Below are 57117 nucleotides of genomic sequence, written 5' to 3' on the forward strand. Positions count from 1 at the left end.
GGGTGAATCCTGGCACTGGCGTGGTGGCCCCGCTCAACAAGGATCGAACATGGACTTCAAGCAGCTGCGCTACTTTCTGACGGTGGTCGAGGAGGGCGCGATTTCCAGCGCGGCAAGAAAGATCCCGTTGGCCCAGCCGGCCTTGACCCGTCAGCTCAGGCTGCTGGAGGAGTCGGTGGGAGCTACCCTGCTGGAGCGATCACGTCAGGGCGTAAGCTTGACCGCTGCGGGGGTTGCCTTTCACGGCGAAGCGCGACGACTGTTGCGAGAGTTCGAGACAGCCAAGCTCGATGCTCGTCGGATTGCCGATGGCCAGCTCGGACAGCTGCGTCTGGGCGTCACCGTCATGCACCTGTGGGTGCCCCAGATCGTCAAGCTGCTCAACGGGTATCGCCAGCGTTACCCGGACGTCAGCCTCAAGGTACAGTCGCTGCTGTCCGCGCCCCAGGTGGAGGCGCTGCGCCATCATCAGCTGGATGCGGGGATGCTGTTCTTTCCCCCTGACGATGATGATCAGCTCGACAGCCACTGCCTCTATGAAGACCGTCTTGTGCTGGTAGCCAGCGAAGGGTCGCGCCTGGCGCAGCATCCCCCCTCTCGACTGGCGGACCTGGCCGGTGAAGACTTCATCTGGTTCGAGCGCAGCGCGACACCGGTCTATCACGACAAGCTGATCCATGCCTTTCAGCGACGTGGCTTCACCCCCCACGTGGTGCAGGAAGGCACCGACAACGCCACCATGCTGTGCCTGGTGGCGGCGGGCATGGGCTGCACGATATTGCCGGAAATGACCATGGCCGGGGCCCCGGAAGGCGTGGTCAGCTTTCCTCTGGAGGATCTGGATATAGTGCTGCCACTGATGCTGGTCTGGCGCAGGGATGCCAGCCTGCCGGCGGTCCGACGCTTGATCGAGGTGGCAGAGTCGCAATCGCTGGCCTGAACGGCCGCGCCCTGTTATCTGCGCTTGGCCTGGTGCCGTGCAAAAGGCCACCCGAGGGGTGGCCTTTGCCATTGCTGCGAGGCTTGGTGTCAGGTGCTGCGCATTACAGCACCATGGCGGCGATCCAGGCGAACACCAGCATGCCGATGTTGCAGTGCAGGAAGGTGGGGATGACGCTGTCGCGAATATGGTCGTGCTGGCCATCGGCGTTAAGCCCGGCGGTGGCGCCCAGGGTGATGGTCGAGGCCGGCGAGCCAGCGTCGCCCAAGGCCGCCGAGGCGCCCAGCAAGGCCATCGCCGCCAGCGGGTCGAAGCCCAGGGTCAGCGCCAGTGGCAGGTAGATGGGTGCCAGGATCGGCACACTGGCGAAGGAGTCGCCGAAGCCGATGGTGATGAACAGTCCCACCACCAGCATCACCGCTGCGCCCAGCGCCATGTTGCCGCCGATCAGTTCGGCCGACGCCGCCACCAGAGGCTCGATTTCGCCGGTGGCGGTCAGCACGCCGGCAAAGCCGGAGGCGACGGTGATGATGACCGCGATCTGCGCCATCATCCGCAGCCCGTCGGTGAAGACGTCATCCTGCTCCTGCCAGCGGAAGATACCGGAGACCCCCAGGATCAGAAAACCGACCATGGCTCCGAGCAACAGCGAGTCGAACTTGAGCTGAAAGACCAGGGCCACCGCCAGGGCTCCCAAGGTGATGACCAGCTGTAGCGGCTTCAGGCGAGCCGGCGAGGCGGGCCTGGCGGCGGCGGTGGTGCTTGGTGTGACGTAGTCGCGCGGGCGGCGATAGCTGATAAAAACGGCCACCAGCAGCCCCGCGACCAGGCCCAGCACCGGTAGTGCCATGGCCTTGGGGGCCATGTCGGCGGTGGCGGTCAGCCCGTAGTCCGCGCCGACGCTGTTGACGTTGGCCAGCAGGATCTCGTTGAGAAAGATGGCACCGAAGCCGGTGGGCAGCAGCAGGTAGCTGGCGCTGATCGAGCAGGCCAGGATGCAGGCCACGGCGCGGCGGTCGACTCGCAGGCGATCGAGCACCACAAGCAGCGGAGGCAGCAGGATCGGAATGAAGGCGATGTGCACCGGCACCAGATTCTGCGACATCAGTGAGGCGACGATGAACAGGCCGAACAGCGTCCACTTGACGCCCTTGCGGGTACTTTGCTCGTCGCTGCCAAGGCGCGCCGAGATAGCATCGGCCAGCAGTTCGAGCAGGCCCGAGCGTGACAGCGCCACGGCGAAGGCGCCGATCATCACGTAGGTCAGGCCGACCTGGGCGCCGACCAGCAGGTTGTCATTGAAGGCGCCGATGGCGTCGTTCATCGACAGCCCGGCGTGCAGCGCGCCTAGCATGGCGGCGCTGATCAGAGCGATGGCCACGGGGATCCGCAGCAGGCACAGCACGATCATGCTGAGGATCGTCAACACCGCCGCGTTGATGTGGTAGCCGACGGCCAGGGTCGAGGCGTAGATCAGGGCGCACAGAGCAATGGTCGGCAGTGCGCGGGTGCGGGCAAAACGGTTTGCCTTGGGAGAAGGGTCGGTAAGGGCGGTCTCTTGCATGGGGTCTCCGGCTCGTCATGAGCCACGTGTCCAGGGGGCGTGAGAGTGCCGGCGAGCGTGGCGTAACCGCGGAGGGCTGGTCCTCTTCTAGGGGAGGTTGAAGCCTGACGGCCGTTCGCTAGCGGGCGAATGATACCCCAAACCTGGGCCGTGGCCCGCACTGGCCTCGATAGCGGTCTCGATGGTCGCCGCCATGGTGGCAAGGGGGGAAAGGAGGAAAGGAAGAAAGGAAGAAAGCAAAGAAGCGGCTGCGCTGCCTTCCATCAAAAACGCCGCCCCGAAAGGGGCGGCGTGAATCGCCAGGACGCGTCGGCGAAAAGCGGGGCGCAGAAACGCTGTCTCTCAAGCCATCGCTCAGGCGGGTACCGCCTGGGCGGCGCCAGAGGAAGCCGGTACTGCAGGCATGGACGGTGGCAGGGTCGCCATCAGCGCGCGCTCCAGGTCCATGGCCTTGCACTTGTAGGCGGTGCAGTTGGCGCAGTGAACGCTGTCGCCGTCGTCTTGACCAACAGGCAGCGTGAAGCGGGAGTGGCCACAGATGGTGCAGCTCAGGTCCAGGGCGACGGTGATCATGCGACTCGCTCTCCCTTGGTGTGCTGCTGCTCGATCAAGGCATCGTGCTCACGTCGCATGGCCATCATCAGGCTGCGAGACTTGTTGAGAAAGCGCAGGCGGTCGGGCGTCTGCTGTTCTTCCCAGGCGCCCAGGGTGGCATGAAACTCACCGCACTCGGTGCAGTTCAGCTCTTCCCAGTCATTGGGCTGAGCCGTTACAGGTCCCGGTGTGCTGGCCAGGTCGTGGCCACAGCGGGTACAGGAAATCGGGTAGTACACGGGTCGCCCTCCTTGGCGCATGACGTGCCGTCGTTCGTTCCGTTGTGGAAGCGAGGCTGCGCATGGCCCTCCTGGCCGAGCCTCAACGGTACGAAAGGTTCTCATCGCCAGGCTTGGTATGCAAGTATTGTATAGGTTTTCTGTCGCCGGAAGCGTATCGGCATCTCGCCGTCATTACCGTCTTTCCGAGCAGCGCCCATATCATGACGTCAAAAGATGACGCTTTGATGATCAGAGTGGCGAAAGCTGTCGTAAAACTTTTTCTTGTACATTACTTGTTCTTGATCTAATTTTTGTACATGAACTGCGTCGTCCTGGTTGAACAGCCCCGACAGAGAGGTTCCCGGGAGGCGCGCAGTGGCGACGCGACATCTCGGAGCAATCACCGCAAGGAGGCGAGAGCATGAAAAAAGCAATGTCTGCCGCAACGTCGTTCCTGCCGAGCTGCGTGCTCGGCGTAGCGCTGCTCGCTGGCGGGGTGGCCGAAGCGGATCAGCAGCAACAGCAGGATCCCTCACGCAATCTGCTCGAAGTCGCCCAGGCCGACGGACGTTTCTCGACATTGCTTGATGCTGTCGAGAAGGCTGGCCTCGACGAGCCGCTACAGGGAGATCAATCCTATACGCTCTTTGCTCCAACGAACGAAGCCTTCGGTACCCTGCAGCCAGGACAGCTCGATGAGTGGATGAGCGACGACAAGGCCTCCCACCGACGTCTGGTCGAGGTCGTTTCCTACCACATGGTGGAAGGAGAAGTGTCACTGGAGGAGTCATCCGAGGTGACCACCCTGCAGGGAACCGACATGGCCATCGACGCCCAGGAAGGCTCGGCAAGCGTAGGCAATGCCGCCGTGGTGGAGTCCGACATCAAGGCCAGCAATGGGGTGATCCACGTGGTGGACAGCGTGCTGATTCCTGAATAACCGAGGCTGAGTGAGTGACGCCAGTGCAACATCTGCTGCACTGGTCGCCAGAGGCCGGGCACGAGGTCCCCCGGTCACTGTTTCGATAGATCCCTGTCCCGTTTGGCCGCCCGTCGAGGGCGGTTTTTTTGTGTCAGGGCTGTGGATATAGGAAGCAGCACCCGGCATTGGCAGGCCGCTATTGGCTTATGAGGACTGCTCGGGGTCTCGTTGCCAGTAGCGGCGGGTCAGGCGCACCAGCAGTATCAGGGTGAGGGCGGCGTACAGAGCAGCCATCGCGTCGTCGGCGACGATGCCGAGTCCCCCGCCAATACCTTCGATCTCGCGTACCGGGGACAGCTTGGAGATATCGAACAGGCGAAACAGTAGATAGCCCAGCGGCAGGATGATGCGCCGTCGGTAGCGCGAGAAGGCCAGCACCGCGATGGGCAGGGCCACCCATTCGTCGAGCACAATCTGGGGCAGGTCGCCGCCGCCCAGCCACAGCGAAGCGAAGTGGCAGACGGGAACGGCCAGCACGAGGAGAGTCAGGGTAACGGCCAGGCGCGTGCCGAGCGGCAGCCGGAACAGCCACCAGGCGACCGGCAGTCCGATCAGGGAGCCGACCGTCCCCGGCGCCCAGGGGGAATAGCCCAGGCCGAAGCCGGTGGCAATCCAGATCAACAGGTCCTGCATGGAATCTCTCCTGGAAGACGGTGGGCAGGGCAAGGCCGGGCAGAGCCTGCGCAATATAAAGGACAGCGAATCAGCCGGCTATCGGCGCTGCCGGGTGATCGCCAGGGCTGGCGGAGGTCGGGCAGGTGGCCGCGACTTCCCCGGCGGGAACAACGTCCACTTCCACCTCGAGGCGCTGGCGCCCACCACCGGTCACCACGCCCTTGAGCGGCGCCACGTCCTCGTAGTCGCGGCCCCAGCCAAGCAACAGGTGTCGTTCGCCGGCGCGCACACCGTTGGTGGGGTCGAAGTCGAGCCAGCCCCAGCCGGGTATCAGTACGGAGAACCAGGCGTGGGAGGCGTCGGCGCCCATCAGTCGAGGCTGTCCTGGAGGCGGTCGAGTCTCGAGATAGCCGCTGACGTAGCGCGCGGCCAGACCCACCGAGCGCAGGGTGGCGATGGCCAGGTGAGCGAAGTCCTGACACACCCCACGGCGATGCTGGAGCACCTGGGACGGTGTCGTCTCCATGTCGCTGAACTCGCTGTCGTAGCGGAATTCCTCATGGATGCGACGGTTCAATCGCTCCACGCAGTCCACCAGATCGCCACCAGCGGGAAAACAGTCTTCGGCCCAGGCGGCGAGCAGCGGGCGGCGCTCGATATAGGCGGAGTTTTCAAGAAACGGCTGTGCTTCGCGGAAACCTGGCTGGTGGCGGTCTGCCAACAGCTCTCGACACCGCTCCCAGCTAATGATGGCCTGCGGCGGTGTGGCGCGAGGCGAGGTCATGACCTGCGCCTCCAGCGTGACCTCGAGCTGGGTATGGGGGGTGTCGACCGCGAACAGCGCGATATGGTTGCCGAAGGCGTCCTGTCGGCTCTGGCGTAGCGACTCGCCCGGCGAGATCGACAATTGCGCCCAGGCAACCTGCTGGTAGGCCATCTCACGGGGCATCAGGCAGGCCTCGTTCTCGCTGAGTGTCACGATCTCGCTGTAGTGGTAGCGCGTGGTGTGGCGAAGTCGATAGATCATCTGCCGGATCCCGCCGTGCCACCCCTGACAAGGCTGGCCAGACGGCACCGCCTGGCGCCGCTGTCTTGAGCAGGGCAGGACAGCGGTGCGCACGAGCCAGGGAGTGCGGAACGAGAAGAGGCAGGCATGGGAAGCGAGGAGGCTCCTGGGTGTCGGCGAATGTTGCAGAAGGTGACGATATCCCCCCCGAACCGTGGCGACAAGATGTACCCGACTCCTGCCTTTCTCTCAAGCCCGAAAGGTGGGCGTCGTCAGCAGCAGGTGCCATCGACCGGCTTCTGCAAGGGCTGCCGAGGGCTACCGCCCGCGCTTGCCGGGGGGCGCCATGATTGCACCAGATCGGTGCTCGCTGCCTCTTCTTGCTGGTTCGTGGGGCACTTTCGGCAGGAGCAAGTGGTCGCTTTTTGTCCAAATTGCTCAATTGCGCCAGCCCATTCGGCGAGAAGGCTCGGCGCTGCGGCCTATTCTCGGCGGTCTGGTACAGGGCTTGCTATACAGCAAGGAGGGACCCGGTACGGTCGAAGGCGGGGGTGCCATCGTCGTGGTCGGGTCGCCGGATGCCGAAAACAATCGAGGGTGTGCCGATGAGCCATGTGGATTGGCAGCAGTACGACTGCGCAGGGTTCTATGACGAACTGGTGGCGACGCCCGGGATGCCGCGGGAGGCGGCCAAGATGCTGTGTGACGTGCTCGCGGGCTTTGCCCCTGACGAGTTGGAAGAGCGCAAGAACGCAGCAGAGATCGCCATTCGCACCATGGGGATCACCTTCACGGTGTATTCCGAGGGCAGCATGATCGACCGCGCCTGGCCTTTCGACATCGTGCCTCGCATCATCCCCGCCGACGAGTGGCGACGCACCGAGGCAGGCCTCAAGCAGCGGGTCGAGGCGCTCAACCTGTTCATCGACGACCTGTACCACGACCAGAAGGTCGTCAAGGATGGCGTGCTGCCGGCGGCGGTGCTCGAGCAATCCGTCAACTTTCGCCCCCAGTGTGTAGGGATCGATCCGCCCCACGGGGTCTGGGCGCATATCTGCGGCTCCGATCTGGTGCGTGGTGGCGACGGCACCGTCTACGTACTGGAGGACAACCTGCGGATACCGTCCGGGGTGTCCTACATGCTCGAGAATCGCAACGTGACCAAGCGCGTGCTGCCGGAGCTGTTTGCCTCGGGCAAGATTCATCCGGTGGACGACTATGTGCCCCAGCTTTACGACATGCTGGCGGGCATGTCGCCACGCCATTGGGACGATCCCCAGGTGGTGGTGCTGACCCCGGGTATCTACAACTCGGCCTACTACGAGCACGCCTACCTGGCCCAGCAAATGGGTGTGCAACTGGTCCAGGGCCCGGATCTGCTGGTCGATGACGACGACGTGGTCTACATGCGCACCGTCCAGGGGCTGACCCGTGTGGACGTGATCTACCGCCGCGTCGACGACGCCTTCCTCGACCCGGAGGCGTTTCGCAAGGACTCGGTGCTGGGCGTGCCCGGATTGATGCGGGCCTGGCGCAGCGGCAAGGTGGCGCTGGCCAACGCCCCGGGGGCCGGTGTCGCCGATGACAAGGTGGTCTACGCCTTCGTGCCGAAACTGATCAAGTACTACCTGGATCAGGAGGCACTGCTGCCCAATGTGCCGAGCTACCTGTGCATGCTCGAGGAAGACCGCCGCTATGTGCTGGAGCACCTGCATGAACTGGTGGTAAAGCCCGCCAACGAGTCCGGCGGCTACGGCATGCTGATGGGCCCCCAGGCCTCCCAGGCCGAGCGTGATGCCTTCGCCAGGCTGATCCAGGAGAACCCACGCAACTACATGGCTCAGCCCATGCTGAACCTGTCCACCACCCCCACGCTGTTCGATGGCCGGCCCGAGCCGCGCCACGTCGATTTGCGCCCCTTCATCCTGTCGGGCCAGGACGGCGCCTACGTCACCACCGGTGGATTGACCCGTGTGGCCCTGGTCAAGGGCTCGCTGGTGGTCAACTCGTCCCAAGGGGGCGGCAGCAAGGACACCTGGATCGTCGAGACGGGGGAGGACTGAGACCATGCTGATGCTTTCCAGAGTCGCCGAAAACCTGTACTGGATGGCCCGCTACATCGAGCGTGCCGAAGATACCGCCCGCCTGATCAACGTCTCCAGTCACCTGATGCTCGACATGCCCTACCGCCAACCGCTGGGATGGGCGGCGATGGTCGATATCACCGGGGGCGCCGAGGTGTTCGAGACCCTCTACGACGAGCCCAACGATCGCAACGTGGTGCAGTTCCTGTGTGCCGACCGACGCTACTCCGGCTCGATCCTGTCCGCCCTGGCCCAGGCCCGCGAGAATCTGCGCACCACGCGGGACGTGGTACCGCGGGAGGTATGGGAAGAAATCAACCAGCTCTACATGACCGCCAGTGCCCACGCCGATGCGGGCCTCGGCCCGGGACGCCGAGAGCGCTTTCTGAAGCTGGTGATTCGCGGCTGTCAGACGTTGATCGGGTTGATCGAGGGCACCCTCAGCTACGGTGGGTCACGGACCTTCATGATGCTCGGGCGCCAGCTCGAACGGGCCGACATGATCACCCGCATCATCGATGTGCGCTCGGCCAACCTGCTGCAGCGTGACAGCGACGAGATTCGTCCGTTCGAGCACCTGCAGTGGATGAGCGTGCTCAAGTCGTTGACGGCCTACCAGATGTATCGACAGCACGTGCGCTGTCGGGTCAGGGCCACCGACGTGCTGCGTTTCCTGGTGCAGGACTCCCTGTTCCCGCGTTCGGTGTCGCGCAGTCTCAAGGACAGCATTCGCGCGCTGCGCTCGCTGCCGCGACATGAGCGCGCCCTGGCCACGGCGACGCTGGTGCTGGCCGATGTGGCCGAGGCCGACGTCCGTGCCCTGGTGCGCTCCCCCGAGGCCCTGCACGACTTTATCGACGTGCTGCAACAGGGCTTTGCCGAGCTGCATACGGCGATCGCCCGCACCTACTTCCCGACCCTCGACGACCTGGGCGATGGCGAACTACTGGCGGCCAGCGACCAGGCGTGAAGCCAGGCGGGCCAGGTATCCCATGGCCCGCCTGCCCTGAGCCACTGCTGAATCTAGCCAAGCCGAATCTAGCCACGCCGGACCTTGCCAAGCATTGCGGCCCCTCCTGGAAAGGGGGGCGCATGGTGGTGCTAGGCGGGCACCGGGCGGTTCACTGCTGTCGTCGCGCTGCCAGCACCATGTCGTGGATATAGCAAAGCTTGCAGGCGATGGTCGGGGTGATCACCTCCGGCACCAGGTCGAGCAGCCCCATCTCGCGATTCATCTCGTTGAAGCCGAGACTCAGGCGGCGAAAGGTGGTCAACATCGCTTCGGGGTCCTCGTCGAAGCCGGTGGGGGTGATGCCGAAGTGTCCGGCGGTATCGAGGATGGCGACCATGTCCAGGTAGAAGCCGAAGGTTTCGGCGAAGTCCTCCCAGGGGTGCATGGTGGCGTAGGCCGACACGAAGCGGCCGCGCCAGTCATTCGGTGGTCCCTGCTGATAGTGGCGATCGAGGGCTTCGCTGTAGCTGGGGTTGTTGTGGTCACCGAATACCTCGATGCAGGCTGGCTCGTCACGGTTCTTGATCAACAACTCCCAGTAATAGTGTCCGATCTCGTGGCGGAAGTGGCCGATCAGGGTGCGGTGGGCCTCGTTGAAGTCGTTACGCAGGCGCTCGCGCTCGACGTCGTCGGCTTCCTTGACGTTGATGGTGATCAGTCCGCCGGCGTGACCGGTGAACACCGGCATGCCCTCGTCGCTGGAGTGCCAGTCGCCTTCTGCCGCCACTTCGTCGGCGAGGAAGGCGAAGGCCAGCGGCGGGTTGGCGCGGCGGCCATCTACCTCGTGGGGTAGCCCCAGCAGGTCGAGGGTGTAGAAAAGCCGGCGCTTGGCACTCTCGAGCTTGGCCCAGCGTTCACGATGGCCGGGCACCGACAGGTCGGGGATGGCCTGGTTGTGGCGACAGCAGTCACACAGCGTCATGCCACGGTTGGCCTCCTCGCTGGTGATCATGCGGTTGCAGACCCCTTCCACGGAATAGTTGTGGCACTTGACCAGCAGCGTAGCGCAGGTGTCGTCGACGCAGCGGTAGCGACCATCGGGCTGGAGATCGACCGTCACCAGGGCATGGCAACCCGGGCACCAGCCAAGTTCGGAGTGGCATACCAGGCAGAGGGTATTGTCGAAGAACAGGCGGTTGTCACAGCGTTGGCAGGGGTAGTGGCGCATTCGCATGCCCTCGGGCGTGGCCAGTCAGGTGTCGTCGCCAGTATAGCCAGGCTACCGGGCGGGCGGCGGGTCGGTCTCGTCTGGAGTGTGCTGAGGCGACTCGGTGGCGTGGGCCGTGGGCGCTGGCGCCGGCGACTGCGCCAACGCCTGGGCGAGAAATTCCCGCTGGTCGTCGGCGAAGGCCGCCCGCCAGTCACCCTCGTAGATCTCGAAGTGGCCGGTGTCGTAGGTCTTGAGTGTGGCCCGTGATCCCAGTGCTTCCGCCAGCCGGTAGCCGGGGGCGATCGGCGCGACGCTGTCACGCAGGCAAAGTTGCAGCAGCACCGGACAGTGAACCTGGCGGGCCCGGGTGACCGGACGGTAGAGCCCGAGCGCCAGCAGGGCGCGTGGCGCAATACGATTGTCGAAGTCGTCATCGACAAACGACAGGATCCCCGTCAGGGCGTCCGGGGCGGAGAGCGCGGCCAGGGTCCCCGGCTCGCCGGCCAGTGGCAGGTACCGAGGAGCCCGGCCGAGGCAGCCCCTGGCAAGGTCGGCGAGTCCCACTCCGGTCATGCGCAGGAAGGTGCCAGGTCCTGCGTCCTTGAGCTTGAGCAGCGACGAGGCCCGACCGTCGAGCATCGGATTCATGGCGATGACCGCAGCGACATCGTCGCGACGAGCCGCCAGAGTGATGACATGGGCCGACGAGAACGACGTACCCCACAGCACCAGCGGGAGGGCCGGTGCCCGGCCCCGGGCGTAGTCGATGGCGGCCGTGTAGTCCTGTTGCTGGCGCTTGATACCGAGCAGCTGGCGAGGCTCGCCGTCGGAGCGGCCGAAGTGACGATAGTCGAAGACCAGCACGCTGTGGCCGGTGTGATGCAGGGCCTGGGCGTAGCCGACAAGGCCGCCTGCCACCGTGCCACCAAGACCGTGGGCCATGACCACCACCGCACCATCGTCGGCACCTTCGAACCACCAGCCGCGACAGCGAGTATCGCCACTGTCGAAGGTTACCGCTTCGGCGCAGGACAGCTCGCGGGTGTCGGCACTGTCGAGGGGCAACGGTGTGGCGCTGTTGTCGGGGCTGGCGTCATCACTTGCGCTCATCGGCTGGCCTCCTTCAGGTCGCCATCCAGGCCGTCATCCCGGTCGTCATCGAAGACGGCCAAGGTCATGTAGACGCTGTTGGGATCCTCGACATAGCCGGCGAAGGGCGCACAGGGGGTAAAGCCGTGACGCGTGTAGAACTGGCGAGCCGGAGCGAAGCCCGGCTGTGAGCCGGTCTCCAGGCTCAGCCGGCGATAGCCACGCAGTCTGGCCTCCTCGATGACCTTGTCGAGCATCAAGGAGGCCAGACCCCGGCGAAGGTGGCTTGGTGCCGTGCGCATGGACTTGATCTCGCCGTGGTCGTGGCTGACTGCCTTCAGGGCGACGCAGCCGACCAGATCGTCATCATCCCACAGCCCCCACAGGGTCACCTCCGGCGCCTTCAGTTCATCCAGGGTCAGGGCATGGCGGCTTTCCGGCGGCGAGGTGGGCGCCAGTTTCTTCAGCCCGCGGCGGTGGGCGCGGATCATCGCCGCCATGGCGGGGGCGGCAGGGTCCTCTTGCTGGAAACGCAACATGGCTACCTCGATGCAGTGGTGCCTTCAGGGTACCTCAGGTGGCACGGTTTTCGGACATCGAGTATGCGGTGGCACGTCGTCTCGCACATGAGGTCGATGAAGGTGTCTCGCCTGGAGGCTCCTGCGACGCTGTGAGCGTGGTGACGTCTCGGTGACGTCTCGACCAAGGGCGGTATCGATGAATTAAGGGTGGCTTAAGTATCGCCGGGCAAGGTGACGGTATTCTCCAGTCCGAGGCGAATCCCATGCACGCTGTCACCGTATCGGTAGTGATCCCCGCCCACAACGAGGCTGCCAACCTGCCCGCGCTGCTCGATGAGATCGAGCAAGCGTTGTCGCAACAGGCCTACGAGGTCATCGTGGTAGACGATGGCTCTGAAGATGATACCTGGCCCCTGCTGGTGACGCGGGCCCCCCGTCAGGACACGCTGAGGCCACTTCGCCATCGCGATAGCGCGGGTCAGAGCACCGCCCTGTGGCAGGCAGCGAGGCATGCCCGAGGCGAGTGGCTGGCGACCCTGGACGGCGATGGCCAGAACGACCCCGCCGATATTCCTGCGTTGCTGGAAGCCGCAAAGGCGGCTCGGGTGGACCTGGTGGGCGGTCATCGCGTCACGCGCCAGGACTCCGCGCTCAAGCGGCTGTCTTCGAGGGTGGCCAACGCGGTTCGAGCACGACTCCTCGGCGATGGCGCGCCGGATAGCGGCTGTGGTCTCAAGGTGATCCGCCGGCAGGCGTTTCTTTCGCTACCGTACTTCGATCATATGCATCGCTTTCTGCCCGCCCTTGTCGCCGCTCAGGGCGGGCGTTGTCTGTCCCACCCCGTCAAACACCGGCCTCGCAGGGCCGGGCGCTCTCACTACGGCCTGAGCAACCGCCTGTGGGTCGGCATCACCGACCTGATCGGAGTGCGCTGGCTGCAACTTCGCTCGCGACTGCCGGTGGACTGTCGTGGTATCGATGATGCGCTCGACCCGCCTCGGGTCGGGACGACGCTGGGGCATGGGGAGCTGGCCTTTGCGACGGACACCACCGTCAGCAAAACTGGTCGGCAGCAGCCGATGCCTGACGGTCTCGATGTTGTCCTGCCCCGGGTCGTCTTTGGCAGTACGGCCTCAAGCAGCAGCGTTACCCTGAACCAGGCCGCCGCAGGGCCGTCGCAATGACGCTGTCCTGGTGGTTGGCGGTGGGTTTTCTCGGCCAGGCACTGTTCTCGGCGCGCTTTGTCGTGCAGTGGATCGCCAGTGAGAGGGCGAAACGCAGCGTGGTGCCGGTGGCCTTCTGGTTTCTCAGCCTCGTCGGCGGCATGACCCTGCTGGTCTACGCCATCCATCGCCGTGACCCGGTGTTTGTTCTCGGGCAGGGGACCGGCCTCTTTATCTATCTGCGTAACCTGACGTTGTTGCGTAACAACGGGTGCTGCAGTGCTGCGCACCAACAGGGTGAAGAGACACCGCCTACCATCGAAGCTGCGCCGTCACGCACCTGAGGACAGCACCATGAATCCCTTGATATGGCCACGCCGCCTGCCTTGGACGGTGTGGCTGGCCTTCGGCGCCTTCGCCGTCCTGCTGCTGGCACTCGGTCTCGGCTGGCGCGATCCTTGGCCCGCCGATGAGCCCCGTTTCGCCTTGAATGCCATAGAGATGCTGGTGACCGGAGATTTCTGGATCCCCCATCGCGGCGGTGAACTCTACGCTGACAAGCCGCCGATCTTCATGTGGGCAAGCGCCCTGGGCATCTGGCTGACCGGCTCGATGCGAATCGGCTTTCTGCTGCCGTCGCTGCTGGCCGGGCTCGGCACTCTGGCGCTGATCGTGGATCTTAGCCGGCGCCTGTATGGCCAGCGCATTGGTCTGCTGGCGGGCATTGCCATCCTGGCGACCCTGCAGTTTGTGTTGCAGGCCAAGACCGCCCAGATCGACATGCTGTTGACCTTCTTTACCACCCTGGGCGCCTACGGACTGCTGCGCCATGCCCTGCTGGGTCCAGCCCGCCGGTGGTGGCGGCTAGGCTTTGCGGCCATGGGGGCCGGCATCCTGACCAAGGGGGTGGGCTTTCTGCCGCTGGCGCTGCTGCCCGCCTGGTGGTGGTTGGGGCGCGGTGGCGCCAGCGGTAACAGGGGGCCTGGCCGGCTGACGCCGCTCCGCCTTCGTGATCTTCTCGAGGGACTGGGGTGCCTGCTGGCGGTGGTGCTGGCCTGGGGGTTGCCGATGATCCTGATCACCAGCCTGAGCGACGACCCAAGCCTGGCGGCCTATCGTGACAATATTCTGTTCAAGCAGACCGGTGAGCGCTACGCCGACGCCTGGGCTCACTTGCGTCCCTGGTACTACTACATCGCCCAGGTGCTGCCCTGGGCCTGGATGCCGCTGGTGCTGACCTTTCCCTGGGCCTTTCCCAACTGGTGGCGACGCATTCGGCGCGGTGATGCGCGTACGCTGCTGCCTGTAAGCGCCGTGGTGTTGATCGTGGTCTTCTTCTCGCTGTCACCGGGTAAACGCGGCGTCTATATGCTGCCGACCCTGCCGCTGATGGTGCTGGCGCTGGCGCCACTGCTGCCGGCGCTTGTCAGGCGGATCGGCCCCAATCGCGCGGGCTTCGCAGCCGTCATCCTGCTTGGCGGGCTGCTGGGATTGGCGGGCCTTCTAGGGCTCTGCGATGTCGCGCCGTTGGAGCGTCTGGCCCATCGTTACGGGATCACTCCCTGGTGGGAGTGGCTGGCGCTGGGGGGCCTGGCCCTGGGCCTGGCGCTTGTGGTGAAGCCGCGCCGGGGCCTGGTTGCCGTGACCCTGTTCCTGTGGTGCCTGTGGGGCTGGTGGAGCACCCTGGGATATTCCTGGATGGACCCGGAGCGCTCGCCCCGGGACATGATGGCCAGGGTGGCGCAACAGGTAGGGCCGACCGGCGAGGTGGCGCTGTTGAACTTCGATGAGGAGATCCTGCTGCATTCGCGCACGCCAAGCGTTCACTTCGGCGACATGACGCCCATCGAGCAAGAGCTTCCCGCCGCCATGGCCTGGCTCGCAGAGGCACCCTCCCGGCGCTGGATGCTGGTGGTGGACAAGGATCTGGAAGACATCGACTGCGGCGAGCTTGGCCAAGGGTTCGACCTCGGCCATCAGAATCGCCACGACTGGCTGCTGCTGCCGGGTAGCGCCTTCGCTGGCTGCCCCCAGGATCGCGGCGCAGCACCGCTCTACCTGGCGCCAACGTCGCTGCCCGGCTCCGGCGCCTGGCGCTACTTCACCGAGACACTGCCTGTCCCCGGCGAGGTAGCAGGAGTGACGCATCGCTGAAAGTTAGACGCAAGTTGTGCAAGGGTTGAATTCAAGAGGCGGCTTTTGTAGCTTGGGCTCGGGGAGATAGCCTTCTCCTTCAGGGCGGCGCTATACCTCAAATTCAGCCTTGAATGCAGCCTTGAGTTCAGCCTTAGATGCACCTTGGGATGCAGCCTTAGATGCACCCTGTGATGTGGCCTTGAATGCTGCCCTTGATGCAGTCGGTGATATGGCCTTTGACGGTCGGTGACGCCTGTGTGGCGCAGCATTTCTGGGCCGTCGCTGGTGTACAGGTAAGTCGCTGGTGTACAGGTAAGTAGCGCCGCGGGTACGAGTTCGAATCTGAAAGCTGATCAATACCAAGGGAGGGTGATCGGATGGAAGTGCAGACATCGTCCAATCCGCAAACCAAGCATCGCAGCAACCTGGACCCACAAGACCAGCAGCGTTTCGACTGGCAACGTTTCGCCGGGCTCGACAGCGGCCAGGCTCGCGCCACCCGCTACCCGACGCGATTGCCCGAACCGATGGACAGCCTGTGGGTCGACCGCCAGGGCCCGGCGGTCAAGGGCAGCGCCGACCAGGGGCCGCTGAGCCAGCAGCAGCTCGACGAGTTCGAGCAGAAGGGCTTTCTGTTTGAGCCCGGCTTCCTCGGTGGCGAAGAGCTCGCACGCCTTCGCGAAGAGCTCAATGCATTGCTCGACAACGACACCTATCGGGGCAAGGACTACAGCATCGTCGAGCCGAGCGGCAAGGAGATCCGCTCGCTGTTCGCCGTGCACTATCTGTCCCGGGTGTTCGCCCACCTGGCCAATGATGAACGTCTGGTCGGCCGCGCTCGCCAGATTCTCGGCGGCGAGAGCTACGTCCACCAGTCGCGCATCAACTACAAGCCGGGCTTCGAGGGCAAGGGCTTCAACTGGCACTCGGACTTCGAGACCTGGCACGCCGAGGACGGCATGCCCGACATGCACGCGGTGAGTGCCTCCATCGTGCTGACCGACAACCACGAGTTCAACGGTCCGCTGATGCTGATTCCCGGTTCCCATCGTGTGTTCGTGCCGTGCATTGGCGAGACGCCGGACAACAACCACGAGAAGTCGCTGCAGAAGCAGGAGATCGGGGTGCCTAGTCAGGAAGCCCTGCGCCAGCTGATCGATCGCAACGGTATCGAGGCGCCCAAGGGCAGCGCTGGTGGGCTGTTGCTGTTCGACTGCAACACCCTGCATGGCTCCAACGCCAACATGTCGCCGGATCCGCGCAGCAATGCCTTCTTTGTCTACAACCGCGTCGACAACCGCTGCGTCGAGCCGTTTGCGGCCAACCGCCGTCGCCCGGATTTCCTGGCCCACGAGCCTGGCAGCGATTTCAATCCCTGAAGCGACGGTCGCCACCGCTCGCGATGAGCGCGATGGCTGGGATAGACTCGAAAGGCGCGCCTTGGGCGCGCCTTTTTTGCATGCCACGCGACCCCGTTCGCTGGGCCGTGTCGTTTCCTATCCTTCTTCATGCCTTCAGGAGCCTGCCATGTCTCTCGTCCCGAGCTTTGTCGACGGTGACGCCTTCTCCCAGCCACTTGGCAAGGTGGTCTGTGTTGGACGCAACTACGCCGAGCACGCCAAGGAGCTCGACAACCCGGTACCCGACGCACCCTTGCTGTTCATCAAGCCGGCGACCAGTGTGGTGCCCCTGGAAGAGCCGATCGGCGGTCCCTTCGAGCGCTCCGACGTACACTTCGAGACCGAGCTTGCGCTGTTGATCGGCGAGACCCTGCGTGAGGCCACGCCCGAGCAGGCCGAGGCGGCAGTGGTCGGGGTCGGGCTTGCGCTGGACCTGACGTTGCGTGATGTCCAGTCGGCGCTGAAGAAGAAGGGGCATCCGTGGGAGATCGCCAAGGCCTTCGATGGCGCCTGCCCGCTGTCGCGTTTCGTGCCCATCGAGGCGCCGCTCGACTGGTCGGCCATCGAGTTCAGCCTCGACATGAACGGTGAACGTCGCCAGCACGGCGTGGCCCGAGACATGCTGTTCGCGATCCCGGCGCTGCTGTCCGAGATGAGCCAGCACTTCACCCTGGCCCCGGGTGACGTGGTGCTGACCGGCACCCCGGCCGGTGTCGGCAAGCTGGAGAAGGGCGCGAGCCTGGCTTTCGAACTGACACTGCCCAGCGGCCAGCGCCACGCCCTCGAGACCCGCGTGCTCGGTTAACGCTTGGCTAACCCGCAGTCCCGACGCCTTCGGCGTCAGTCCAGCGGCGGCGGCAGCAGCACGAAGTTGCCCACGTGCTGCTTCTCGAGAAAGGCCTGCTGGGCCTCGACGATCTGCGCAAGCGGGAAGGTCCTGGCCAGCAGGGGACGAATCTCGCCGCGCTCGATGTAGCCGATCAGGTCCGGAAATATCGGCTCGTCCCAGGCGGTGGAGCCGATCAGGCGCACGTCCTTGAGGTACAGCTTGCGCATGTCGAGCTCCACCACCGGCCCTGCGATGGCACCGGAGGAGACGTAGCGGCCGCCGCGGTCGAGCACCTCCAGCACCCCGCCAAAGCCCTTGCCGGCGACGTTATCTACCGCGACGTCGATGCTCGACTCGCCGAGGCTGGCCAGCAGATCATCGTCGCGGTCGAGCAGGTGGTCGGCGCCAAGGGCGCGGATCGCCTCGTGCTTGGCGCTGCCCGCCACCGCCGTGACGTGGGCGCCCCGGCGCTTGGCCAACTGCACCACCGCCGAGCCGACACCTCCCGAGGCACCGGTGACCAGCACCCGGTCGCCGGCGCTGACACCAGCGCGGTGCAGCATGTTCTCTGCGGTGCCGTAGGCGCAGGGGATGGTGGCGAGTTCCTCGTCGCTCCAGTCGCAGTCCACCGGGAACACTTCGCTGGCGGGCACCTTGACGAACTGGGCGAAGGCTCCGTCGAAGTCAGAGGCCATCCACACCGAGTCCCAGTGATCGAAGCCTCTGGTGCGCATGCAGGCGCGTACCAGTACCCGCTTGCCCAGCAGGTCCGCCGTGACCGAGGCGTTGGCACCTTCCTCTTTCGGCGCGCCCAGGGCCACTATCTCGCCACAGCAGTCGGTGCCCTGAATCAATGGAAAGGGAGTGGCGCCATTCCAGCCGCCATCCTCGGAGTCGGCGGCGTTCTCGGCGCTGTCATCGAAGGCGTCCGCCGATGCCCGGGTGTCGCTCTTGACGCTGGCGGAGTACCAGCCGAGCCGGGTATTGATCTCGGTGTTGTTGACGCCGGCGGCGAGCACCCGCAGCAGCACCTCTCCGGGGCCCGGCGTCGGGGTCGGGACTTGTTGATAGCTGAGCTTGTCGTAGCCGCCGTTGCCGGTGGTGACCACCGCCATCATGGTGGGGGGAATGCTGCGCTGTGAGTCTCGGAGCTGTGAGTCTTGGGGGTAGGGGGCCGGGGATGCGATGGCGCTGTCCTCCTGTGGTCAAGATGTGTCTGGCTTGATGCATATCTCGCCACGAGCGTGGGCCAGGCGCAAGAGCTGAAGTCCCCAATAGCAGGCGCCCGGCGATACCTTTAGGCATCGCCGGGCGAAGGCTCACACGGAGTGGGGCGTGCGGGTCGGCTCACTCCAGGTAGGTGTAGCCGTCGAGCCCTTCTGACAGATCATCGAGGAAGTGACGCTGTTCGCGTGGGTCGAGGTTGCTGCGGGTGAGCTGGACCCGGAGCCGTTCGCGCAGCACGTCGGCGTTGAAGTTGACGTAGCCGAGCACGTCGGAGACCCGGTCGCCCCACTGCAGGTTGGTCAGGCGCCAGCCACCGTCGCGATCCAGCGAGGCATCGACGGCGTCGGTGTCGCCGAACAGGTTGTGCAGGTCACCGAGGATCTCCTGGTAGGCGCCGACCATGAAGAACCCGAGCAGGCGCTCGTCGTCTTCGCGCCACTCCGGCAGCGGCAGGGTGGTTTCGACCCCCTGGCCGTCGACGTAGCTGTCGATGCGCCCATCGCTGTCGCAGGTGATGTCCTGAATCACTCCACGGCGGCTTGGGCGACGGTCGAGCCCGGACAGCGGCAGCACCGGGAAGATCTGCTTGATGCCCCAGACGTCGGGCATCGACTGAAACAGCGAGAAGTTGACGAACAGCTTGTCGGCGAGTTTCTCGGCCAGCTCGTCGAGGATCTCGCGGTGGGCGCGATTGCGCGGGTCGAGCTGTGACCTCAGGGCGGCGCAGGCGGCGAAGTAGACGCTCTCGCCCTCGGCGCGGGCGGCCAGATCGGCGGCCCCCAGCACGAAGCGGTCGTGCAGGTCGCCCATGTCCTGGATCAGGTCGTGCCAGGCCTCCACCAGCCCACGCGGTTCCGGCTCGCGCTTGAGGAAGTCCAGGGTGCGCCACAGCGCCTCGACCTCGGGGTCGTCGCTCTTGCGTTCGCTCGGCGGCGCGGTGTCCACGCTTTCCTCGCCGATTACGTTGGTGATCAGCACCGCGTGATGGGCGGTCAGGGCACGGCCGGATTCACTGATCAGATGCGGCTGCGGCAGACCTTCGGCGGCACACACCTGATTGAAGGCGTAGACCACGTTGCGGGCGTACTCGAGCATCGAGTAGTTGATCGAGCAGAAGTTGCGCGAGTGGGTGCCCTCGTAGTCGACGCCAAGTCCACCGCCCACGTCCACGGTGTCCACCGGCGCACCCAGTTGGCGCAGGTACTGGTAGAAGCGCGCGCACTCGCGCAGGCCACGCTGGATATCACCGATGTTGGCGATCTGGGAGCCCAGGTGGAAGTGCACCAGCTGCAGGCTGTCGAGTCGCCCGGCTTCGGTCAGGCGCTCGACCACGGTCAGGATCTGGCCGGCGGTCAGGCCGAACTTGGACTTCTCTCCGCCGGTGTCCTGCCACTTGCCGCGGCCCACCGAGGACAGTCGGGCACGCAGACCGATGCGCGGGGTCACCCCCAGGCGTTCGGCCTCCTCGAGGATCATCGGCAGCTCGGAGAGCTTCTCCACCACCAGATAGACCCGATGGCCGAGCTTCTCGCCCATCAGCGCCAGGCGAATGTACTCGCGATCCTTGTAGCCGTTGCACACGATCAGCGAGGGGCCATCGCCGGACAGCGCCAGCACCGCCAGCAGTTCCGGCTTGCTGCCGGCCTCCAGGCCAACCCGGTCGCGCCCGCGCTCGTTGGTGGCGAGGATCTCTTCCACCACTCGGCGCTGCTGGTTGACCTTGATCGGGTACACCGCGGTGTAGCCGCTCTCGAAGTTTTCCTCGCCCATGGCCTGGTCGAAGGCCGCGCACAGCTGCTCGACCCGGTCGTGCAGGATATCGGTGAAGCGGATCAGCACCGGCAGGCGCAGGCCGGCCTGGCGGATCTGGTCGACCAGGCCACGCAGCGGCAGGCTGGGGCCGGGTTCGACCTCGCCTAGCGGGCGGACCAGTGCCTGTCCGTCCTCGTCCACGTCAAAGTAGCCGCTGCCCCACTGGTCGATGTTCCAGGTGCGGCGGGCGCGTTGCACGGCGGAGTCGGCGTCGGGCTTGTGGCTCACGGGCGGGCCTCGATATCTGGCAAGGGCAGGGCTCCATGTTCCAGGCGCGCAAGCAGGATGCGCCGGAACTGTTCGGGATCGTGGGGAGTCAGGTCGTGGGCCGGCGGGTCAACGTAGACCACCAGCAGGCGAGACAGCCAGTAGCGCAGGGCGGTCAGGCGCAGCATCAGCGGCCACAGTTCGCGCTCGGTGGCGGTCAGCGGGCGTTCGGCCAGGTAGGCCTCGAGCAGAGCGTCGTGGCGCTCGGCTACCAGGCGACCGTCGGCGTCGGTGGCCCAGTCATTGATGACGATGGCCAGGTCGAACAGCAGGTCGCCGGTGCAGCCGTTGTAGAAGTCGATGATGCCACCCAGGCGCTCGCCGTCGAACAGGGTGTTGTCGCGAAACAGGTCGCCGTGCAGGGCGCCCTGGGGCAGCGGCTCCGCGCTTTCCAGCGCGGCCTGATAGGCGTCGACCTCGTCCTGCATCAGCGCCTGGTCCTCGGGCGAGAGGTAGACCAGCACCTTGTGGTGCATGGCCGACAGCCAGTGAATATCGCGAGGATTGGGACGGTGTCCGCCGAAGTGGCGGGAGACACGATGCATCTCGCCGAGCGCCTGCCCCAGCGCCCGGCACTGGGTCACGTCGGGCGCGCTGGGATGGGCGCCCGGCAGGCGCGGAAACAGCAGCGCCGGCCGACCCGCCAGCTCGTGCAGGGCGATACCGTCACGGTCGTGAATCGGCCCGGCCACCGGGATTCGGTGCTCGTCGAGGAAGTCGAGCAGCTCGACGAAGAACGGCAGCTCTTCGTGCTCTCCCTGCTCGAACAGCGTCAGCACCAGTTCGCGACGGTCGGTGGTGACAAAGAAGGTGCTGTTCTCGGTGCCCGCGGGCACGCCCTGCAGCTTCGTCAGTTCGCCGACGTCAAAACGGCTGAGAAAGCCTGCGACCTGTGCGTCGTCAAGCGGAGTGAATACGGCCATGAATCGTCTCGCCCGGGGTTGCCAAGGCGCCTATTGTAGCGACTTGGCACCGAGTTGCACGTGATCTACGGGAGTGGTCTCAGCGGGCTTTCGCGCCGCTTGCCAGACGGGCATCAACAGCTAGGGGACGCAGCGGCGGGCGCGCCGCCCAGGCAGCGGCCTTGGGTCAGCGAACCCAGCCGGGAATCTCGACGTTGCCGCCGCCCTGGCGCTCGAAGTTGCCGTCGCCGTTGCGGTCGACCAGGAAGTAGGCGCTGCCATCCTTGGGCTCGACCTTGATGGCGTACAGCTTGCCGTTGACGCGGTACTCGCGCAGCGTCTGGTTGGCTTCCTGGCGGACGCTGATGTCGGGTTGCGCCTGGGCGAGCACCGGCGCGGCGGCGGCCAGCAGGGCCAGCGACAGCAGGAGGGCGCTCGCAATGCGGGTGATCGTCATGGTGGTCTCCAGGATGGGAGAATGAACGGTTGGTAAAGCAAAGGGAACACTGTTCGATCAGACCATGATACGTCGGCACAGGTTCCCCTCGCAAAGTAAAGGAACAGGGCCGATGCCCCAGGTCGACGCCTGATGGCCGGCACAGGGGGCGGGCGCAGGGGGCGGGCGCAGGGCGGGCCAGGGGCTGACGCAAGGACAGGGCGATGGCCGTGACCGCGTCGAGGGTCGCAAAAGCGTCCGGCAAAAGACGAAAGGGATGCGTATCATGGGTGGCATCGTAGTCATTTATCCTTACAGGGACGCCGATCCATGGCCTCAAGCCCCATCGTTCTCGTCGACGGTTCCTCCTATCTGTACCGTGCCTTCCACGCTCTGCCGCCGCTGACCACCTCCGAGGGTCAGCCCACCGGCGCCATCAAGGGCGTGATCAACATGCTCAAGCGGCTGATCAAGGACTACCCGGACAGTCCCATGGCGGTGATCTTCGACGCCCCGGGCAAGACCTTCCGCGACGAGCTCTACGACCAGTACAAGGCCCAGCGGCCACCGATGCCCGACGACCTGCGCGCTCAGGTGAAGCCGCTGCACGAGTGCGTGCGTGCGCTCGGCCTGCCACTGTTGTGCATCGAGGGGGTCGAGGCCGACGACGTCATCGGCACCCTGGCGAAGATGGCCACCGACGCCGGTCGCGACGCGGTGATTTCCACCGGTGACAAGGACATGGCCCAGCTGGTCAATGGTCATATCACCCTGGTCAACACCATGAAGGGCGAGACCCTCGACGTGGACGGGGTCAAGGACAAGTTCGGCCTGCCGCCGGAGCTGATCATCGACTACCTGGCGCTGATGGGTGACAAGGTCGACAACATCCCTGGAGTCCCCGGAGTGGGCGAGAAGACCGCCATCGGCCTGTTGCAGGGTATGGAAGGCGGGCTCGACGTCATCTACGGCGATCTCGACAAGGTCAAGACGCTGTCGTTTCGTGGCGCCAAGACGCTGCCGAAGAAGCTCGAGGAGCACCGCGACAAGGCCTACCTGTCCTACGAACTGGCGACCATCAAGACCGACTGCGAGCTGGAGCTCGGCCTCGATGATCTGGCCATCGCCGCGCCGGATCGCGAGGCGCTGAAGACGCTGTATCAACGCCTGGAGTTCAAGAACTGGCTGTCGGAGCTGCTGGCCGGCCAGGATGAAGGCGTCGATGACGTCGCCGGTGGTTCCGCCACCCCCGAGGGGGGTAGCGGAGGCGAAGGCGATAACAAGAACAAGGCCCAGGCGACGCCCTCCAGCGAGCGTCAGGATACGGTGATCCTCGAGCAGGCCGAGCTGGACGCCTGGCTTGAGCGACTGGCCGCTGCCGAGGCCTTCTGCTTCGATCTGGAAACCACCAGCCTCAACTACATGGAGGCCGACATCGTCGGTGTCGGCCTGTGCCTGACGCCCGGCGAGGCAGCCTACATTCCGCTGGGCCACGACTATCTCGACGCCCCGGCCCAGCTCGATCGCAAGGCGGTGCTCGAGGCGCTGGCGCCGATCCTGGCCGACGAGGCGATCGCCAAGATCGGCCAGAATCTCAAGTACGATATCTCGGTGCTGGCGCGCTACGACATCCCGGTCAAGGGGCCCTTGGTGGATACCATGCTCGAGTCCTATGTGCTCGACTCCACCGCCACCCGCCACGACATGGACTCGCTGGCGCTCAAGTACCTGGGCGAGGGCACCGTCAAGTTCGAGGACATCGCCGGCAAGGGCGCCAAGCAGCTGACCTTCAACCAGATCGCACTGGAACAGGCCGCGCCCTACGCCTGCGAGGACGTCGACATCACCCTGCGGCTGCACCAGACGCTGCGCCCGCGAGTGGACGAGACTGGCCGCCTGGCCGAGGTCCTCGACGAGCTCGAACGCCCGCTGGTGCGGGTGCTGTCGCGCATGGAGCGCAACGGCGTGGCGCTGGACGCGGAGCTACTGCACACCCAGAGCCGGGAGCTGGGGGAGCGCATTCGCGAGCTCGAGGCCCGCGCCTATGAGCTTGCCGGGCGCGAGTTCAACCTGGGCTCGCCCAAGCAGCTCGGCCAGATCCTGTTCGAGGAGCAGGGCATCCCGGTGATCAAGAAGACCCCCAAGGGCGCGCCCTCCACCGCCGAGGCGGTGCTCGAGGAGCTGGCGCTGGACTACCCGCTGCCCAAGGTGATCATCGAGCATCGCGGCCTGTCCAAGCTGCGCTCGACCTACACCGACAAGCTGCCGAAGCTGGTCAACAAGGCCACCGGCCGGGTCCACACCAGCTACCACCAGGCGGTGACCGCCACCGGGCGGCTGTCGTCTTCCGACCCCAATCTGCAGAATATTCCGATTCGTACCGACGAGGGACGGCGCATCCGCCAGGCCTTCGTGGCACGCCCGGGCTATCGCATCGTGGCGGCGGACTACTCCCAGATCGAGCTGCGCATCATGGCCCACCTGTCCGGCGACAAGGGCCTGCTGTCGGCCTTCGCCGAGGACAAGGACATCCACGCCGCCACCGCCGCCGAGGTGTTCGGGGTGGCCCTGGACAAGGTCAACGGCGAGCAGCGGCGCAGCGCCAAGGCGATCAACTTCGGCCTGATCTACGGCATGAGTGCCTGGGGCCTGGGCCGCCAGCTGCATATCGAGCAGAGCCAGGCCAAGACCTACATCGACCGCTACTTCGATCGTTATCCCGGAGTCGCTCGCTACATGGAGCGCATCCGCGCCCAGGCCGCCGAAGACGGCTACGTCGAGACGGTGTTCGGACGCCGGCTCTACCTGCCGGAGATCCACTCCCAGAACCGTGCCCGTCGCCAGGGCGCCGAGCGTACCGCCATCAACGCACCGATGCAGGGCACCGCGGCGGACATCATCAAGCGCGCGATGATCGATATGGACGCCTGGCTCGCAGACCAGGCCGGCAGCGACGGCTTCGACGCCTGGATGGTGATGCAGGTCCACGACGAACTGGTATTCGAGGTCAGAGAGGACCAGGCCGAGGCCTTCATGGAAGAGGTCAAGACGCGCATGCAGAACGCCGCCAGCCTCGACGTACCGCTGATCGTCGAGGCCGAGTGCGGTGACAACTGGGATGAAGCGCACTGAGGCGTTGCCGCGGATGCTGGAGCGCCGAGTCGGAGCTTCTATCGCCATCGCAGAGGATGACGCAGGCCCAGCCGACCTTGCTCGTCCCAGTCATCCCACCCTGAGAAGGGGATCGTCGACTCCCCTTCCAGGCCCTTGAGCCTGGCCCGCCAGTCGGCCTTGGTGCTTTCGAGGTGCCGGCGGAATGCGGTCTCCTCCTGATAGGCGAGGCCGCCGCCCTGGATGCCGAAGGCGAGCTGTGGTGGCAGCACTTCGAGGCCCAGGTAATACAGGGAACAGTGGAAGGGGTACATCAGCCGAACAATGTCTCCCGCTCTGCCGGCGGGCTCGAAGGCCTCCGCCGGCGATCCTGTCGTCACCGCGCAGATGGCGCGTTTGCCCTTGAGTCGCCCGTGATCATAGCGGCGACTTCCAGAGTACATCCCTCCGTACACCATCACGCGATCGAACCAGCCCTTGAGCATGGCCGGTGGTCCATGCCACCACAGTGGAAACTGAAAAATCACCAGCTCTGCCTGTTCCAGCCGTTGGATTTCTCTTGCCACGTCGTCGGGAAGTTGTCCGCCTTCGAAGGCGTGGCGTTGCTCCGTCAGTGCGTTAAATACCTGCGAATCCTGGCGATTGCGATAGTGGCGAGGGTGTTCAATGGCATCGAAGCCTTCAGCGTACAGGTCGCTGATGACCACCCGATGGCCCTGGGAGATCAGAGTGTCGGCGGTGATGACGGTCAAGGCGCCGTTCAAGGATTGGGGTTCAGGGTGACAGTGAACGATCAGGACATTCATGGTCGACTCCGTTGCGGTGGGTGTGGTTCAGGCTATGCCTTACACTTGTGCAACGAAATTCCCTATTCTTGTCAGTAGGCATTGCAAAAATGAACAGTTGGGACGACTTGAGGACGGTGCTCGAGATTTCGCGCTCGGGCTCTCTCTCAGGGGCGGCACGCCAGCTTGGCGTCAGCCACGCCACCGTGTTTCGGCGCCTGCGAAACATCGAGCGGCGCCTGGGCGTGCTGTTGTTCGAGCGCTCACCCGGTGGTTACCAGCCCACCTTGGCAGGGGAAGAGATGGCGCAGGCGGCAGCGCGCGTGCACCAGGAGGTAGAAGGGGTGGCGCGCCGCATCCAGGGGCGGGATCAACGGCTGGAGGGCGTCATTCGCGTCACCCTGACAGACTCCTTGCTGCAGGGGCTGTTGATGCCGGTGTTTGAGGCGTTCCAGCAACGCCATCCCGCCATCGTGCTTGATGTCTCGGTCTCCAATGCCCTCTATGATCTGGCCGCTCGCGACGCCGAGGTGGCGATTCGGCCCTCCAACCAGCCACCCGAGACGTTGGTCGGTCGGCGAGTCGGTTCGATCCGCCAGGCGATCTACGTGGCTCGCGATGGCGACATCTCCGAGCCGGGCGACATCACCGCCTGGATTGATCAGGGACAGCGCCCCGACGATGCGGCGCTGGCGGCTTGGATGGAAGACAAGGTCGAACGAGCCATGGTCCGCTTCCGTTGCGATAGCCTGCTGGGGCGGCAGCAGGCCGCCAGGCGTGGCTTGGGGGCGGTGGTGCTTCCTCGTTATCTGGGCGATGCTGATGTCGGCTTGAAACAGGTGGGAGATGAGTTGGAGGCGTTGGCGGTCGACCTGTGGCTGTTGGCCCACCAGGACATGCGTCAGGTCGTGCGTATACGCTTGTTTATCGACTTTCTTGCTGAGTCGCTCAGGGCGAGGTTGGCGCCCGGGGCGGCAGACCCAAAGCGCTAGGCCAAGCCTTGGTACCCGCCGTAGGGTACCGCTACGACTTTGGACAAGCCCCACCGGCCGCGAAACAAGGAGAGCGACCATGACGACAACACCGGTACGCCCGCAGATACTCGCCTTCGATATCTTCGGCACCGTGGTCGACTGGCATGGCAGTATCGCCCGGGAGGTCGAGGCGCTCGGTTTGCTCACGTCGCCAGGCGCAGCGGCATCGATGACGCCCGCGGACTTTGCCCGAGCCTGGCGCGCGGGCTATCGGCCGGCCATGGACAGGGTGATGTCCGGCGAGCTTGGCTGGACGCGTATCGACGACTTGCATCGGATGATTCTCGATGAGCTGCTCGATCGCCACGGGCTGGCACTGGACGAGGCGGGCAGGGCCCATCTCAACCGCGCCTGGCATCGTCTGGCGCCCTGGCCCGACAGCGTCGAGGGGCTGTCACGGCTCAAGCGCGGCTATACCCTGTGCACCCTGTCCAATGGCAACCTGGGGCTGCTCGCCAATATGGCCAAGCACGCCGGCCTGCCCTGGGACCTGATCCTGTCCGCCGAGGTCTTTCGCGCCTACAAGCCCCATCCCGACACCTACCTGGGAGTGGCCGAGGTCTTCGAGGTGGCCCCCGAGGAGGTGATGCTGGTGGCCGCCCACCAGGACGACCTCGACGCCGCCCGCCGCTGCGGCCTCAAGACCGCCTACATCGAGCGTCCCCATGAGTTCGGCGAAGACGCCCCCAAGGCGGTGGAAGGTTCGCCCGACAACGATCTCCACTGCACCTCGTTGATCGATCTGGCCGATCGTCTGGGCGCCTAGTGTCATCGCTATCCAGTCGTGGCGTGGGCGCTGACAGCGCCCGATGGCGGCAAGTGCGGCACCAGGTCGATGGTGCCGAAGGACTCGAGCGAGACCCACACCACGAAGGCCGCGTAGACCACCAGCAGACAGATCGACTCGCGCCGCGACAGGACCATTTGGGTGCGCATCATCAGAAACAGCAGCACCGTGGCGAAGGTCAGCGCGGCCATCATCGGCGCCGCCAGCGAGAAGTCGATCACCGCGGTACCGGCGATCAGCACGCCTGCCGGGATGCACACCAGCAGGTCGAAGGTGTTGCTGCCTAGCACATTGGCGATGCTGGTGACGCCGCGTCCCTGGCGTGCGGCGCGGATGGAGACGAAGGCATCGGGAATCGAGGTGCCGGCCGCAACCACGGTGATGCCCCACAGGAAGCTCGGGGTGCCGAAGATCTCGCCGAAGTTGATCGCCGCGCGCACCAGCCCCTCGACGCCGATCACGATGACCACCAGCGACAGCGCCAGTCGCCCCCACTCTCGTCCCGGGCGGATGTCGCTGACGTCCTCGTCGGATTCATGATCCAGAGTGTCCTGGTACTGCACAAATAGGTAGAGCCCGTACAGGGCGACCGGCATCAAGGCCAGCCAGCGGGTCATCTCGCCCTGGATGCTGCCGCCCTGGGGCGAGGTCTCCACCGGGTGGTAGATGGCGGCGAAGGCGAAGGTCAGGGTCAGCACCGCCACCGCGATCATGTAGAACTGGGCTTCCTTGTAGACCAGGTCGCGATTGGCCTGAAGCGGTGACTTCGAGGCCAGCCCGCTGAGCCCGGGAATCACCAGAATATTGAACAGCGCCGAGCCGACGATGGCCGCCACACCGAGCTCGAACTCGCCGTGGACCAGGGTCGAGATGACGGTGGTGGACAGCTCCGGGAAGCTCGAGCCTACCGCCACCACGATGGCGCCCTGAACGATTTCCGGCAGCCGGTAGTAGGCCGACAGGCGCTGGCTCGAGCGTTCGAGCAGACCGCTGCCCTTCCAGATGATGGCGGTGGCGATGATGGCGACCAGCGTCCAGAGCAAGATGGCGGACATTCCCTATCCTTGAGCGAGAGGTGGCCCTGTCAGCTTAGCCGTCTTGATCGCTCGCGCAAAAGACAGACGCTGGCTATCGCGGCACCATCAGGAACAGCCCGGAGAGTAGCGCAAACAACAGGACCCCCTGACGCAGGCGCTTGGCATCCAGACGCTGGTGCATGATTCGGCTCAAGACGGTACCGATCAGCAGAGGAGGAAGAAGAGCGAGCGCCCACCACAGCTGTGTCTGTTGCACGGCACCTGCCATGGCGAGAATCAACAGTGACAGCACTTCGCCGACCACGAAGCAACAGGCAATGGTGGAGCGTAGCTCGGGACCCGGTCGATGCTGGTAGAGCAGGGCCAGGGGAGGGCCACCGACCCCGGTGGCGGTTTCGGTGACACCGGTGATGGCACCCACCGTGAGGCAGGCGCCGGTGCCCGGTCGAAACACCGGAGCAAAGAGGGCGACCAGCACCGCGAGCACGGTGGACGCTCCGATCAACTGGTTGAGCCCCTGAGTGCTCAGCACCATCAACACCGCGAGCCCGGCCAGGGTGCCTGGCAATCGTCCAGCGCTGATCCAGGCGCTGCCGCGCCAATCGATGGCCTCGCGCTCGCGCAGCGCCACCAGCAGATTCAGCGGAAGCATCAGGACCAGCAATGCCACCGGCAGCAGAGTCGGTGCCAGAATTCCCAGCACCGGGGCCACAATCAGCGCGAAACCGATACCGATGGCTCCCTGGACGAAGGACGCCAGCAGGGTGGCTACGGCGGCGATCGCATAGGTAGTGGTCGTCAGCATCGGGGCTCCCCATTGCCTCGCTGCCTTGAGGGCGTCGCTTCACCAGCTTTTCCATGGCGCTCGCGATGCACCTCGGAGGTCGGGTGGACCCGCTGGATCGGTGCCTTGTTGATGGCGGCGGGAGCCACCTCGCGGACTTCAGCAAGCAGTGCCCGTGCGTCCCAGTCCACTGGCCAGCCTTGCCAGAGTCTCAGTCGGCCAGCGGTGAACACGGCTTCGATCTGATCTCGATTGCCGTAGCGCACAAGTTCCCAGGGCCGGTCCCAGGAAGGCGTCATCTCAGGCACCTCGAGATCCACCAGCAGGAAGTCGGCGGCTTTATCCACAGTGATGTCGCCGGTGATACTGCCAAGCCCGCAGCACTCGGCGCTGCCCTGGGTAGCGTGTTCCAGCCAGCGCCAGCCACCGCCGCAGGAGCTGTCGCCGGTAGCCAGACCGAAGGCCATTCGCTGGCTGGTCTCGGCCGCATCCATCAGGCGAAAGCCATCACTGCGGGTACCGTCTGTACCGAGCCCGAAACGGATACCAAGCGCCGCCATCTGCAGGGCGGGCGCCACCGCGTTGCCTTTCCAGCTGCTGGCGACCGGATTGAAGGCCACCGCGGTATCGGTATCTCGCAGCAGATTGAGCTCGTCTGGCGTGACCAGGGTGGCGTGGGCGATCAGGGTCTGTGGGCCGAGTGCGCCCACCGCGTGCAGATGCTCCAGAGGCCGCTGTGAGCGCGTTACCAGAGAACGTTCGACCGCCTGGAGGTGCTCGTTGACGTGGCTCTGGAAGATCGCTCCCTTGTCGCGGCATAGCGTGGCGACGTCATTGAGCATATCGTCGCTGGCCGCTTCGGGAATGGAAATTGCCAGGGATGGATGGATCAACGCGTGGTCGCGGTAGTCCGCCAGGTGGGCCACGGCACGGTCGAGAATGGCGCTGCGTTGCTGGGGCGAACCGCTACCGCCCCGATCATTGCAGATCATGCCGAGCACGCAGCGAAGCCCGCTTTCTTCGGCCGCCTTGGCGAGTGCGCCGATTTCCCCCGCACTGCGGGTACCCGCGTCCACCGCAGTGGTAAAGCCTCCGCGCAAGGCCTCGAGCGCCGCCAGTTTGGACGACAAGTGAAGCAGTCGCTCGTCCAGGCTGGATTCCAGAGGCACCCAGATGCGTCGAAAGATTTCGGAGGGTTCCCCGAACACCAGCGACTTGCCCAGTGACTGGGTCAGATGATGGTGGCTGTCGACGAACCCCGGCATCATCAGGTGTCCCGGCAGGTCGATCGGGGACAACGTCGGATGACGGGCGACCAGGGCTTCCTTGGGTCCGATATCGATGAAGCGCCCGGCGCTCGTCACGACTCCCATGTCACGCTGAATGCTTCCATTCGCAAGCAGTTCGCCAGGGCACAGCAGCAGCTCGCTGGCCGAGAGTCGCTGGCGCAGTTGCTGATCGAGCGTCATGAATCTGTCTCCGGAGCTTCGGTGTGGGAGGGCTGGGTCTCGCGGGCGCTGTTGCCGCTGCCCAGGTGGTAGAAGGCCAGGTTGACGATCACCGCGGTGAGAGTGCCCATGGCCAGTCCATTACCCAGGATGATCTGCAGGTGGGTCGGGAAGGCAGAGTAGAAGCCCGGTACAACGATCGGCAGCAGACCCATGGCCAGCGCCGAGGCCAGCGTGAAGAGGTTGCCGTGCTCATTGAAGTCGACGCGGCGCAGGATATTGATGCCCATGACCCCGATAATGGCGAAGACGATGACGGCGGTGCCGGCCACCACCGGTGTCGGCAGGGTGGCGGCCAGTCGGCCCAGAGGTGCCAGCATGGCCAGCAGGATCAGCAGACAGCCGGCGGCGATGGTGACATAGCGCGAGCGCACGCCAGTGGCCCGGATGATGCCGATATTCTCGCCGCTGGTGATGATCAGCGAGGTGCCGAGGCAGCCGCCGAACAGCGAGCCCAGGGCGTCGGCGCGAATGTTTCTGGGAACCAGGGCCTTGGCATCGCCTCGCTTGCCGACGATTTCGGCGGTGGCCATGGTCTGGCCGGTGGCCTCGGTCATCGACACCACGCTGAAGATGATCAGCGGCAGGGACGCCAGCAGGTCGAACTTGGGCATGCCGAAAGGAAAGAGTTGGGGCAGGGCGATCAAGGGGCCATCGAGGATGCCCGCCACGCTGAGGTGACCGAAGGCTGCCGCGATCAGCGCACCCATGACAAGCCCGATCATCACCGAGATGCGACGCAGGGCGCCGGTAAACACTCTGGCACTGATGACGATGCAGGCGATGGTGGCCAGCGCCAGCAGAATGGTCGAAGGAGCGGCGAAGTCGGGGCTGTCAGGACGCCCGGCGATCAGGCCACCGAAGATCTTGACCAGGTTGATGGCCACCAGCAGCAGCATGGTGCCGATCACGATGGGGGGAAAGAAGCGGAGAACTCGGGTGAAGAAGGGTAGTGCCAGGAAGTAGAACAAGGCGGTCAGAATCACCGCACCGGTGGCGGTCTGGATATCGGTGGCCTGGGCGATCGCCAGAAAGATGACGATGGGGGCACCGCCAGGGACCTGCACGAACGGGAGTCTCGCGCCGAAGCCCAGAACCCCGATGGATTGCAGCAGGGTGCCGAGGCCACAGGCGAGGAAGGTGGCGCTCATCAGCGGTACCGTGACGTCAGGCCCGAAGCCCAGCGCCTGGCCGACCAGGAAGACCGCCGTGATCGGTGCGGCTGCCATCACCAGTACGTGCTGCAAGCCGTAGAGGATGGCAGCCTTCAGTGGCAGCCGTTCGTCCACCGGATCGACGGAATCGGTGCGAAGAGGAGAAGACATGGGTGGCCTCATTGTTGTTGTCGTTCAAGACTGTGCGTCCAGGTGTTTGCCGAACCGCGTTTCTTCTGCGGGTTTCAGAGGAAAGCTAGCGCTGAGTCAGTGTGCGCGTCTATCATCGTTTTTCGTGAGATGTGTTGCCGAAATGGCAACGATTAGTGAGCCAGCCATGGTCTGACGAATCAGGAGACTCCGCGTGCCCTTGATGACCACCGCGCTACGCTATTTCGATGAGGTTGCCCGACAAGGGTCGATCCGCAGGGCCGCAGACCACCTCCATGTGGCGGCCTCGGCGGTCAATCGCCAGATCCTCAAGCTGGAGGACGAGCTTGGCGTACCGCTGTTTGAGCGGCTTCCCCGCGGCCTGCGCCTGTCCTCGGCGGGCGAGCTGCTGGTCTATCAGGTGCGACAGTGGCAGCGGGACGAACGTCAGCTGCTGGGGGTGCTGGACGATATCCGTGGCACCGGTACCAGTGAGGTGCGGGTCGCGTCGGTGGAGTCAGTGACCGACCGCCTGCTGCCGGTGACCATTCGGCGCTTCATGGAGCGCTATCCTCGTGTGCGTTTCGACCTGTCCACCGATCTTACCGACCCCATCATCGACGCTATCCTGTCGGGAGAAGCTGACATCGGACTTTGCATCAATCCGCCGTCCAATCCGCGCCTGCGTACCCTGCGACGGCTCGAATTGCGTTTCGGGGCGGTCATGGCGCCGTGGCACTCTCTGGCCAAGGCGAGCGAGCTTCGCCTCAAGGATTTCGAGAACGTCCCGGTCATCTTGCCGGACCAGGCAATGTTTCGTGGCTCTACTCTGGAACGCGCGCTGTCCACTCAGGACGTGCGACTCTCCGCCGTTGCCGCGTGTGGCCGCATCCTGAGCATGAAGTCGCTCGCCAGAGAGGGCGTGGGCGTGGCGTTTCTCAATCCGCTGGATGTGACTCGTGAACTGGCCGAGGGGGAGCTTGTCTTTGTGCCTTTGCGGGATCGTGGTATCGCTGCGGCACAGTTGGAAATGTGTGTGGCCAAGGATCGGCCGCTGCCTCTGGCCATCGCCGTATTCGCCGAAATGCTGGATGAGGCGCTGAAGGAACTGGATGTCGCCACCACCGTCTAGTCACTCGCGTCACGCGAAGTAGGTCTTCAGACTGCCGAGATGGCACTGCGGGTGCTATGGTGTCGGTCATGGATTGCTTATCTGGTCGTGGTTGCCACGGCCTCACTGCCGGAGACAAGGATATGACACGGGGAAAGATGGGATGGGCCGCTGTGGCCATGCTGACACTGGCTGGCTGTGCGTCGACCTCACAACCGCAGACGGCGGCCGAGATGTTCGACTGCGACGCCCTCAATCAGGCCGTGGCCAGTGCCGACAATGATTTCACCGACATCAAGGGACGCTTCGACGACACTCGGCTGACCCGCAGCTGGGAAACCGATGTCCAGGCCTTCCACGACTCCTGTCTGATCACCTCGGCGCAGCGCCCGGATCACTACTCCTGTTTCGGACGGATGGACAGTGACGACCCTCGTGGTGCCCTGGTGGCCGGTGGTGAGGCCCTTGGCCAGTGCCTGGGCAGTGACTGGACCTCCACCCGCGAGACGTCCGATCGTCTGGTCTTCTCCAGGGCCGGCAGCGACACCACCGTGACGCTGGAAACCTTCCTCAACGACCGCGGCCGCCGTATGGGCAGCCTGGATGTGTGGCAGCACCCGGATGATCAGCGTCTGGAGTCCACCGACGGCTGACTGCCGCTGTTGGACCCATGACGGGTCCATTGGCTGCACCAACGACAGGGCCCGTGCCGATCGGCACGGGCCCTGTCGTTGTGGCCTTGGCGTTTGTGCTGCTTGCGCAGGCCCTCATCAGCGGCGAGGGCCTGGCGTGGACGGGCTTAACGCCAGCCGACGCGATCGAAGATCTTGACCGCTTCCGGGTTGTTCTCGCCCAGCACGCTGACGTTGACTTCGTCCTTCTTGAACTCGCCCCAGGAGCCGAGTACCTCGTCCACGGCGACGCCCTCGACCACCGGGAATTCGTGGTTGCCCACGGCGAACAGTTCCTGAGCTTCGTCGGAGGCCAGGAACTCGAGGAAGGCGACGGCGTTGTCGTGGTTAGGTGCACCCTTGACCAGGCCGGCACCACCGACGTTGACGTGGGCACCACGGTCATCCTGGTTGGGGAACAGGATCTGCACGCTTTCGGCGGCCTCGCGCTCGTCGGCGTCGTCGGAGGTCAGCAGACGCACGTAGTAGTAGTGGTTGGCCACCGCCACGTCGCACTCGCCGCTGGCTACGCCCTTGATCTGGTCGCGGTCGCCACCCTCGGGGTCGCGAGCCATGTTGTCGACCACGCCCTGGGCCCACTCTTCGGCACCTTCCTCACCGTGGTGCTCGACCATCGAGGCCAGCAGTGACTGGTTGTAGATGTTGTTGGAGGAACGGATGCAGATCTTGCCCTTGAGGCTGGGGTCCGCCAGCTTCTCGTAGCTGTCGACCTGCTCGGGCTCGATGGTCTCGGGGTTGTAGAAGATCGCCCGCACGCGCTGGCTGAAGCCGAACCAGTCGCCTTCGGGGTGGCGCATGCTCTCGGGCAGGCGCTCGTTGAGCACCTCGGAGTCCACCTGCGCGAAGATGCCTTCCTCCTCGGCGCGCCACAGGCGGCCGGCGTCCACGGTCATCATGATGTCGGCGGGGCTGGCCTCGCCCTCGCGCTTGATGCGCTGGATGAGCTGGTCGGAATCGCCCTGCAGCACGTTGACCTCGATGCCGGTCTGTTCGGTGAAGGCGTCGTACATGGCCTGGTCGGAGTCGTAGTGACGTGCCGAGTACACATTGACGCTGCCGTCGGCGTAGGCGAGACCGGAAGCGCCGGCCAGGGCGATGGCGATGGCAAGACGAGAGACGTTGGACATCGGAGACCTCGAGTGGCGGATGGAATGATAATACGTGTCATTCGGTGTCCGTATTGAACGACCTCCCGGGCACGGCGTCAATCACTGTGCCTCCTTGGGCTGATGCAGGGTGCTTCTCTCGGCATAGTGGAGGGGGCACGATCGATGTACTGATGGGGGCTGCGTCGGGGGCGGATACCTCCGACCATCGGGCGCTCCAGCCTGGCGCTGCGCTACCTGGCACCCGCTGCTTCGGGAGCCGGCAGAACTGCGAGGCTGACCTGTTGGAGCGTGAGATATCGCACAGGCAAAGGAGAAGGCGTGTCGAAAGGATTCGCGTTACCATGGCCAATCCATCGGCTTTCGCCGTCGTCCATCCGACCTTCGACACGCGATCCCCTCCATGACCTCACACCTTGCCAGCTCCGCCACCGTTTCCGAGCAGACCTTCGAGGAAGGCGTTGTCGCCGATCCTCTGCTGGCTGTGCGCAATATCCAGCATCGATACGACAGCAAGCTTGCCGTCAGCGACGCCTCCTTCGACATCGCGCCGGGCGAGGTGGTGTGCCTGCTCGGGCCGTCGGGCTGTGGCAAGACGACGCTGCTGCGCATCGTCGCCGGACTCGAGGCGTTGCAGCAGGGGGAGCTCAAGTTCGACGGCCAGACCCTGGCCGCACCGGGGCGCCCCCACGTGCCGCCGGAGAAGCGCAGCGTGGGGCTGGCCTTCCAGGAATCGGCACTGTTTCCCCACTTGAGCGTGCTCGACAACGTGACCTTCGGGCTCAAGGGGATGCCGGCGCGGGCGCGCCGTGAACGAGCCCTGGAGCTGCTCGCTCAGCTGGGTATGGACGGCTACTCCGAGGCCTTCCCGCACACCCTGTCCGGTGGCCAGCAGCAGCGGGTGGCCCTGGCCAGGGCCCTGGCGCCCTCGCCGCAATTGATGCTGCTGGACGAGCCTTTCTCGAGCCTCGACGCGCGTCTCAGGGACCGTATCCGCGATGACACCCTGCACGTGCTCAAGCAGGTGGGCGCAGGCACCCTACTGGTGACCCATGACCCCGAAGAGGCGATGTTCATGGCCGATCGCATCGTGCTGATGCGCGATGGTCGGGTGGTGCAGGTAGGCACGCCGGAAGAGCTCTACTGCGCGCCGGCCGACCCCTTCGTGGTGACCTTCTTCGGGGACGTCAATCGCCTGGAAGGCGTCGCCCAGCGTGGCTATGTGCATACCGCGGTGGGACCCGTCGCCACCGACCTGCCTGACGGCGCCCGCGCCCAGGTGCTGATGCGCCCGGAGGCGCTCAGGGTGGTGGAAATCGAGAGCGACGGCCAGCACGCCCACCACAGCCACGTGCTGATGGCACGACTGCTGGGGCGTTGCAGTCTGCTGCACCTCTGCGTGCACGGTATCGATGGCCAGGAGGCCCACATGCACGCCCGGGTACCCGGGGTCTTTCTGCCGAGGGAAGGCCAGGCCGTGCAGGTCAGTCTCGACCCGGCCCAGGTATTCGTGTTCCCCGCCGAGGCGTCCGGCGCCGAAGCCGTCTAGACCCCCTGGCCCCGGCGCACCAGGGGGTCACTATTCGTATCCGGTCGTATCCAGTCGTATCCAGAAGGGGCCTGCGTCAGTCGCTGGCCTGGCCCGGGCGCGAGCGGCGCATCGCCAGGCTCAGCAGCACCACCGGAATGATCCCCACGGCAACGATGGCCAGGGACGCTGTCGAGGCCTCGGCCAGGCGTTCGTCAGCGGCCAGGTTGTGGGCTCGTACCGCCAGGGTGTCGAAGTTGAACGGGCGCAGGATGATGGTGGCCGGCAGCTCCTTCATCACGTCGACGAAGACCAGGATCCCGGCGGCCAGCAGGCTGCCGCGCATGATCGGCGTATGCACCTTGCGCAGGGTGCCGGTGGCGGTCTCGCCGAGGGTGCGGGCGGCCGCGTCCATCGACGGGGTGACCTTGCCCAGGCTCGCTTCCACGGCGTTGAACGACACCGCGAGAAAACGCACCACATAGGCATAGATCAGGATAAAGGCGGTACCGCTGAGGACCAGGCCGATCACCTCCCCGGTGGCGGCCTTGTACAGCTGGTTGAGCTGGACGTCGACCCAGGCGAAGGGGATCAGGATGCCTACCGCCACCACCGACCCCGGAATCGCGTAGCCCAGCGAGGCCACCCGAGTGGCCGTGCGGGTCAGCGGGCCCTGTTCGAGTCGGGCGCCATAGCTCAGCACCACCGCCAGCCCCACCGCGATCAGGGCGGCGACGGCTGCCAGCAGCAGGCTGTTGCCGGCGTATTCGAAAAAGGCGCTGCCCAGCACGCTGTCTCCGGCCTTCAGCGCCATGTACCCCAGCAGCAGGCAGGGCAACAGGAAGCCCACCGTCACCGGCAGCGCGCAGGCCAGGGTGGCCGCCCAGGCGCGTGCACCGCTTAGACGGTACTCCGGTAGTTGCTGGTAGCGGTGAGAGGTGTGGTGGAAGCGGCGCTTGCCCCGGGACCAGCGCTCCAGCAGCACGAACAGGATCACGAAGGCCAGCAGACACGCCGCCAGCTGGGCGGCGGCGACCTGTTCGCCAAGTCCGAACCAGGTGCGATAGATGCCGGTGGTGAAGGTATCCACGCCGAAGTACTGCACCGCGCCGAACTCGTTGAGGGTTTCCATCAAGGCCAGCGACACGCCCCCCACCAGCGCCGGTCGCGCCAGCGGTACCGCCACCTGGGTAAACATCTGCCAGGGGCCACGGCCCAGGGTGCGTCCCACGTCGAGCATGCACACCGACTGCTCGAGGAAGGCCGCCCTGGCCAGCATGTACACGTAGGGGTAGAGCACCAGGGTGATCAGGGTGGCGGCACCCGGTAACGAGCGGATGTCGGGAAACCAGTAGTCCCCGCGGGACCAGCCGAAGGCTTCGCGCAGGGCCTCCTGCACCGGCCCTGCGTACTGCAGAAAGTCGGTGTAGGCGTAGGCGATGACGTAGGTGGGTACCGCCAACGGCAGCAGCATGGCCCATTCGAACAGGCGCTTGCCGGGAAAACGGCACATCACTACCAGCCAGGCGCAGCCGGTACCGATGGCCAGGGTGCCAAGGCCGACGCTGAGCACCAGGAACAGGGTGTTGAGCAGATAACGCGTCAGCACAGTGTCGGCCAGGTGACGCCAGATATCGCCGGCGGGCACCAGAATATGGGCCAGGATCACCAGCACCGGCAGTGCCACCACCGCGGCGACAGCCAGCGTCAACCAGCCCCAGCGCGAAAGCCGCCGGGAACGAACCTTGGCCACGGAATGAGTACTGCTGGACACGGACGGACTCCTGCTGCGGGCACCGCTGACGGACGGGAGGCCAGATCATACCAGTCCGTGCCGGCGGCTGCAGTTGGCCATCAAGGGGAGGCATGAAGGCGCGCACCAAACGGAAGTGAGACCTTGGCTCGGCGGGCTTTGAAAGTGAATAACTATTCATTTATTTTAAGAGGCATCTCAAAAGAGGGTAGATGTCATGCGCCCACGCGACGACACCAAGCGGGTGGCACTGCTCGAGGCGACCCTGGTCGAGGTCACCGAGCACGGCTTCGGCGTGGCCTCGGTGGCCCGTATCGCGCGTCGCGCCAGGGTGTCGCCCGCCACCCTCTATATCCACTTTGCCGACAAGGACGCCCTGCTGGAGGCGACCTTTGTGCACGTCTGTGACCAGCTGATCGATACCGCCCTGGAGGCCTTCGATGCGGCACTCGAGCTGCGCCAGGCGCTGCGCGAGATGTGGCATGCGCTGTTTCATCTGGCCCTCGACCAGTCGCGCCTGTTTCGCTTCCACGACGCCTTCAGCCATTCGGTATGGATGAATGATCGGGTCCGCGAGCGCAACGATCTGCGCCTGGCGCCCTTGCTCGATGCCATCGCCCAGGGGCATCGGGATGGCGTGCTCAAGCCGGTTGGGCTTGCGCTGCTGGAAAGCTTCATGTTCCGCCCGATCTACCACCTGGTGCAGAGCCAGGGGAGCCACCCGTTCGAGCCCACCCACACCAATATCGACCAGGCCTTTGCGATGGCCTGGGACGCCATTGCCGTTCGCCACGACAACCCGCGTCCCTGACGCCTCAGGAGCCCCCATGACCTTCTCTACGTTTCCTCCGACGTCGCGCCTTGAGCGCCTGCTGGCCAGGTTCAGTCTGCTTGCCGTCGTGGCGCTTGTCGCCGGCTGTGAATCCGACCAGCCGCCCTTGTCCCAGCAGCAGGTACACCCGGTGAAGCTGGTGTCGCTGGACGCCGGGCGTCAGGGCATGTTGATGCGTTATCCCGGCCAGGTGCAGGCCTCGGAGCGTTCGGAGCTGTCGTTCCGGGTCGGTGGGGAACTGCGCGAGCTGGCCGTGCAGCCGGGGGATGAGGTGGAAGCGGGGGACCTTATCGCCCGCCTCGATGATCGTGATGCCAAGAGCCAGCTGGCCAACGCCCGTTCGAGCTACAACCTGGCCGAGGCGACCTACGAGCGTATGCGTATCTCGCTGGAGCGTGGTGCCATCAGTCGGTCCCGCTTCGACGAGGCACGTGCCGAGTTTCTGTCGGCCCAGGCCCAGCTCAAGCAGGCCCAGGACCAGCTCAGCTACACCGAGCTCAGCGCGCCCTTCAGCGGCGTGATCGCGTCGGTTCCGGTGGACAACTATCAGGTGGTCGGTGCCCAGCAGACCATCGCCGAGCTGCAGCAGCCGGGGTCCATCGACGTGACCTTCCAGCTGCCGGAGCAGCAGGTCCGTCGGATCAATGACGAGCGCGCCCAGGCGGTGCAGGACGGCGAGGACGCGGTGGTCTGGGTGACCTTCGCCGAGAACCAGCAGCAGCGCTACCCGGCCCGCTACAAGGAGCACGACAGCAGCGTCAGCCAGGGGTCGCTGAGCTATGAGGTCACCCTGACCTTGCCTGAACCCGACGACATCACGGTGCTGTCGGGCATGAGCGCCACGGTGCTGCTGGACATGAGCGCCCTGACCGGTGATAGCCAGGATCCCTGGCGGGTGCCGGTGGCGGCGGTGGCCACGCGGGAATCGCAGCCTGACCAGGCGGTGGTGTGGCGCTTCGTGCCCGACGACGAGTCCCGCGCCGACGGCCCTGGACGTGTCGAGGCGGTGCCGGTCGTGCCGGGGCGCATCACCACCCAGGGGATGCTGATCGAGGGCGAGCTCGAGGCCGGCGACCGGCTGGTCGCCGCCGGTGCCGAACGCATGCAGGAAGGACGCAGGGTACGACCCTGGATCAAGGAAGAGGGGCTCTGATCGATGGTCGACTACTTTCTGCGCCAGAAGGTCATCAGCTGGATGATCACCCTGCTGCTGGCCGTTGGCGGGGTGGTGTCTTTCTTCGGGCTCGGGCAGCTGGAGTTTCCCGAGTTCACCATCCGCAACGCCATCATTTCGACCCAGTACCCCGGCGCCACGCCAGAACAGGTAGAAGAGGAGGTCACCCTGCGCCTGGAGAAGGCGATTCAGCAGATGCCCGACCTGAAGCGGGTCAGCTCGGTCAACGCCGACGGCCTGTCGCAGATCACCGTGGAGCTCGAGAACACGGTGCGCGAGCACGAACTTGCCCAGTACTGGGACCTGCTGCGGCGCAAGATCAGCGACGTCCAGGCCGAGCTGCCTCCCGGCGCCGGGACCTCCATCGTCAACGATGACTTCGGTGACGTCTTCGGCCTGCTGTTGACCCTGACCGGCGAGGACTACAGCCAGCAGGACCTGGAAGACCACGCCGACCTGCTGCAGCGGGAGCTGCGCCTGGTCGACGGGGTCAAGAAGGTCGCCATCGCCGGCACCGTGCAGGACCAGGTGGTGGTGTCGCTGGACCGTGACCGGATGCGCGCGCTGGGGATCTCGCCACAGCAGTTGAGTGACCTGCTCAACGCCCAGAACGTGGTGGGCGACGCGGGCCATATCAAGCTCGATGGCCTGTCGCTGTCGGTGCAGCCCACCGGCGAGTTCGACAGCGTCGAGTCGCTCGAGCGGCTGGTGGTGGGCCGCCCCGGTGACGGCCTGATCCGCCTTGGCGATATCGCCGAGGTCACTCGCCAGACCACCGATACGCCCCAGTTGCTCTACCACGCAGGGGGGCAGTCCGCGCTGTCCATCGGCATCTCGTTTGGTTCCGGCGTCAACGTGGTGGAGGTCGGCGAACGGGTCGAGAAGCGGCTTTCCGAGCTCGAACAGCGCATGCCGCTGGGCATGGAACTGGCCACCGTCTACCACCAGCCCGAGGTGGTGGAGGACGCGGTCAACGGCTTTCTGATCAACCTGGCCGAGGCGGTCGGCATCGTCATACTGGTGCTGTTGCTGTTCATGGGGGTGCGTAGCGGGCTGCTGATGGGCCTGATCCTGCTGCTGACCATCCTCGGCACCTTCATCATGATGTCGATTCACGGCATCCAGCTGCAGAAGATCTCGCTGGGCGCCTTGATCATTGCCCTCGGCATGCTGGTGGACAACGCCATCGTGGTCACCGAGGGCATGATGATCGGCCTTGCCCGGGGCAAGACCAAGCGCCAGGCGGCGCTGGAGGTGGTCGGTCAGAATCGCCTGCCGCTGCTGGGTGCCACGGTCATCGCGATCACCGCCTTTGCTCCCATCGGGCTGTCGCCGGACGCTACCGGCGAGTTCGTCGGGTCACTGTTCTGGGTATTGTGCTATTCGCTGTTCCTGAGCTGGATCACCGCCCTGACCCTGACCCCCTTCTTCTTCGATCTGTTCTTCAAGGAACGCATCGAAGCGGGCGAGGAGGGGGATAGCGATCCCTATCGTGGCCTGCTGTTCCGGGTGTTTCGCCGCCTGCTGGTGCTGGGGGTTCGATTCCGCTACCTGACATTGGTGCTGGCGGTGGCGCTGCTGGCCGGTGCCTTGTCGCTGTCGGGGCAGGTCAAGAACGCCTTCTTTCCCGACGCCACCACACCGCTGTTCTTTGCCGATGTGTGGTTGCCGGAGGGCACCGACGTGCTGGAGACCGAGCGCACCATCGCGCGCCTCGAGACGCAGGTGCTGGAGATGCAGGACGTGACCCGGGTGACCAGCGTGATCGGTGGCGGCGCACAGCGCTTCACCCTGACCTATGCCCCCGAGGACCGCTATGCGAGTTTTGGTCAGCTGATCGTCGAGACCGAGGACCGCGCGTCCCGGGAAGCCCGCATGAAAGAGGTGATCGAGACCCTGCGCGAGGGCTTCCCCCGGGTCCAGTACAAGGTCCAGGCGTTGCAGGTCGGCCCCTCGGCTAAGGCCAGCATCGAGGCGCGCATCTACGGTGACGATCCCGAGACCCTGCACCGCCTGGGCGCCGAGGTGCGTGGCATCTTCCAGGACGAGCCGATGACCGACAGCATCCGGCTGTCCTGGAGCAATCGCGAGAGCGTCATCGTGCCCGAGTTCCTCGAGCAACAGGCACGTCGCGTCGGAGTCACCCGGGACGCCTTGCACCAGGCGCTCAGGCTCAACAATGACGGCGAGCAGGTCGGCGTCTACCGGGAAGGCAGCGAGCTGATTCCGATCGTGATGCGCTCCCGGGAGGACCAGCGCCACGACATCGACAACCTCAGCGCGGTCAACGTCTGGAGTGAAGAGCAGGGACGTTATCTCAGCGCCGGCAACGTGCTCGGCGAGCTGCACACCGAGCTGCGTGATCCGCTGATCAAGCGTCGTGACCGGCGTCGCATGCTGGCGGTGTACGCCGAGCCGATGCCGCTGTCCGGTGAGACCGCTGCCAGCGTGCTGGCGCGGCTGCGTCCCCTGGTCGAGGCCATCGAGCTGCCGCCGGGCTATGCCATCGAATGGGGCGGTGAGTACGAAACTGCCAGCGACGCTCAGAAGGCGCTGCTGTCATCGCTGCCCATGGGCCTGCTCGGCATGTTCATTATCACCGTGCTGCTGTTTGGCCGGCTGCGCCAGGCGCTGGCGATCTGGTCGATCGTGCCGCTGATGCTGATCGGTATCATCGGTGGCCTGGCGTTGCTCGGGGCGCCCTTCACCTTCATGGCGCTGCTCGGCACCTTGAGCCTGATCGGCATGGTGCTGAAGAACGCCATCGTGCTGATGGAAGAGATCAACGTGCAGCGTGGCCAGCAGGACAATGCCCACGACGCCGTGATCCAGGCCGCGGTCAGTCGTGTGCGGCCGGTGACCATGGCCGCCGTGACCACCATGCTGGGGATGCTGCCGCTGTTCACCGATGCCTTCTTCGCCTCCATGGCGGTGGTCATCGTGTTCGGTCTGGGCGTCGCCACCCTGTTGACCCTGGTGATCCTGCCGGTGGCGTATTGCACCTTGATGCGAATTCGCGCTGGCTGATCCTGCCGCCGCTGCCTAGCCGCCGGCCCCCTGAACGCTGGCCCCATGGGGGCCAGCCTCGTCGGCGATGGGGGACCAGGGGGCGTCTGACACGCCATCTGGCTGCGTCGACGGGGCCCGCTCCACCAGCCAGGAAGAAACCAGCGGCCACAGGGTGTCACGGTGGCGGCGGCGAAATCCTTCCAGGTGCCCCAGCACACCACTGCCCATTACCCTGGGAGACAGCTGCAGGCGCTTGATCGAAGCCCCGGTGAAGTAGCCTGCCAGCAGGTCGATGCTGTCGCTGCTGGCGTAGGGGTCGTCGTCGAGCCCCACCACCAGCAGAGGTAACGCCACGCGGGCGAATCGCACTTCGGCGTTGAGTTCCGGGTCGTCGAAGAAGTAGCGCGGCAGGCTGGTCCAGCGACTGCACTGGCGAGCCACACCATCGGGCACGTCTTCACCGATACCGAGCCGTCGGCAGGGCACATAGCCTTTGATGCGGGACAGCAAAGGAAACACCAGCTTGAACAGCATCCAGGCGCGCAGCCTCAGCCAGGGTGATGAGATGAAGCGCAGACAGCTGGCATTACAGGCGATCAGCACCGCGCCGCTCAAGTGTCGACTGGCGTCGCCCAGGCCGATGGCATGGCCACCGAAGCTGTGACCGATGGCAAGCAGCGGCAAGTCCGGCCAGTGCTGGCGAGCCCACTGGGTCACGCTGTCGGCGTCTAGCTCGGCCCAGTCCTGCATGCGCACCCCCAGTTTCTCGAGATGCTCCGGTCGCGACCGCCCGATGCCGCGATAGTCGTAGCTCAGCACGTGGAAGCCTTGCTCGGCCAGGAATAGTGCGAAGGCCTGATAAAGGCGTTGTGACACCGCCGAAGCGGAGTGAATGATCACCACCCCACGCAGCGGCTGTGTGGCCTCGAAGTGGCTGGCGCCGAGCGGATAGGCATCGGAGGCGGAGAGGGTGAAGCGGGTCACGTTGGCCATGATGCTGCCCTTGCACAGAGTGTCTAAGAACTCTTAATACGATGCAGGAACGGCGTCGAGGCTTTACCCAATCAGGAGCGCGAGGGGGTGAAAAGTCGAAGAATATGCCGGAAACGCACTGGCAAAATCGTCGTTCTAAACGAGTAGCCCCCGCGAAGCGGGGGCTGTGTGGTTGTGCTGGAGGCTACCCTGAGGGTCAGTAGCCCAGCAGCATCGAGGGCAGGCCTGTGACCAGGGCGGGGAAGTAGGACATCAGCACGCAGGCAATCAATATCAGCGCGCAGAACGGGATCACCGCCTTGTACAGGTCGAGGGTCTCGACCTCCGGTGGCGCCACGCCCTTCAGGTAGAACAGCGCATAGCCGAAGGGCGGGGTCAGGAAGGAGGTCTGCAATACCACCGCCACCATCACCACGAACCACAGCATGTCGACGCCCATGGTCTCGATGATCGGCAGCATGATCGGGAAGCTCAGCAGCACGATGCCGGTCCAGTCGAGGAACATGCCCAGCACGAATACCAGCAGGAACATCAGGATCAGTGCGCCGGTGGTGCCACCGGGCATCGCCAGCACCAGTTCGCTGATCACGTCCATGCCGCCGCCGATGGAGAACACCCCGGTGAAGGCGGTCGCCCCCACCAGCACGAACATCACCATGGTGGTGGTCTTGCCGGCCTCGATGAAGGTGTTGTAGCAGGTCGACAGCTTGCGATCACCGAAGATCAGGAACAGCAGGAAGGCCAGGGTCACGCCGATGGCCGAGGCCTCGGTGGCGGTGGCGATACCGGTGAACAGGGCGCCCAGCACCCCGAGGATCAGGCTCATCGGCGGCAGTACGTACTTGCACAAGCGGATCACCAGCTCCCCGGTGCTGGTCTCGGCACGCTCCTCGGCGCCTACAGGAGGGCCGAAGTCGGGCTTGATCAGGCAGATCACCAGCACGTAGAGCGCGTACATCGAGCCCAGCAGCAGACCCGGCACCAGGGCACCGGCGAACAGCGCACCCACCGACACCGGCGAGTAGCTGGCCATCAGGATCAGCATGATGCTTGGCGGAATCAGGATGCCGAGACAGCCGCTGGCCATGATGACGCCGGCGGACAGGCCCTTGTTGTAGCCGTACTTGAGCATCGGTGCCAGGGCGATCAGGCCCATCACCGCGATGGAGGCGCCGACGATGCCGGTGGTGGCCGCCAGCAGCACCGAGACGATGACCACGGTCAGCGCCAGGCCGCCGCGCACGCGTCCGAGCAACAGGCGCATGCTCTCGAACATTTTCTCGGTGACGCCCGAGTCATTGAGAAAGCGCGCCATCAGAATAAACAGCGGGATCGCCACCAGGACATAATTGTCCATGGCGCGCCCATAGATGTTGTTGATGATGATGCCGAGCACCTGGGGACCGGGGCCGAACCAGGCGCCGAGTACCGCGACACCGCCCAGCACGAAGGCCAACGGGTGGCCCATGAACAGCCCCAGCATCAGGCCTGCAAACATGAAGATGGTCAGAAGTTCAGCGCTCATTTGGCTTCCTCCACGCCCTGGCCTGTCAGCTCATTGATGGCGCGAATGACGATGGCGATGGCCTGCAGAAGGATCAGCACGCTGGCGATGACCAGCACGGCTTTTACTGGGTAGACCGGGATCGAGACGATGCCGTAGGTGGACTCGGCGCGGCTCCAGGAGCGCTCGAAGAAGCGCCAGCTATAGGTGATGAACATGATGATGAAGGGGGTGAAGAACAGCAGGTAGCCGAGCAGGTCGATCAGTGCGCGACCGCGCCGGGAAAGCAGCTGCTTGACGATGTCCACCTCCACATGGGCGTGATGGCGCAGCCCGTAGGCGGCCATCAGCATGAAATGGGTACCGAACAGCATGGTGGTGACGTCGAAGGCCCAGTCGCTGGGGCGTCCGATAAAGAAGCGCATCGCGATGTCGTAGACCACCACGAGGGTGATGATCGCGATCAGCGGAGCGATCAAACGGCCGAACCACTCGTTCAAGCAGTCGATGGCCTTGGCAATGGCGTTCATGGTGGGGTTCTCGTCGAAGTCCAACGATGACCGGCGGCCTCGCGCAGAGAGCCGCCGGCCGGTAGTGACAGAAACGTGCCTGGTTGTTACTCGAGGCAGGCTTCGATCTCGTCAAGCGACGGCAGGTTGTCGGTGACGCGGCTCATGTTGTAGGGCACCGAGACGTCACGCCACTGGGCGTAGTCCTGCATGTAGCTGATCATCGACTGGTAGACCTTGCCGAGCATCGGGTCCTCGCAGGAACCCTGCACGATCACCTGGTTGGTGACCTCCTGGATCTGGGCCAGGTCTTCCTCGGACAGCTGGTTGATGGTGGTGCCGTCCTCGAGGAACTTGGCGGTACCCTCGGTGGACTGCTTCTCGGACCAGGCCAGCGACCAGGCCATGGTGGCCTCGGAGGCGATCTTCAGCTTCTCCTGGGTCTCCTCGGACAGAGCGTCCCAGGCGTCCTTGTTGATCATTACACCGAACACGCTGGCAGACTGGTGCCAGCCCGGCGTCATCCAGTAGTCGGCAACCTCGGAGAAGCCAGCCTTGTAGTCGACACCGGGGGTCGAGAACTCGGCGCCGTCGACCACACCACGCTCGATGGCCTGGTAGATCTCGCCGCCGGCCAGGGTGACCTGGGAACCACCAAGCTGCTCGAGCACCCGCCCCTGGTCACGCCCGGACAGACGCAGACGCTTGCCTTCGATGTCGGCGAGAGACGCGATCGGGGTGCCGCCGCGGAAGCCGGACTCGTTGTTGGTGATACCGTAGGGCAGGTAGACCAGGTTGTACTGGCCGTAGATCTCCTGGTAGAGCTCGAAGCCGCCCCACTGGGTGATCCAGTTCAGGTAGTCCATGCCGTTGAAAAGGCTGGGGGTGGCTGCCAGCGGCGAGAACGCCGGGCTGCGGCCGGCCCAGTAACCCGGCCAGTCGCCGGCGGCCTGGATGCTGCCGGTCTCTGTGGCGTCGAAGACCTCGGTGCCGGGCATCAGGGTGCCGCCGGCGTAGAACTCGATCTGGATCTCGTCCCCGGCCAGCTGGTTGACCAGCTCGGCCCAGTGCTTGTCGATCTGGATCAGGTCGAGGTTTTCCGGCCAGGTGGTGGTCATGGTCCACTTTTCCTGGGCCATGGCGCCACTCGACAGGGCGGCCAGGGCGATGCCGGCAGCCATGCTGGTCAGGGTAAACTTGGTCATGTGCTTCATGCAGGTGCTCCCCGTGGGTTGTTGTGTTCTGTGCAAATGAGGCGATCGCTGCCTCACCGAAATTGCGTCCGGCACCCTGGGCCATTGTCTTGGGTTCGGTGCCTGGGGGTAGTGGCGTTCCAGCGTGGGGTTGGCCCACGATGGCGCCTCGGCTTCATCAAGCTAGCACGGTCTTCAAGAGATGATCGATGCGACCCATGTCGATGAAACGGCACACTTTTTTGGCGGCTGCACAGTCGATAGCGTGAGAAAAAGTTTCGACAATTCAGCAAAATGAATAAGTTAGAGCGACATCTATGCTGCGCTGCCGTAGTCGGCTCGATCGTTTAATCGGCGCAGCCTTTAGACCAAAGTTGATTTATCAGGGAGCCTTAATGTCCCACTTTTTGACCCGACAGGACCTCGCGCGGCTCGCTGCCTTTCGACAGCAACTGCGAGGGCGGCGCTTTCGCGGCTTGCTGTGGGTGAGCGAGGCTCCTGACCGGGCGCGGGGCGTTGCCCGCGAGTGCCTGGCCCAAGGCGGATGGTCGGCGCCGCTGTGGGTCGGGGGAACGGCGATTGACGAGGCTGCTGACAGGGCCGGCACCGGGGCCCATGCCAGGGCCGGCACCGGGGCCCATGACAGGGCCGCCAACCCCCCGCCGTCGCTTGAGCGCCTTCCCGCCGCCAAGGCGCGTACCCGGCTCGGCGGCGAGCACGACCTGGTGGTGTTCGACGCCGCCTCGCCAGGCACTGGCCTCGATCCTGACGCCCTGGGGGCGGTGGCCGGCACCCTGGTGGCGGGAGGCCTGCTGGTGCTGTTGACCCCCGACGACGGTGGCCGCCGACCCGACGACGACTACTGCCGCCTGGCGGCCCACCCTTGGCGGCCGGAACAGCTCACGAGCCGTTATCTAGAGCGCTGCCATCGGCTGCTGGCGGGTTTTCCCGGGATGCTGCGCTGGCGGCAGGGGGAGGGCCTGACGGCAACGCCCGATGATGGCCAGGAAAGCCCTTTTGCCGATGGCTCATGTTCAGACAACCCTTGTCCAGACAGCCCTTGTCTAGACAGCCCCGACCCGGATTGCCTGAGCCCCGACCAGGCCGAGGTGGTACGTCGGCTGACGCGGCTCAGGCGTCGCCGCCCGTTGGTGATCACCGCTGATCGTGGTCGCGGCAAGTCGGCGGCGCTGGGCATCGCCTGCGCCCGCCTGCTGGTCAAGGCCGAGCAGCAGTGCCAGGCGCCGCTGGATATCCTGGTGACGGCACCGAGGGCGTCCTCGGTGGCGCCGGTATTCGAGCGCCTGGCGACGCTGCTGCCCGAGGGACAGGGCGATGAAAGGGACTTCGAGGCGCCCGGGGGGCGGGTGCGTTTTATCGCCCCTGACGCACTGACTGACGCCGTCGCCCGGGGGGAAGCCGGCGGCCCCGGCTCGCTGCTGCTGGTGGACGAGGCGGCGGCGATTCCGGCGGCGCTGCTGGGCGAGTGGCTGGCGGCATTTCCGCGGCTTGCCTTCGCCACCACGGTGCATGGCTACGAGGGCTCGGGGCGAGGTTTTGCGTTGCGCTTTCGTCGTCATCTGGAGGCGCAGACGCCCCAGTGGCAGGCCATCGAGCTCAGGACGCCGATACGCTGGGCCGATGGAGACCCCCTTGAGCGGGCCATCGACGCGCTGCTGTGCCTGGATGCAGAACTCCCCACAGTGCCGAAGGGGGCGAGGGTGAGTGCGCCTTGTCCTGGTCAAAAGTTGGCCGAGCTGCCCTGTACCACGCTCGATCGTGATGTCCTGGCCCGGGACGAAGCCTCCCTGAGAGCCATCTTCGGCCTGCTGGTCCAGGCTCACTACCGCACCACCCCGGCGGACCTGCGGGCGCTGCTTGACGCGCCGGCGACCCGCATCTCGATCCTCGGGACACCACGTGCGCCGCTGGCGGTGTGCGTGTGCGTCGATGAGGGCGGCTTCGATGCCGATCTGGCCGAGCGAGTGCTGCTGGGACAGCGACGCCCGCGTGGTCACCTGATGGCCCAGTCGCTGGCGGCCCACGCCGGTGAAGCAGCTGCACTGAAGGCACCCAGCGCCCGGATCACCCGGATTGCCGTACACCCCGACTGGCGCCGCCTGGGGTGCGGGGCGAGGCTGATCCAGGAGGCGGCACGCCAGGCCGAACAGGCCGGCAAGGCACTGCTGGGGGCGAGCTTCGGCGCCGATCCGGAGCTGCTGGCGTTCTGGCAGGCGCAGGGCTTTCGTCCGGTGCGCCTGGGACTGACCCGGGAGGCCGCCACCGGCGAGCATGCGGCGATGGTGGCGCTGGCCCTGGGGGAGCACAACCGGGACCTGATCGAGCGGTTGTCGCGGCGCTTTGAGCGGCAGTTGCCGGGGCTGCTGGCGTTCGAACTGACACGCCTGTCGCCACCTGTGGTGCTGGCACTGCTGGGAAGCGCGGGGGACCGTCGTACATTCAGCGCTGAAGACCGCTTTTCGCTCGAGGCCGAGGACTGCTTTTCGCTCGACGCCGAAGATCGCTTTTCTCTCGACGCCGATGACCGTCGTGAGCTCCAGGACCTGGCCAGGGGCCAGCGCGAGCCGGCGCTGGCGCGTCCGGCCATCCAGGCCCTGGTTCGCCGGCTGGCGTCGCTGTCACTGTCGTCGTCGATGTCGTCGCCCAGGTCCAAGGCGAGGTCCAAGGCTGACGATGGCCACGATGACAGTCTGGCCTGGCTCGCAGCGTGGGCGTTTCAGGGACGTTCGGAAAGTTCCCTAGCGCAGGGGCTATCGCTGCGCGGCAAGGCACAGGTCAAGCAATGGTTGCGGGACGCCGTGGGCCGAGCCCTGGCACTGCTGGAGACCCTTTCCAAGGCCCCGGGGCGAGGGTAGAGTGCCAACATTCGCAAAGGCAGACATAGACATCATGAACGAACATCTCGATAGCCTCGCTCCGACCGCCGTCTGGCGTCACTTCCGTACCCTGTGCAACACGCCGCGCCCCTCGGGCCACGAGGCGGCTCTGGTCGAGATCCTTGAAGCCTGGGCAGACGAGCGCGGCATCGCCCACGACCGTGACGCCTACGGCAACCTGCGTCTGTCCAAGCCGGCGAGCCCCGGGCGCGAAGGGGCACCGGGGGTGATCCTCCAGGGCCATCTGGACATGGTGGCCCAGGCCAACGCCGACAAGCCACACGACTTCACCCAGGATCCCATCGTCACGCGGGTCGAGGACGGCTGGCTCAAGGCCGACCAGACCACCCTGGGCGCCGACAATGGCCTGGGGGTGGCGGCGGCGCTGGCGATCCTCGGCGATGATGAACTCGTCCATGGCCCGCTGGAGGCGATCTTCACTCTCGAGGAAGAGACCTCCATGGGCGGTGCGCTGAATCTGGCCGAAGGCTGGCTGGAGGGCAGTCTGTTGCTCAACCTGGACTCCGAGGACCGTGGCCAGGTCTACATCGGTTGTGCCGGTGGCGCCGACGTGGTGGTCGAGGCCCAGTTGCCGGTGGAGTCGGTGGGCGAGGACGAAGAAGCCCTGACGCTGAGCCTCAAGGGACTGCGTGGTGGCCACTCCGGGATCGATATCGACAAGGGGCTGGGCAACGCCAATCGCCTGCTGGTGCGGGTGCTGCGCGCCCTCGACAGCTGCGAGGTGCGCCTGGTCGACTACCGTGGCGGCACCCTGAGAAACGCCATCCCCCGCGAGGCCGAGGCGGTGGTGATGGTGCCTCGGGACGAGATCGACGCGCTGCGCTCGCGCATCGAGCGCCTCGAGGCCGATATGCGCCGCGAGCTGTCCGGCGTCGACGAGGGCCTGCGGCTGACCCTGGAGCCCTGCGCCACGCCGCGCGAGGAAGCGCTGACCCGCCACGCCAGCCGCCTGCTGGTGGCGGCGCTGCACGCCGCGCCCTGCGGTGTCGAGCGCATGAGCGTCGAGGTGCCAGGCGTAGTCGAGACCTCCAACAACCTGGGCGTGGTCAGCCTCGAGAACGGCCGCTTTCACCTGTGCGCCCTGGTGCGTTCACTGCGCGACAGCGCCACCATGGATCTGGCCGAGCGCTTCACCGCGCTGTTCGAGCTGATCGGTGCCCGTACCCGGGTCGAGAACGGCTACCCCGGCTGGACGCCTCAGCCCGACAGCGACCTGCTCAAGCACTTCTGTGAGCTGCATCGTCAGCGCCTGGCGGTGGACCCGGAGATCAAGGTCATCCACGCCGGGCTCGAGTGCGGGATTCTCGGCGGCAAGTACCCCGAGCTTCAGATGATTTCCTTCGGCCCCCTGATTCGCGGCGCCCACTCGCCGGACGAGCGCGTCGAGATCGCCTCGGTGGAGGAATTCTACGGCCTGCTCAAGGCGCTGATCGGCGACCTGGCCGAGGGCACCCGCTGATATGAGGCTGAGATGAGTCCGGCCCTCGAGTCACTGTTCGCCCAGCCCCTGGCGCCGGCTCTTGCCGGCGTCTCGCTGCTGGCGATGACGTTGCTGGCGCTGGCCTGGCGAGGGCATCGACAGGGGCAGCGGCGTGAACAGGCCCTGGCAGCAGAGCTCGAGACGACCAAGGCTCAGCTCGAGCAGCGGCGCGAGGCCGCACGCCAGCTCGAGCAGGAGCTGGCCATCAGCGATGCCCAGCTCGACGCCAGCCGAGAGCAGCTCGAGACCCAGCGGGGCGAGCTCGGCGCCGCCCGTCAGCAGCTCGCCGATGTGCGTGAGCACAATGCCCGTCTGGAGACCGAGCGCGAGCAGATGGCGGCGCGTCATCGCGAGCAGATGGCGCTGGTGGAATCCTCCCGGGAGCAGCTCAAGCAGGAATTTCATCGGCTCGCAGGCCAGGTCTTCGACGAGCGCCAGCAGGCCTACCAGACCCAGAGCCGCGAGGGACTCGAGTCGCTGCTCAAGCCGTTTCGCGAGCAGGTGGACCAGTTCCGCCAGCGGGTCGAGGACCTGACCGGACAGCACAGCCGCGAGGCGGTATCGCTCAAGGCCCAGATCGAGCAGCTGGCGGGTCTCAACGCCCGCCTCGGCGAGGAGGCGGCGGGGCTTGCCCGGGCGCTCAAGGGCGACCAGAAGGCCCAGGGCGGCTGGGGCGAGTTGATGCTGGAGACCGTGCTGGAACGCAGCGGCCTGCGGCGCGACATCGAGTACCGCCGCGAGGTGTCGATGAACGGCGAGCAGGGACGCCAGCGTCCCGACGCCATCATCTACCTGCCCGAGGATCGCCACCTGATCGTCGACGCCAAGGTCTCCCTGACCGCCTGGACCCGGGTGGTCAACGCCGACGACGAAACCGAGCGCGAAAGCGCCATGAGCGCCCACCTGACCTCGCTGCGCAGCCATATCCGCGGACTCGCCGCCAAGGACTACCCGGCCCTGCCGGGGCTGCATTCGCCGGACTTCGTGTTCCTGTTCGTACCGGTGGAACCGGCCTTCGCCGCGGCCTTCGAGCGTGATCCTTCGCTGTTCCAGGAAGCCTTCGACCGCCAGGTGGTGGTGGTCACCCCGACCACCCTGCTGGCCAGTCTGCGGACCGTGGCGGGGCTCTGGAGCATGGAGCGCCAGAACGAGAACGCCCGGGTCATCGTGTCACGGGCAGAGCGCCTGCTGGCCAAGTTCTCGGGGTTCGTCGACAGCCTCGACGACGTCGGCAAGCACCTGGAGCGCGCCAGCGCCAGTCATCACCAGGCGATGAACCGGCTGTCCCAGGGCCAGGGCAGCCTGGTCGCTCAGGCGCTCGAGCTCGAACGCCTCGGCGCGCGGATGAAAAAGCCGCTGCCGGAGGAGCTCAAAAGGGCGGCTCAGTCGCCGGCGACGCTGGGCAACGATGGTCAGGCCGTCGACGACGCCTGAAGTGACCGCCGTAAACGACGACGCCCCGCTCAAGCCGAGCGGGGCGTCTTCCTTTGCACTGCGTGGGTCGCCAGGGGGTCAGCCCAGGTAGGCGCCCAGCATCCACACGGTCTTTTCCTGCTCTCGGATGTAGTCTCCGACCTGGGAGGCGGTGCCTTCATCGTCGGCGTCGGAGGCAACGGACAGGATCTCGCGTTGCAGTTCGATCAGCCGCTGGTAGCCTTCCAGCACGCCGCGCACGCAGGCTTCGCCGTCATGCACGTCCTTGGCCTCGGTGATGCGCGACAGCGAGATATAGTCGCTGTAGGCGTGAACCGGCTTGTGACCGAGGGTCAGGATGCGCTCGGCGACCTCGTCCACCTTGGCCAGCAGGTCGGTGTAGAATTCCTCGAATTTTTCGTGGAGTTCGAAGAAGTTCGAGCCCTTCACGTTCCAGTGATAGCCACGAACGTTCATGTAGAAGATCTGGTAGTTGGCCAGGAGCTCGTTGAGCTTTTCGGCCAGATCGCTGGCGCTGCCTGAATGCAGGCCGATGGCGTTAGTGTCGCTCATGCAATACCTCCTTGATCGCTGTGTTCCAGTCTATCCCTAAGGGAGGGCGTTGGAGAGTGAATCTCTTCCATCGCCACGATAGCGTCCATTGATGACGCCTGCCTATGACGTAGGGATGACATAGGGATGACGAAGGCCGCTTTCAAGGGCAGCCCTGTCACCTCGGTAGGCCGGGCCTCCCTTCAACGGCCGATGGCCTGGAGCGTGCGAATCAGGTTCTCGCTTCGATCGGCGAGCAGCTCGGCGCAGCGTTCCAGCGCCTCGTCCAGTGCCATCGGGCCGTCGGCCAGGGCGAAGGCGGCGCTGACGCCCTCGTCCAGCGCCGCCTGCCAGCCTGGTGCCATACGACCGGCCAGCACGATCACCGGCACCCCCTTGGCGCGGGCCGCCCGCGAAATGCCGATCGGGGTCTTGCCCGACAGGCTCTGGCCATCGAGCTGGCCCTCGCCGGTGATCACCAGATCCGCTCGTGCCAGGCGTTCGTCCATGCCGGCCTGCTCCATGATCATCTCGATACCTGGGCGAAGCTCGCCGCCAAGGAAGGCAGCGACGGCAAAGCCCATGCCCCCGGCCGCGCCCGTGCCGGGGGCGTCGCGCAGGTCCTCGCCGAGGCACTCGGCAGCCTTGTCGGCCCAGTGCGCCAGGGCGGCGTCCAGGCGCGCTACATCGGCTTCGCTGGCACCCTTCTGGGGACCGAAGACCGCGCTGGCGCCGCGCTCGCCCAGCAGCGGATTGTCCACGTCCACCGCCGCCTCCACCCTGACATCGGCCAGGCGCGAATCGAGCCCCGACAGATCCACCCGTGCCAGTTCCTCGAGCCCAGCCCCGGTGGGGGGAATCGGCTGGTCGTCGGCGTCGAGCAGGCGGGCACCCAGGGCCACCAGCATGCCGGCGCCCCCGTCGTTGGTGGCGCTGCCGCCCAGGGTAATCAACAGGCGTTCGGCGCCAGCGTCCAGGGCGGCCAGGATCAGCTCGCCGACGCCGTGGGTGGTGCTGTCCAGCGCGGTGCGCTCTGACGAGCTCAGCGCCTGCAGGCCGCTGGCCTCGGCCAGCTCGATATAGCCGGTGCGGGACTCTGGGTGCCAACCCCAGGCGGCCTCGGCGGGGCGCCCCAGGGCGTCCTGTACCCTGACGCTGCGTTTTTCGGCCCCGGTGGCGCCGAGCAGGGCGTCGAGGCTGCCCTCGCCACCATCGGCCATGGGGCACTCGTCGATGGTGATGTCCGGGTCGGCGCGGCGGGCCCCCTCGGCAATGGCGCGGGCGGCGTCGCTGGCGGCCAGGGCATCCTTGTAGCTGTCGGGGCAGATCAACAGGTTCATGGTCGGTCCTCTGGTGAAAAGGTGGGCGCACGCCTGAGGGGCGACAGGCCGATCGCCGCTGGGCCCGAGGTTCGGCTGGGCGAGCGTTTGCCCGTGGCTCGGGACAGCGTAGACTCTTGACAGTATTTCACGCCCCTGGCTGGGAGGTCCTGATGCAAATGTACAAAAATTTGCCCGATAGAGGCCGCAACATTTGGGCGAAATGCTCATCAGTGGCGGTGCTGGGCCTGTTGCCCTGGCTAAGCGCCTGTCAGAGCACGCCTCAGCAGATGCCGGTGGCGGAACCCGCTCCCTCGTCCGGGTGTCAATGGCCGGTGGTAGCCGGCTCGGTATCCCTGGCCGATGTGGTCACGGTGCTGGAAGGCCGCGACTTCCTGGTGCGTGATACCGATACCGCACTCGGGGTGGTCAGCGCCGAGAAGACCGAGCGCACCACCTACCATAACGCCGACGCCGTGCGCCCACGCCTGGGCGGCTTCGTGCTGGGTGGCAGCGGTGGCCACGTCGGCGCCGGCGTAGGGGTCGGCTTTGGCTCCTGGGGCTGGGGTACCAACGACGATGCGACCCGGGTCGAGCGGGTCTCGGTGGCGCTGGATGGCCAGGACGTCCGTCTGACGCGGGATATTCGCCTGTTTGACTGGACCGGCCAGCTACGTGAGTCGCGCACCGCCAGTGACGCCGACTTCTGCGCATCGGTGCGTCAGCAACTGGCGTCGGTGGCATCCAGCAGCGGGGGTGTGCAATGACGCGAAGGTGGACATCAGTGGAGGGAAAGGCCCCCGGAAAGAGACTGCTGAGCCTGTCGGTGATGCTGATGGCCGTCGGGCTGTCGGGCTGCGCCGGCTCATCATCGATGGCCGAGCCGCCGCGCCAGATGCTGGTCGCGGTGGCGCCCGGGCCGGCCCTGAACGAAACCCTGGCGATGCTGCTTGAGCAGGGCTATGTCATCACCCAGGCCGACGGCGAACTGGGGCGTATCGACGCCTCCCTGGCACGTCCGCCGGGCTATCGCCTCGAGGCGCGGGTCGAGCCTGCCGGCGCCTCCGGTGCCAGCGTCTCGCTGCAAGGCTACCGTGGCGGGCGGCGCCTGCCGCCTGCGGTGGTGGAACCCCTGTTTGTCGAACTACAAGGAAGACTAGCCCGTTGATCTATCTCTCGCGTGCTGTGGCCGGATTTCAGGCCGCTTTGGACTTGCATCGCCGCGCCGTGGCGGCATTTCTTCTGTCTCTCGCGCTGGGCGCCGGCCTGTGGCTGGCGCCCGCCACACTGGCGATGGCGCATCCCCATAGCTGGGTGGATCTGTCGGTGACGCTCGAGACCGACGACCAGGGCAGGGTCACCGCCCTGCGCCAGGTGTGGCGCCTGGATCCCTTCTACAGCCTGGTGCTGCTCGAGGAGGCTCGCGCCGCCGAGGACGGCCAGGACGCCGCGCTGGATCGGCTGGGGGGCGACATGCTGGTCAATCTTGCGCCCCGGGACTTCTTTACCGAGGCCGAGGTCGACGGCCAGGCGCTGGCCTTCGCAGCGGTCAGCGAAGCCACAGTGATGGCCCGTGACGAGCGCGTGGTGCTGCACTTTCGGCTGCCGCTGGCCGAGCCTCAGGACCTTGCCGGCAGTACCCTGGAATATCGCGTTTTCGATCCCTCCTACTACGTCGAGGTGGTGCACGAAGCCGACGACGAGGGGCCTCTGGCCCAGGCGTTGAGCGTG

At 65.5% G+C, this 57117-nt stretch carries 49 protein-coding genes (1 of these 49 only partly in view); 24 read left to right on the forward strand and 25 right to left on the reverse strand.

Annotation, left to right across the window (positions count from 1 at the left end; all coding sequences use genetic code 11):
• The first annotated feature begins 49 nt into the window (after positions 1-49).
• Positions 50-940: a LysR family transcriptional regulator gene (locus tag NFG58_RS01805; RefSeq protein WP_045992614.1), complete on the forward strand. Its 891-nt coding sequence runs from the start codon at positions 50-52 to the stop codon at positions 938-940.
• Between the two features lie 103 nt (positions 941-1043).
• Here the strand turns inward: NFG58_RS01805 and NFG58_RS01810 are convergent, their stop codons facing one another.
• From NFG58_RS01810 to NFG58_RS01820, 3 genes are all read right to left on the reverse strand, one after another.
• Positions 1044-2381 carry a Na+/H+ antiporter NhaC family protein gene (locus NFG58_RS01810; RefSeq protein WP_213230862.1) on the reverse strand — a complete coding sequence of 446 codons (1338 nt, stop codon included), beginning with the start codon at positions 2379-2381 and terminating at the stop codon, positions 1044-1046.
• A 477-nt stretch (positions 2382-2858) separates the two neighbouring features.
• On the reverse strand, positions 2859-3077 hold the full coding sequence (locus tag NFG58_RS01815; RefSeq protein ID WP_108131112.1) for a hypothetical protein: 219 nt from the start codon (positions 3075-3077) through the stop codon (positions 2859-2861).
• Positions 3074-3337, reverse strand: coding sequence for a hypothetical protein (locus NFG58_RS01820; protein ID WP_045992616.1), 264 nt, complete (start codon positions 3335-3337; stop codon positions 3074-3076). Before NFG58_RS01820 ends, NFG58_RS01815 begins: the two co-directional genes overlap by 4 nt.
• A gap of 403 nt (positions 3338-3740) precedes the next feature.
• Here NFG58_RS01820 and NFG58_RS01825 point away from each other — a divergent pair, with 403 nt between their 5' ends.
• Complete coding sequence (locus NFG58_RS01825; RefSeq protein WP_348827474.1) at positions 3741-4259, forward strand: fasciclin domain-containing protein; 519 nt, start codon at positions 3741-3743, stop codon at positions 4257-4259.
• A 186-nt stretch (positions 4260-4445) separates the two neighbouring features.
• Here the strand turns inward: NFG58_RS01825 and NFG58_RS01830 are convergent, their stop codons facing one another.
• Together NFG58_RS01830 and NFG58_RS01835 are read right to left on the reverse strand one after the other, a co-directional pair.
• Positions 4446-4934 carry a phosphatidylglycerophosphatase A gene (locus tag NFG58_RS01830; protein WP_045992618.1) on the reverse strand — a complete coding sequence of 163 codons (489 nt, stop codon included), beginning with the start codon at positions 4932-4934 and terminating at the stop codon, positions 4446-4448.
• Positions 4935-5004: 70 nt separating this feature from the next.
• On the reverse strand, positions 5005-5943 hold the full coding sequence (locus tag NFG58_RS01835) for a transglutaminase family protein (RefSeq protein ID WP_348827475.1): 939 nt from the start codon (positions 5941-5943) through the stop codon (positions 5005-5007).
• Positions 5944-6527: 584 nt separating this feature from the next.
• Between NFG58_RS01835 and NFG58_RS01840 the strand changes: the two genes are divergently transcribed.
• Both NFG58_RS01840 and NFG58_RS01845 read left to right on the forward strand, forming a co-directional pair.
• Complete coding sequence (locus tag NFG58_RS01840; RefSeq protein WP_045992620.1) at positions 6528-7985, forward strand: circularly permuted type 2 ATP-grasp protein; 1458 nt, start codon at positions 6528-6530, stop codon at positions 7983-7985.
• 4 nt (positions 7986-7989) lie between these two features.
• Positions 7990-8976 (forward strand): alpha-E domain-containing protein, encoded by a 987-nt coding sequence (locus NFG58_RS01845; RefSeq protein ID WP_231498416.1) that lies wholly within the window; start codon positions 7990-7992, stop codon positions 8974-8976.
• Positions 8977-9127: 151 nt separating this feature from the next.
• Here NFG58_RS01845 and NFG58_RS01850 read toward each other — a convergent pair whose 3' ends face one another.
• Genes NFG58_RS01850 through NFG58_RS01860 form a run of 3 tightly spaced genes read right to left on the reverse strand, consistent with a single transcriptional unit; the run spans position 9128 to position 11796 of the window.
• Entirely contained in the window at positions 9128-10186 is a 1059-nt protein-coding gene (locus NFG58_RS01850) for a putative zinc-binding metallopeptidase (protein WP_348827476.1), read from the reverse strand.
• A 51-nt stretch (positions 10187-10237) separates the two neighbouring features.
• Positions 10238-11278, reverse strand: coding sequence for an alpha/beta fold hydrolase (locus NFG58_RS01855; protein WP_348827477.1), 1041 nt, complete (start codon positions 11276-11278; stop codon positions 10238-10240).
• Positions 11275-11796 carry a GNAT family N-acetyltransferase gene (locus tag NFG58_RS01860; protein ID WP_348827478.1) on the reverse strand — a complete coding sequence of 174 codons (522 nt, stop codon included), beginning with the start codon at positions 11794-11796 and terminating at the stop codon, positions 11275-11277. The genes NFG58_RS01855 and NFG58_RS01860 overlap by 4 nt, the downstream gene beginning before the upstream one ends.
• Positions 11797-12041: 245 nt before the next feature.
• On the opposite strand from NFG58_RS01860, the gene NFG58_RS01865 reads away from it, so the two are divergent.
• From NFG58_RS01865 to NFG58_RS01885, 5 genes are all read left to right on the forward strand, one after another.
• Positions 12042-12962 carry a glycosyltransferase family 2 protein gene (locus NFG58_RS01865; protein WP_348827479.1) on the forward strand — a complete coding sequence of 307 codons (921 nt, stop codon included), beginning with the start codon at positions 12042-12044 and terminating at the stop codon, positions 12960-12962.
• Positions 12959-13285: a lipid-A-disaccharide synthase N-terminal domain-containing protein gene (locus tag NFG58_RS01870; protein WP_348827480.1), complete on the forward strand. Its 327-nt coding sequence runs from the start codon at positions 12959-12961 to the stop codon at positions 13283-13285. Before NFG58_RS01865 ends, NFG58_RS01870 begins: the two co-directional genes overlap by 4 nt.
• A 10-nt stretch (positions 13286-13295) precedes the next feature.
• A complete protein-coding gene (locus NFG58_RS01875; RefSeq protein ID WP_348827481.1) occupies positions 13296-15095 on the forward strand; it encodes a phospholipid carrier-dependent glycosyltransferase in 1800 nt (599 codons plus the stop codon).
• Between the two features lie 359 nt (positions 15096-15454).
• Entirely contained in the window at positions 15455-16456 is a 1002-nt protein-coding gene (gene thpD / locus NFG58_RS01880; RefSeq protein ID WP_348827482.1) for an ectoine hydroxylase, read from the forward strand.
• Between the two features lie 148 nt (positions 16457-16604).
• A complete protein-coding gene (locus tag NFG58_RS01885; RefSeq protein WP_045992624.1) occupies positions 16605-17282 on the forward strand; it encodes a fumarylacetoacetate hydrolase family protein in 678 nt (225 codons plus the stop codon).
• 35 nt (positions 17283-17317) lie between these two features.
• Here the strand turns inward: NFG58_RS01885 and NFG58_RS01890 are convergent, their stop codons facing one another.
• The 4 genes from NFG58_RS01890 to NFG58_RS01905 all read right to left on the reverse strand — a co-directional run bounded on the left by NFG58_RS01890 (position 17318) and on the right by NFG58_RS01905 (position 21971).
• Positions 17318-18424 (reverse strand): alcohol dehydrogenase family protein, encoded by a 1107-nt coding sequence (locus NFG58_RS01890; RefSeq protein WP_348827483.1) that lies wholly within the window; start codon positions 18422-18424, stop codon positions 17318-17320.
• Positions 18425-18653: 229 nt separating this feature from the next.
• Entirely contained in the window at positions 18654-20573 is a 1920-nt protein-coding gene (gene speA / locus NFG58_RS01895; protein WP_124805006.1) for a biosynthetic arginine decarboxylase, read from the reverse strand.
• Positions 20570-21535 carry a homoserine kinase gene (locus NFG58_RS01900; protein WP_045992627.1) on the reverse strand — a complete coding sequence of 322 codons (966 nt, stop codon included), beginning with the start codon at positions 21533-21535 and terminating at the stop codon, positions 20570-20572. The genes speA and NFG58_RS01900 overlap by 4 nt, the downstream gene beginning before the upstream one ends.
• Before the next feature lie 166 nt (positions 21536-21701).
• Positions 21702-21971 carry a DUF2782 domain-containing protein gene (locus tag NFG58_RS01905; RefSeq protein ID WP_108131126.1) on the reverse strand — a complete coding sequence of 90 codons (270 nt, stop codon included), beginning with the start codon at positions 21969-21971 and terminating at the stop codon, positions 21702-21704.
• 309 nt (positions 21972-22280) lie between these two features.
• Between NFG58_RS01905 and polA the strand changes: the two genes are divergently transcribed.
• Entirely contained in the window at positions 22281-25082 is a 2802-nt protein-coding gene (gene polA, locus NFG58_RS01910) for a DNA polymerase I (protein WP_348827484.1), read from the forward strand.
• A 38-nt stretch (positions 25083-25120) separates the two neighbouring features.
• Here polA and NFG58_RS01915 read toward each other — a convergent pair whose 3' ends face one another.
• Positions 25121-25867, reverse strand: a complete 747-nt coding sequence (locus NFG58_RS01915; protein WP_348827485.1) for an NAD(P)H-dependent oxidoreductase — start codon at positions 25865-25867, stop codon at positions 25121-25123.
• A gap of 89 nt (positions 25868-25956) precedes the next feature.
• On the opposite strand from NFG58_RS01915, the gene NFG58_RS01920 reads away from it, so the two are divergent.
• Both NFG58_RS01920 and NFG58_RS01925 read left to right on the forward strand, forming a co-directional pair.
• Positions 25957-26838 (forward strand): LysR family transcriptional regulator, encoded by an 882-nt coding sequence (locus tag NFG58_RS01920; protein ID WP_348827486.1) that lies wholly within the window; start codon positions 25957-25959, stop codon positions 26836-26838.
• A gap of 79 nt (positions 26839-26917) precedes the next feature.
• Positions 26918-27646, forward strand: a complete 729-nt coding sequence (locus NFG58_RS01925) for a haloacid dehalogenase type II (protein WP_213229964.1) — start codon at positions 26918-26920, stop codon at positions 27644-27646.
• 8 nt (positions 27647-27654) lie between these two features.
• Here the strand turns inward: NFG58_RS01925 and NFG58_RS01930 are convergent, their stop codons facing one another.
• The 4 genes from NFG58_RS01930 to NFG58_RS01945 form a co-directional block, all read right to left on the reverse strand.
• Positions 27655-28722 carry a sodium:calcium antiporter gene (locus NFG58_RS01930; protein ID WP_348827487.1) on the reverse strand — a complete coding sequence of 356 codons (1068 nt, stop codon included), beginning with the start codon at positions 28720-28722 and terminating at the stop codon, positions 27655-27657.
• Between the two features lie 73 nt (positions 28723-28795).
• On the reverse strand, positions 28796-29509 hold the full coding sequence (locus tag NFG58_RS01935; protein WP_197037042.1) for a sulfite exporter TauE/SafE family protein: 714 nt from the start codon (positions 29507-29509) through the stop codon (positions 28796-28798).
• Entirely contained in the window at positions 29503-30957 is a 1455-nt protein-coding gene (locus NFG58_RS01940) for an amidohydrolase family protein (protein ID WP_348827488.1), read from the reverse strand. Before NFG58_RS01940 ends, NFG58_RS01935 begins: the two co-directional genes overlap by 7 nt.
• Entirely contained in the window at positions 30954-32321 is a 1368-nt protein-coding gene (locus NFG58_RS01945) for a uracil-xanthine permease family protein (RefSeq protein WP_348827489.1), read from the reverse strand. Before NFG58_RS01945 ends, NFG58_RS01940 begins: the two co-directional genes overlap by 4 nt.
• A gap of 202 nt (positions 32322-32523) precedes the next feature.
• On the opposite strand from NFG58_RS01945, the gene NFG58_RS01950 reads away from it, so the two are divergent.
• Positions 32524-33432, forward strand: a complete 909-nt coding sequence (locus NFG58_RS01950; RefSeq protein ID WP_348828111.1) for a LysR family transcriptional regulator — start codon at positions 32524-32526, stop codon at positions 33430-33432.
• Positions 33433-33554: 122 nt separating this feature from the next.
• On the forward strand, positions 33555-34064 hold the full coding sequence (locus tag NFG58_RS01955) for a hypothetical protein (RefSeq protein WP_124804995.1): 510 nt from the start codon (positions 33555-33557) through the stop codon (positions 34062-34064).
• A 146-nt stretch (positions 34065-34210) separates the two neighbouring features.
• On the opposite strand, the gene NFG58_RS01960 is transcribed toward NFG58_RS01955, so the two are convergent.
• On the reverse strand, positions 34211-35230 hold the full coding sequence (locus NFG58_RS01960) for a Fe(3+) ABC transporter substrate-binding protein (RefSeq protein WP_287163394.1): 1020 nt from the start codon (positions 35228-35230) through the stop codon (positions 34211-34213).
• 382 nt (positions 35231-35612) lie between these two features.
• Between NFG58_RS01960 and NFG58_RS01965 the strand changes: the two genes are divergently transcribed.
• On the forward strand, positions 35613-36758 hold the full coding sequence (locus tag NFG58_RS01965; protein WP_045991380.1) for an ABC transporter ATP-binding protein: 1146 nt from the start codon (positions 35613-35615) through the stop codon (positions 36756-36758).
• A gap of 76 nt (positions 36759-36834) precedes the next feature.
• Here the strand turns inward: NFG58_RS01965 and NFG58_RS01970 are convergent, their stop codons facing one another.
• Complete coding sequence (locus tag NFG58_RS01970) at positions 36835-38490, reverse strand: iron ABC transporter permease (protein WP_348828112.1); 1656 nt, start codon at positions 38488-38490, stop codon at positions 36835-36837.
• 217 nt (positions 38491-38707) lie between these two features.
• On the opposite strand from NFG58_RS01970, the gene NFG58_RS01975 reads away from it, so the two are divergent.
• The 3 genes from NFG58_RS01975 to NFG58_RS01985 are packed head-to-tail and all read left to right on the forward strand — an operon-like array spanning position 38708 to position 43523.
• The gene (locus NFG58_RS01975) at positions 38708-39301 is read left to right on the forward strand and encodes a TetR/AcrR family transcriptional regulator (RefSeq protein WP_348827490.1); all 594 of its coding nucleotides are present in this window, start codon (positions 38708-38710) and stop codon (positions 39299-39301) included.
• A gap of 16 nt (positions 39302-39317) precedes the next feature.
• The gene (locus tag NFG58_RS01980) at positions 39318-40475 is read left to right on the forward strand and encodes an efflux RND transporter periplasmic adaptor subunit (RefSeq protein WP_108131137.1); all 1158 of its coding nucleotides are present in this window, start codon (positions 39318-39320) and stop codon (positions 40473-40475) included.
• A 3-nt stretch (positions 40476-40478) separates the two neighbouring features.
• Positions 40479-43523 carry an efflux RND transporter permease subunit gene (locus NFG58_RS01985; protein ID WP_348827491.1) on the forward strand — a complete coding sequence of 1015 codons (3045 nt, stop codon included), beginning with the start codon at positions 40479-40481 and terminating at the stop codon, positions 43521-43523.
• A gap of 15 nt (positions 43524-43538) precedes the next feature.
• On the opposite strand, the gene NFG58_RS01990 is transcribed toward NFG58_RS01985, so the two are convergent.
• From NFG58_RS01990 to dctP, 4 genes are all read right to left on the reverse strand, one after another.
• On the reverse strand, positions 43539-44498 hold the full coding sequence (locus NFG58_RS01990) for an alpha/beta fold hydrolase (protein WP_108131139.1): 960 nt from the start codon (positions 44496-44498) through the stop codon (positions 43539-43541).
• A 196-nt stretch (positions 44499-44694) separates the two neighbouring features.
• A complete protein-coding gene (locus NFG58_RS01995) occupies positions 44695-46023 on the reverse strand; it encodes a TRAP transporter large permease subunit (RefSeq protein ID WP_045991386.1) in 1329 nt (442 codons plus the stop codon).
• Positions 46020-46532 (reverse strand): TRAP transporter small permease subunit, encoded by a 513-nt coding sequence (locus tag NFG58_RS02000; RefSeq protein WP_045991387.1) that lies wholly within the window; start codon positions 46530-46532, stop codon positions 46020-46022. The genes NFG58_RS01995 and NFG58_RS02000 overlap by 4 nt, the downstream gene beginning before the upstream one ends.
• Before the next feature lie 86 nt (positions 46533-46618).
• Positions 46619-47725, reverse strand: coding sequence for a TRAP transporter substrate-binding protein DctP (dctP, locus tag NFG58_RS02005; RefSeq protein ID WP_348827492.1), 1107 nt, complete (start codon positions 47723-47725; stop codon positions 46619-46621).
• Positions 47726-48099: 374 nt separating this feature from the next.
• On the opposite strand from dctP, the gene NFG58_RS02010 reads away from it, so the two are divergent.
• Genes NFG58_RS02010 through rmuC form a run of 3 tightly spaced genes read left to right on the forward strand, consistent with a single transcriptional unit; the run spans position 48100 to position 53536 of the window.
• Entirely contained in the window at positions 48100-50580 is a 2481-nt protein-coding gene (locus NFG58_RS02010; RefSeq protein WP_348827493.1) for a GNAT family N-acetyltransferase, read from the forward strand.
• Positions 50581-50614: 34 nt separating this feature from the next.
• Entirely contained in the window at positions 50615-52081 is a 1467-nt protein-coding gene (locus tag NFG58_RS02015; protein ID WP_348827494.1) for an aminoacyl-histidine dipeptidase, read from the forward strand.
• A 12-nt stretch (positions 52082-52093) separates the two neighbouring features.
• The gene (rmuC, locus tag NFG58_RS02020) at positions 52094-53536 is read left to right on the forward strand and encodes a DNA recombination protein RmuC (protein WP_348827495.1); all 1443 of its coding nucleotides are present in this window, start codon (positions 52094-52096) and stop codon (positions 53534-53536) included.
• Between the two features lie 78 nt (positions 53537-53614).
• On the opposite strand, the gene NFG58_RS02025 is transcribed toward rmuC, so the two are convergent.
• Positions 53615-54088 carry a Dps family protein gene (locus NFG58_RS02025; RefSeq protein WP_108131144.1) on the reverse strand — a complete coding sequence of 158 codons (474 nt, stop codon included), beginning with the start codon at positions 54086-54088 and terminating at the stop codon, positions 53615-53617.
• 182 nt (positions 54089-54270) lie between these two features.
• Positions 54271-55407, reverse strand: a complete 1137-nt coding sequence (locus tag NFG58_RS02030; RefSeq protein WP_253555142.1) for a glycerate kinase — start codon at positions 55405-55407, stop codon at positions 54271-54273.
• 212 nt (positions 55408-55619) lie between these two features.
• On the opposite strand from NFG58_RS02030, the gene NFG58_RS02035 reads away from it, so the two are divergent.
• The 3 genes in view from NFG58_RS02035 to NFG58_RS02045 are tightly spaced (at most 59 nt apart) and all read left to right on the forward strand, a layout consistent with a single transcriptional unit that may run on beyond the window.
• Positions 55620-56153 (forward strand): hypothetical protein, encoded by a 534-nt coding sequence (locus tag NFG58_RS02035; RefSeq protein ID WP_108195008.1) that lies wholly within the window; start codon positions 55620-55622, stop codon positions 56151-56153.
• Positions 56154-56170: 17 nt separating this feature from the next.
• Positions 56171-56554 carry a hypothetical protein gene (locus tag NFG58_RS02040; protein WP_348827496.1) on the forward strand — a complete coding sequence of 128 codons (384 nt, stop codon included), beginning with the start codon at positions 56171-56173 and terminating at the stop codon, positions 56552-56554.
• A 59-nt stretch (positions 56555-56613) separates the two neighbouring features.
• Positions 56614-57117, forward strand: the 5' portion of a protein-coding gene (locus NFG58_RS02045) for a DUF1007 family protein (RefSeq protein WP_348827497.1). The gene runs 141 nt beyond the window's last position; only the first 504 of its 645 coding nucleotides appear in the window; the start codon lies at positions 56614-56616; its stop codon lies beyond the right edge, outside the window.

It is taken from the genome of Halomonas sp. RT37, assembly GCF_040070525.1.
In the GTDB taxonomy this organism is placed as follows: Bacteria; Pseudomonadota; Gammaproteobacteria; order Pseudomonadales; family Halomonadaceae; genus Halomonas; species Halomonas litopenaei.

Bases quoted from the DNA above. Each gene is read 5' to 3' on its own strand.
- NFG58_RS01900 (WP_045992627.1), bottom strand. From the start codon at position 21,535: ATGGCCGTATTCACTCCGCTTGACGACGCACAGGTCGCAGGCTTTCTC.
- NFG58_RS01985 (WP_348827491.1), top strand. From the start codon at position 40,479: ATGGTCGACTACTTTCTGCGCCAGAAGGTCATCAGCTGGATGATCACC.
- NFG58_RS01935 (WP_197037042.1), bottom strand. From the start codon at position 29,509: ATGCTGACGACCACTACCTATGCGATCGCCGCCGTAGCCACCCTGCTG.
- NFG58_RS01840 (WP_045992620.1), top strand. From the start codon at position 6,528: ATGAGCCATGTGGATTGGCAGCAGTACGACTGCGCAGGGTTCTATGAC.
- thpD (WP_348827482.1), top strand. From the start codon at position 15,455: ATGGAAGTGCAGACATCGTCCAATCCGCAAACCAAGCATCGCAGCAAC.
- NFG58_RS01830 (WP_045992618.1), bottom strand. From the start codon at position 4,934: ATGCAGGACCTGTTGATCTGGATTGCCACCGGCTTCGGCCTGGGCTAT.
- NFG58_RS01865 (WP_348827479.1), top strand. From the start codon at position 12,042: ATGCACGCTGTCACCGTATCGGTAGTGATCCCCGCCCACAACGAGGCT.
- rmuC (WP_348827495.1), top strand. From the start codon at position 52,094: ATGAGTCCGGCCCTCGAGTCACTGTTCGCCCAGCCCCTGGCGCCGGCT.
- NFG58_RS02000 (WP_045991387.1), bottom strand. From the start codon at position 46,532: ATGAACGCCATTGCCAAGGCCATCGACTGCTTGAACGAGTGGTTCGGC.
- NFG58_RS01835 (WP_348827475.1), bottom strand. From the start codon at position 5,943: ATGATCTATCGACTTCGCCACACCACGCGCTACCACTACAGCGAGATC.
- NFG58_RS01930 (WP_348827487.1), bottom strand. From the start codon at position 28,722: ATGTCCGCCATCTTGCTCTGGACGCTGGTCGCCATCATCGCCACCGCC.
- NFG58_RS01925 (WP_213229964.1), top strand. From the start codon at position 26,918: ATGACGACAACACCGGTACGCCCGCAGATACTCGCCTTCGATATCTTC.
- NFG58_RS01950 (WP_348828111.1), top strand. From the start codon at position 32,524: ATGACCACCGCGCTACGCTATTTCGATGAGGTTGCCCGACAAGGGTCG.
- NFG58_RS01940 (WP_348827488.1), bottom strand. From the start codon at position 30,957: ATGACGCTCGATCAGCAACTGCGCCAGCGACTCTCGGCCAGCGAGCTG.
- polA (WP_348827484.1), top strand. From the start codon at position 22,281: ATGGCCTCAAGCCCCATCGTTCTCGTCGACGGTTCCTCCTATCTGTAC.
- NFG58_RS02030 (WP_253555142.1), bottom strand. From the start codon at position 55,407: ATGAACCTGTTGATCTGCCCCGACAGCTACAAGGATGCCCTGGCCGCC.
- NFG58_RS01850 (WP_348827476.1), bottom strand. From the start codon at position 10,186: ATGCGCCACTACCCCTGCCAACGCTGTGACAACCGCCTGTTCTTCGAC.
- NFG58_RS01905 (WP_108131126.1), bottom strand. From the start codon at position 21,971: ATGACGATCACCCGCATTGCGAGCGCCCTCCTGCTGTCGCTGGCCCTG.
- NFG58_RS02015 (WP_348827494.1), top strand. From the start codon at position 50,615: ATGAACGAACATCTCGATAGCCTCGCTCCGACCGCCGTCTGGCGTCAC.
- NFG58_RS01965 (WP_045991380.1), top strand. From the start codon at position 35,613: ATGACCTCACACCTTGCCAGCTCCGCCACCGTTTCCGAGCAGACCTTC.
- NFG58_RS02025 (WP_108131144.1), bottom strand. From the start codon at position 54,088: ATGAGCGACACTAACGCCATCGGCCTGCATTCAGGCAGCGCCAGCGAT.
- NFG58_RS01945 (WP_348827489.1), bottom strand. From the start codon at position 32,321: ATGTCTTCTCCTCTTCGCACCGATTCCGTCGATCCGGTGGACGAACGG.
- NFG58_RS01995 (WP_045991386.1), bottom strand. From the start codon at position 46,023: ATGAGCGCTGAACTTCTGACCATCTTCATGTTTGCAGGCCTGATGCTG.
- NFG58_RS01855 (WP_348827477.1), bottom strand. From the start codon at position 11,278: ATGAGCGCAAGTGATGACGCCAGCCCCGACAACAGCGCCACACCGTTG.
- NFG58_RS01885 (WP_045992624.1), top strand. From the start codon at position 16,605: ATGTCTCTCGTCCCGAGCTTTGTCGACGGTGACGCCTTCTCCCAGCCA.
- NFG58_RS01955 (WP_124804995.1), top strand. From the start codon at position 33,555: ATGACACGGGGAAAGATGGGATGGGCCGCTGTGGCCATGCTGACACTG.
- NFG58_RS01875 (WP_348827481.1), top strand. From the start codon at position 13,296: ATGAATCCCTTGATATGGCCACGCCGCCTGCCTTGGACGGTGTGGCTG.
- NFG58_RS01975 (WP_348827490.1), top strand. From the start codon at position 38,708: ATGCGCCCACGCGACGACACCAAGCGGGTGGCACTGCTCGAGGCGACC.
- NFG58_RS01890 (WP_348827483.1), bottom strand. From the start codon at position 18,424: ATGATGGCGGTGGTCACCACCGGCAACGGCGGCTACGACAAGCTCAGC.
- NFG58_RS01845 (WP_231498416.1), top strand. From the start codon at position 7,990: ATGCTGATGCTTTCCAGAGTCGCCGAAAACCTGTACTGGATGGCCCGC.
- NFG58_RS01860 (WP_348827478.1), bottom strand. From the start codon at position 11,796: ATGTTGCGTTTCCAGCAAGAGGACCCTGCCGCCCCCGCCATGGCGGCG.
- NFG58_RS02010 (WP_348827493.1), top strand. From the start codon at position 48,100: ATGTCCCACTTTTTGACCCGACAGGACCTCGCGCGGCTCGCTGCCTTT.
- NFG58_RS01825 (WP_348827474.1), top strand. From the start codon at position 3,741: ATGAAAAAAGCAATGTCTGCCGCAACGTCGTTCCTGCCGAGCTGCGTG.
- NFG58_RS01920 (WP_348827486.1), top strand. From the start codon at position 25,957: ATGAACAGTTGGGACGACTTGAGGACGGTGCTCGAGATTTCGCGCTCG.
- NFG58_RS01805 (WP_045992614.1), top strand. From the start codon at position 50: ATGGACTTCAAGCAGCTGCGCTACTTTCTGACGGTGGTCGAGGAGGGC.
- dctP (WP_348827492.1), bottom strand. From the start codon at position 47,725: ATGAAGCACATGACCAAGTTTACCCTGACCAGCATGGCTGCCGGCATC.
- NFG58_RS01815 (WP_108131112.1), bottom strand. From the start codon at position 3,077: ATGATCACCGTCGCCCTGGACCTGAGCTGCACCATCTGTGGCCACTCC.
- NFG58_RS01990 (WP_108131139.1), bottom strand. From the start codon at position 44,498: ATGGCCAACGTGACCCGCTTCACCCTCTCCGCCTCCGATGCCTATCCG.
- NFG58_RS01960 (WP_287163394.1), bottom strand. From the start codon at position 35,230: ATGTCCAACGTCTCTCGTCTTGCCATCGCCATCGCCCTGGCCGGCGCT.
- NFG58_RS01870 (WP_348827480.1), top strand. From the start codon at position 12,959: ATGACGCTGTCCTGGTGGTTGGCGGTGGGTTTTCTCGGCCAGGCACTG.
- NFG58_RS01980 (WP_108131137.1), top strand. From the start codon at position 39,318: ATGACCTTCTCTACGTTTCCTCCGACGTCGCGCCTTGAGCGCCTGCTG.
- NFG58_RS01915 (WP_348827485.1), bottom strand. From the start codon at position 25,867: ATGAATGTCCTGATCGTTCACTGTCACCCTGAACCCCAATCCTTGAAC.